Origin of the sequence: Acetobacterium sp., from assembly GCF_039830195.1 — a bacterium.
Taxonomy (GTDB): domain Bacteria; phylum Bacillota; class Clostridia; order Eubacteriales; family Eubacteriaceae; genus Acetobacterium.
The window spans coordinates 57,672-102,230 of record NZ_JBDODG010000039.1; the positions used below are offsets into that span (position 1 = coordinate 57,672).

The 44,559-nt window shown below is 43.9% G+C and carries 39 protein-coding genes and 3 pseudogenes (1 of these 42 cut by a window edge); 7 read left to right on the forward strand and 35 right to left on the reverse strand.

What is annotated here, in order from left to right:
- The 3 genes from ABGU93_RS12440 to ABGU93_RS12450 all read right to left on the reverse strand — a co-directional run.
- A protein-coding gene (locus tag ABGU93_RS12440; protein WP_347413768.1) for a radical SAM protein crosses the window boundary here: on the reverse strand, positions 1-1,525 show its beginning. Its footprint begins 2,078 nt before the window's first position; the window shows 1,525 of its 3,603 coding nt (coding positions 1-1,525); its start codon is at positions 1,523-1,525; its stop codon lies beyond the left edge, outside the window.
- Positions 1,526-1,713: 188 nt separating this feature from the next.
- The gene (locus tag ABGU93_RS12445) at positions 1,714-3,090 is read right to left on the reverse strand and encodes a sigma 54-interacting transcriptional regulator (protein WP_347413769.1); all 1,377 of its coding nucleotides are present in this window, start codon (positions 3,088-3,090) and stop codon (positions 1,714-1,716) included.
- Positions 3,091-3,318: 228 nt separating this feature from the next.
- On the reverse strand, positions 3,319-4,734 hold the full coding sequence (locus ABGU93_RS12450; protein ID WP_347413770.1) for a trimethylamine methyltransferase family protein: 1,416 nt from the start codon (positions 4,732-4,734) through the stop codon (positions 3,319-3,321).
- Positions 4,735-5,042: 308 nt separating this feature from the next.
- On the opposite strand from ABGU93_RS12450, the gene ABGU93_RS12455 reads away from it, so the two are divergent.
- The 4 genes from ABGU93_RS12455 (at position 5,043) to ABGU93_RS12470 (ending at position 9,911) form a co-directional block, all read left to right on the forward strand.
- Entirely contained in the window at positions 5,043-6,635 is a 1,593-nt protein-coding gene (locus ABGU93_RS12455) for a BCCT family transporter (protein ID WP_347413771.1), read from the forward strand.
- 216 nt (positions 6,636-6,851) lie between these two features.
- Positions 6,852-8,369 carry a BCCT family transporter gene (locus ABGU93_RS12460; protein WP_347413772.1) on the forward strand — a complete coding sequence of 506 codons (1,518 nt, stop codon included), beginning with the start codon at positions 6,852-6,854 and terminating at the stop codon, positions 8,367-8,369.
- A gap of 96 nt (positions 8,370-8,465) precedes the next feature.
- Entirely contained in the window at positions 8,466-9,095 is a 630-nt protein-coding gene (locus ABGU93_RS12465) for a cobalamin-dependent protein (RefSeq protein ID WP_347413773.1), read from the forward strand.
- Positions 9,096-9,104: 9 nt separating this feature from the next.
- The gene (locus tag ABGU93_RS12470; RefSeq protein WP_347413774.1) at positions 9,105-9,911 is read left to right on the forward strand and encodes a methyltetrahydrofolate cobalamin methyltransferase; all 807 of its coding nucleotides are present in this window, start codon (positions 9,105-9,107) and stop codon (positions 9,909-9,911) included.
- A gap of 229 nt (positions 9,912-10,140) precedes the next feature.
- On the opposite strand, the gene ABGU93_RS12475 is transcribed toward ABGU93_RS12470, so the two are convergent.
- The 6 genes from ABGU93_RS12475 to ABGU93_RS12500 all read right to left on the reverse strand — a co-directional run bounded on the left by ABGU93_RS12475 (position 10,141) and on the right by ABGU93_RS12500 (position 15,463).
- Positions 10,141-10,716, reverse strand: a complete 576-nt coding sequence (locus ABGU93_RS12475) for an N-acetyltransferase family protein (RefSeq protein ID WP_347413775.1) — start codon at positions 10,714-10,716, stop codon at positions 10,141-10,143.
- A gap of 121 nt (positions 10,717-10,837) precedes the next feature.
- Entirely contained in the window at positions 10,838-11,302 is a 465-nt protein-coding gene (locus ABGU93_RS12480; protein ID WP_347413776.1) for a VOC family protein, read from the reverse strand.
- Positions 11,303-11,389: 87 nt separating this feature from the next.
- Positions 11,390-12,202: an XdhC family protein gene (locus tag ABGU93_RS12485; protein WP_347413777.1), complete on the reverse strand. Its 813-nt coding sequence runs from the start codon at positions 12,200-12,202 to the stop codon at positions 11,390-11,392.
- A 70-nt stretch (positions 12,203-12,272) separates the two neighbouring features.
- Positions 12,273-13,019: a glycerophosphodiester phosphodiesterase family protein gene (locus ABGU93_RS12490; RefSeq protein WP_347413778.1), complete on the reverse strand. Its 747-nt coding sequence runs from the start codon at positions 13,017-13,019 to the stop codon at positions 12,273-12,275.
- Positions 13,020-13,324: 305 nt separating this feature from the next.
- A complete protein-coding gene (locus ABGU93_RS12495; RefSeq protein WP_347413779.1) occupies positions 13,325-14,134 on the reverse strand; it encodes a glycerophosphodiester phosphodiesterase family protein in 810 nt (269 codons plus the stop codon).
- 33 nt (positions 14,135-14,167) lie between these two features.
- A complete protein-coding gene (locus tag ABGU93_RS12500) occupies positions 14,168-15,463 on the reverse strand; it encodes an MFS transporter (protein WP_347413780.1) in 1,296 nt (431 codons plus the stop codon).
- A gap of 315 nt (positions 15,464-15,778) precedes the next feature.
- On the opposite strand from ABGU93_RS12500, the gene ABGU93_RS12505 reads away from it, so the two are divergent.
- Positions 15,779-16,372, forward strand: coding sequence for a TIGR00730 family Rossman fold protein (locus ABGU93_RS12505; protein ID WP_347413781.1), 594 nt, complete (start codon positions 15,779-15,781; stop codon positions 16,370-16,372).
- Positions 16,373-16,433: 61 nt separating this feature from the next.
- On the opposite strand, the gene ABGU93_RS12510 is transcribed toward ABGU93_RS12505, so the two are convergent.
- From ABGU93_RS12510 to ABGU93_RS12560, 11 genes and pseudogenes are all read right to left on the reverse strand, one after another.
- A complete protein-coding gene (locus tag ABGU93_RS12510; protein ID WP_347413782.1) occupies positions 16,434-17,036 on the reverse strand; it encodes a helix-turn-helix domain-containing protein in 603 nt (200 codons plus the stop codon).
- A gap of 92 nt (positions 17,037-17,128) precedes the next feature.
- Positions 17,129-18,340 (reverse strand): ATP-binding protein, encoded by a 1,212-nt coding sequence (locus tag ABGU93_RS12515; RefSeq protein ID WP_347413783.1) that lies wholly within the window; start codon positions 18,338-18,340, stop codon positions 17,129-17,131.
- 146 nt (positions 18,341-18,486) lie between these two features.
- Entirely contained in the window at positions 18,487-22,575 is a 4,089-nt protein-coding gene (locus ABGU93_RS12520) for a PEP/pyruvate-binding domain-containing protein (RefSeq protein ID WP_347413784.1), read from the reverse strand.
- 394 nt (positions 22,576-22,969) lie between these two features.
- Positions 22,970-23,686: pseudogene (locus ABGU93_RS12525) on the reverse strand (amino acid ABC transporter ATP-binding protein); the annotation flags it as partial.
- Complete coding sequence (locus ABGU93_RS12530) at positions 23,683-25,278, reverse strand: ABC transporter substrate-binding protein/permease (RefSeq protein WP_347413785.1); 1,596 nt, start codon at positions 25,276-25,278, stop codon at positions 23,683-23,685. The pseudogene ABGU93_RS12525 and the gene ABGU93_RS12530, both read right to left, overlap by 4 nt.
- On the reverse strand, positions 25,268-26,056 hold the full coding sequence (locus ABGU93_RS12535) for a transporter substrate-binding domain-containing protein (RefSeq protein WP_347413786.1): 789 nt from the start codon (positions 26,054-26,056) through the stop codon (positions 25,268-25,270). Before ABGU93_RS12535 ends, ABGU93_RS12530 begins: the two co-directional genes overlap by 11 nt.
- Before the next feature lie 128 nt (positions 26,057-26,184).
- On the reverse strand, positions 26,185-26,595 hold the full coding sequence (locus ABGU93_RS12540) for an ATP-binding protein (protein ID WP_347413787.1): 411 nt from the start codon (positions 26,593-26,595) through the stop codon (positions 26,185-26,187).
- Complete coding sequence (locus ABGU93_RS12545; RefSeq protein ID WP_347413788.1) at positions 26,592-26,765, reverse strand: hypothetical protein; 174 nt, start codon at positions 26,763-26,765, stop codon at positions 26,592-26,594. Before ABGU93_RS12545 ends, ABGU93_RS12540 begins: the two co-directional genes overlap by 4 nt.
- Entirely contained in the window at positions 26,765-27,316 is a 552-nt protein-coding gene (locus tag ABGU93_RS12550) for a GNAT family N-acetyltransferase (protein WP_347413789.1), read from the reverse strand. The genes ABGU93_RS12545 and ABGU93_RS12550 overlap by 1 nt, the downstream gene beginning before the upstream one ends.
- A gap of 4 nt (positions 27,317-27,320) precedes the next feature.
- On the reverse strand, positions 27,321-28,943 hold the full coding sequence (locus ABGU93_RS12555; RefSeq protein ID WP_347413790.1) for a SpoIIE family protein phosphatase: 1,623 nt from the start codon (positions 28,941-28,943) through the stop codon (positions 27,321-27,323).
- Between the two features lie 14 nt (positions 28,944-28,957).
- On the reverse strand, positions 28,958-30,685 hold the full coding sequence (locus ABGU93_RS12560; protein ID WP_347413791.1) for an MATE family efflux transporter: 1,728 nt from the start codon (positions 30,683-30,685) through the stop codon (positions 28,958-28,960).
- Between the two features lie 452 nt (positions 30,686-31,137).
- Here ABGU93_RS12560 and ABGU93_RS12565 point away from each other — a divergent pair, with 452 nt between their 5' ends.
- Together ABGU93_RS12565 and ABGU93_RS12570 are read left to right on the forward strand one after the other, a co-directional pair.
- Entirely contained in the window at positions 31,138-31,848 is a 711-nt protein-coding gene (locus tag ABGU93_RS12565; protein WP_347413792.1) for an MATE family efflux transporter, read from the forward strand.
- Between the two features lie 255 nt (positions 31,849-32,103).
- Positions 32,104-32,547: a hypothetical protein gene (locus tag ABGU93_RS12570; RefSeq protein ID WP_347413793.1), complete on the forward strand. Its 444-nt coding sequence runs from the start codon at positions 32,104-32,106 to the stop codon at positions 32,545-32,547.
- Positions 32,548-32,673: 126 nt separating this feature from the next.
- Here ABGU93_RS12570 and ABGU93_RS12575 read toward each other — a convergent pair whose 3' ends face one another.
- From ABGU93_RS12575 to ABGU93_RS12645, 15 genes and pseudogenes are all read right to left on the reverse strand, one after another.
- Entirely contained in the window at positions 32,674-33,177 is a 504-nt protein-coding gene (locus ABGU93_RS12575) for a GNAT family N-acetyltransferase (protein WP_347413794.1), read from the reverse strand.
- Positions 33,178-33,660: 483 nt separating this feature from the next.
- Positions 33,661-33,801, reverse strand: a pseudogene (locus ABGU93_RS12580) (LysR family transcriptional regulator); the annotation flags it as partial.
- Between the two features lie 69 nt (positions 33,802-33,870).
- Positions 33,871-35,196, reverse strand: coding sequence for an RNA-binding domain-containing protein (locus tag ABGU93_RS12585; RefSeq protein WP_347413795.1), 1,326 nt, complete (start codon positions 35,194-35,196; stop codon positions 33,871-33,873).
- 180 nt (positions 35,197-35,376) lie between these two features.
- Positions 35,377-35,538 (reverse strand): hypothetical protein, encoded by a 162-nt coding sequence (locus ABGU93_RS12590; protein WP_347413796.1) that lies wholly within the window; start codon positions 35,536-35,538, stop codon positions 35,377-35,379.
- A gap of 209 nt (positions 35,539-35,747) precedes the next feature.
- Positions 35,748-36,230, reverse strand: coding sequence for a flavodoxin (locus ABGU93_RS12595; protein WP_347413797.1), 483 nt, complete (start codon positions 36,228-36,230; stop codon positions 35,748-35,750).
- 116 nt (positions 36,231-36,346) lie between these two features.
- The gene (locus ABGU93_RS12600; protein WP_347413798.1) at positions 36,347-37,489 is read right to left on the reverse strand and encodes an aldo/keto reductase; all 1,143 of its coding nucleotides are present in this window, start codon (positions 37,487-37,489) and stop codon (positions 36,347-36,349) included.
- A 34-nt stretch (positions 37,490-37,523) separates the two neighbouring features.
- Positions 37,524-37,853 (reverse strand): annotated as a pseudogene (locus ABGU93_RS12605) (DapH/DapD/GlmU-related protein); the annotation flags it as partial.
- Between the two features lie 119 nt (positions 37,854-37,972).
- Entirely contained in the window at positions 37,973-39,124 is a 1,152-nt protein-coding gene (locus ABGU93_RS12610; RefSeq protein WP_347413799.1) for an aldo/keto reductase, read from the reverse strand.
- 195 nt (positions 39,125-39,319) lie between these two features.
- Positions 39,320-39,706 (reverse strand): MerR family transcriptional regulator, encoded by a 387-nt coding sequence (locus ABGU93_RS12615; protein ID WP_347413800.1) that lies wholly within the window; start codon positions 39,704-39,706, stop codon positions 39,320-39,322.
- Between the two features lie 256 nt (positions 39,707-39,962).
- Positions 39,963-40,304, reverse strand: a complete 342-nt coding sequence (locus ABGU93_RS12620) for a zinc ribbon domain-containing protein YjdM (protein ID WP_347413805.1) — start codon at positions 40,302-40,304, stop codon at positions 39,963-39,965.
- Between the two features lie 81 nt (positions 40,305-40,385).
- Positions 40,386-41,756 carry a diguanylate cyclase gene (locus ABGU93_RS12625; protein ID WP_347413801.1) on the reverse strand — a complete coding sequence of 457 codons (1,371 nt, stop codon included), beginning with the start codon at positions 41,754-41,756 and terminating at the stop codon, positions 40,386-40,388.
- Between the two features lie 238 nt (positions 41,757-41,994).
- Positions 41,995-42,645, reverse strand: a complete 651-nt coding sequence (locus tag ABGU93_RS12630; RefSeq protein WP_347413802.1) for a DUF3786 domain-containing protein — start codon at positions 42,643-42,645, stop codon at positions 41,995-41,997.
- Complete coding sequence (locus ABGU93_RS12635) at positions 42,638-43,180, reverse strand: DUF2284 domain-containing protein (protein ID WP_026393728.1); 543 nt, start codon at positions 43,178-43,180, stop codon at positions 42,638-42,640. Before ABGU93_RS12635 ends, ABGU93_RS12630 begins: the two co-directional genes overlap by 8 nt.
- 135 nt (positions 43,181-43,315) lie before the next feature.
- The gene (locus ABGU93_RS12640; RefSeq protein WP_347413803.1) at positions 43,316-43,753 is read right to left on the reverse strand and encodes a MarR family winged helix-turn-helix transcriptional regulator; all 438 of its coding nucleotides are present in this window, start codon (positions 43,751-43,753) and stop codon (positions 43,316-43,318) included.
- Positions 43,754-43,844: 91 nt separating this feature from the next.
- Entirely contained in the window at positions 43,845-44,366 is a 522-nt protein-coding gene (locus ABGU93_RS12645) for a hypothetical protein (protein WP_347413804.1), read from the reverse strand.
- Positions 44,367-44,559 lie beyond the last annotated feature (193 nt).

Consider the following 44,559-nt stretch of genomic DNA (forward strand, 5'->3'; position numbering starts at 1 on the left):
GGGCAATGCGCTGGGGATGCGTCTCAAAAACCGCTTCGCCTTGATAATCTTTGGTCAGTTTGTCGCCCCGGATCCGGGCCTTATACTGGGCATCAAAGTAAGGGTACCGGGAATAGGCCAGTCCCTGCCACATCCCGCTGAGCCCGTATTTTTCACTGAGGAGATAACTTTCCAGAATTACCGCATCGGGAATTTCACCATCACTGAGCATTTTTCGCATCAATTTGATATTCATTTCAAAAAACTCATTCCGGGCGGCGCAGATTTCTTCAATACTCAGGGTTGCGGTTTCAATCACCGGAAAATCACCCACTGATGTGAGCGCTTGTTCATCCTTCACAAAAATCCCGAAGGCTTCCGGATCTTTTGACATCGCGGTTTCCGGGAAAGGCATGTAGAAGGTGCTGACCACCTCCACCATACCCCGGCCGGCTTTAATCATTTCATTGACGGTATCAAAGGTAAAATCCAGGCTTTCCCGGGTTTCCAGCGCTCCGCCAATGATGATGTTACCGACCAGCTGGGGCAGTCCGGCGGCCTGACAGATGGCAATGACGTCAAAGAGCCCTTCCCGTTTAATCTTCTTGTTATAGATATCAATGATGTGCTGATTACAGCTTTCAATCCCAATCTGCATCCGAACCAGCCCGGCGTCCACCATCATTTTTACAATTTCCGGATATTTGATGACAATATTGACATGGGCATCGGCGAACCAGACAAAATCGTGTTCTTTCCGTAGCTCTTTGAGTTGTTCGCAAAAGGTTCGCACCCGTTCCTTATCCAGGGTGAAGGTATCATCGCCGAAAAAGATGTACTTCACATTGGGGTTTTGTTTTAACCGGCAGCGGATTTCTTTCATCACACTTTCGACACTGCGACGGCGGACATTCTTGCTGTTTCCCCCCTCATAACAAAAAGAGCAGTGAAAAGGACACCCTCGTCCTGACATCACTGCCATATGATTAATGCCCTGATGCTGGGCGGATTTAATTGTTCCGGTAATGATCGGCAGTTCGTCTAAATTCTCAATCGCCGGATAAATACCATTATCATAATAGCTGCCGTCATTCCGGAATGAACACAGTCCCGCTATTGTTTCCCATTTTTCTTTTTCTTCATTTTGGAGGGCGTGAATCGCTTCGTAGAGAGAATACTCCCCTTCGCCCCGCATCATTGCATCAGCCTGGCTGGCGCGCAGAAATTCTTCACCCAACCCCACGGTCTGGGGTCCGCCGACAAAAACGGTGGCACCGTAGCGCTTTTTTATTTCTCTGGCAAAACTCTCAACTGCTGACTGATTCTCATAATCACAATACAAACCCACCACGGTATTTTTATCCGAGCCGGTCGCTTCCAGAAATTCCAGCCCCCTTAACAGCTCGCCTGAAAAAACAGCCACATCAATCCCTTTGCTGGCCATCATTTCCGCCAGCGACATATGGCCAATCGGCTCAATTTGGGTGATTGAATGAGTCCGGGTGCCGCGATGAATAAGCATCAGTTTCAAGTTGATCGTTTTCACAATGTGCCTCCAAGTTCAATTTATATTAATTTTATCTGGATATTATCAACATTTTTTCGATTTTTTATTCACAGTGTATTCTATTTTTACGGTTCTGTCTATTGCTTTTTTGTTAAAATCACTGCTCTTTCTTTATACCATTTGAATGCGCTTTTATTCATTTATATTTGGATTTGCTCTCATGGACATCACATTTCATTAATATACTTATTGATTAAAAGATTGGCCGTGGATTGACTCAGTCCCATTTTTTTGGCAATGATCCGGCTGGATTTGTATTTCGCATAAAGTTTGATGACGGTGCGCTTTTTAAATTCTTCAACATTAAAACATTCCTCATCAAATTCTTCAATATCTTCTTCCTGATCCAGGTACTGCAGAAAAAGACTTTCATTAACAATGATCTTGTCCGACAATATGCACATCCGTTCAACCGCATTTTTTAACTGCCGCACATTTCCCGGCCAATCGTAACTGATAAAATAGGAAAGAATGGCTTTGCTGAATATTTTTTTGGTATTATAGCGTCGATTAAAATCATTTAAAAAATGGGTTACCAGCAGCAGGATATCATCTTTCCGCTGACGCAACGGTGGCAGGATAATCTTGGCCGTATTGAGCCGCCAGTACAGATCGCTGCGGAATTTCTTTTCTTTGATGGCCTGAATCAGTTTTTGATTGGTGGCGGCAATAATGCGGATGTTGACATGTTCCGGTTTGTTACTGCCCACCGGAATAAAGCGCTGGTTTTCCAGCACATCCAGAATTTTCACCTGCATTTTAGGCGATAAGTCGCCGATTTCATCGAGAAAAATGGTGCCGCCATCGGCATCTTTTAATAAACCGGTTTTGCCTTTGACATTGGCGCCGGTGAAGGCTCCAGGCATATAACCAAAAAGTTCGCTCTCAAATAAGCCATCGGGAATCGCGGCGCAATTAATGGCAATAAACGGTTTATGACTGCGGCGACTCTCATTATGAACGGTTTGGGCGATATAGCTTTTGCCGGTTCCGCTTTCCCCTAAAATCAGCAGATTACAATCGGATTTGGCAATTTTTTCCAGATCACTGAGACATTGCTTAAATAACTTACTCTTTCCGATAATTTGATCTGAAAACTCCAGATCGATGGTTTCAATCGGGTTACGGACGTCACGATAGCTTAAGTCGACTGACCGGATATTATCCAGTGAGGTTGAAACCATAAATTCAAACTCATTATTCTCATCGTAAACCGGGACATTGATACAGATAATAGTGCGATTGGTTTTGTAATAAATATTTTCTGTGACAATAGCCTGGTGGGAGACCTTGGTCAGATCAAAACTATAGGGATCCCAAAGCCCTGCTTTTATTTTTTTACTGTCTTTTTGAACAATGTCTTCCGGTTTGATACCATACAGCCGGGTAACCGCGGGATTGGCATAGACCACCTTGCCATCTTTGTCGAGGACATAGATTTCGGTAAATGAATTTTCCAGAATCTTTAACAGGGTTTCATGGGGGATTGACTTTAAGTAGTCATCGTACTCAGGGGTATTGACAGTTTTAGATAGATCGATCATATACTTCTCTTCTCTTTTTTTATATTTGTTAACGATATCATTCCCGGCCCAACAAAAGCATAAACTTAAAAAGATCTTTGATATTGTCGTGTCTCGATGCTGCTGTTGCCGCTCAAATGACTGATGGAGCCATTATAACATTTTTTTCAGTTTTTACAAATCGCACCGCTGGCAAAACAAAAAAATCCACAGGCAAAACCTGTGGATCAAAGGAGTTTGATAAAACCTTTATTTAAGTCTTAATTCTGGGGGCAACAGTTCTTCCATCATTTTTATTTGCGCCTTATCCAGTTCTAATGGAACATAGTCGGCAATTCTTTTTTTCCAGGCCTGGGTGGCTCGGTCCCGGATACTGATCGAATGCTCTTCTTTTTCCCAATTGGAATAGGCTTTACGGTTGGCAAATTCCGGGAAAATGAAATCATGTTTGTAGGTTTTTGTGGTTCTGGCAATATAATTGGCCGAATGTTCGATCTTTTCCATTTTATCCATACAGAGGTATTCGTCACTGAAATCAACGCTTCTTAAAAAGCGCCCGGACATTTTGTAGGTATCCTCATCGAGCATGAATTTTTCATAGCCCAGGGTATTAAAGGAATCCATGATGCCCGCCAGCATATAGGATACTTCCGGTTCACACATTAAGGCCGAGAGACCAACCATGGTTGATTCCCGTCCGGACTGATAGTCGTCATCCTTGGCATCGGAGAGACAGCCGTGGGATCGTTTGGGTAAGCCATAGAAATTGGCCAGCTCACTTTCAACAAACCATTCAACGCTGGTTTCGGCCCCACCACAGACGCAGAGACTGTAGCGCAGATCGGTTTGCAAAGCGCTGAACTGGTAAATCACGGGAGCTCCCGGATTAACCAACTGGGTGGCCACAATGCCGGCCAGCCGCTCGGTATTGTTCTGAATAATATTGCCCGCTAAAGCCGGCGGCCCGGTCAGTCCCGCCAGACCCACTCCGGCGATACAGCAAACTTGTCCATTTCTGGCATATTCAATCAGGGTTTCACACATATGCCGATCCCAGGCAAACGGCGGGGCGCTGGTAACCAGGGTTGACATCAGCACCTGGTCGTGAATATCATTAAATTCTTGGGCCAGTTTTATCGTGCGGCGACAAACTTCCGCGCTGCCGTTTAAGCCCGCCAAAGGTTTGTCGCTATACATCATCGGCGCCAGGGTCATAAAATCGGTCCGGTAGGGCACCGGCACATCATGGGGATAAAGTAGTTCACAATCAATGATATCAATCACATCACTGGTATGAAAGAGTTTTATGAAATTGACAAAGTCATCGGACGTTGCCGGACGGTGAATGCCTTCCTGCAGGACATTGATGGGACCCAGCGATGATTGTCCGACGGTTTTTTCCTGGACGGTACCAATCGGAATTTTTTTACCCCGGGAAACATGCATAAAATTACGGGGACAGGACGCCAACGCTTCATTGACCAGCTCTTCAGTGATATAGACGATCTCGCCGTCAACTTTTAAGCCTCTCGCTTTAAATAGCTCCAGTAATTCCGCTGAACAAAAACGAATCCCTTTGGTCTTTAATAGATGTAAGGATTTTTCGTGAATTAATTCAACTGACTCTTTTGTAACAAAGTTTCTCGTGTAGTGTTTCTTATACATAATATACCTCCTGAGTATTTCTAACCAGTATCCTACGCATAATTCGTGCCAACATGTCAGAATCCAATGTTTTTGGGATTTTTATGATAATCCATCCAATTCGGTACTTTTTTTTAATTGCGTAGTGAATGAAATTCGTTCGTCTGAGTGATTTTCACTCAGAAACTGCCGTGAATCATCGGATGTATATTCGTAAAAGCTCTTGTAACCGCCATTTCTCATTTTGGCATGTTTATTGCTTATTTAAAAGAGTCAAATAGCACTTTGAAAGGAGAAGATATATTAAATGCTAATATATCAAAGAAGAAATGAAAAAAGAAATGCAGAAGCCCGCTAAGGCTTCGATTTTTTCAACGGTTAATGGCTGGACTTTTTTTCCACCACTGATTTTCACCGTCGTTTTGAGCGCCGTGGTTATGACCAATCCCGAAGCCTTTGGAAAAATTTTACAAGCTGCCTTTGCCTTTACCACCGACAGTTTTGCCTGGATGTTCAGCTGGTATTTTATGGCCTTATCGGCAGTCGTTCTGTTTCTGGCCTTTGGTCCACTGGGGAAAAAACGGTTTGGCAATGAAAAACCGGAATACTCCACCGCTTCCTGGCTGGGGATGATGTTTACCGGAGCGGCCGGCCTGGGGGTTCTCACCTGGACCACCGTTGAATGGTTCTATTCCTATCAGACCCCGATGTGGGGTGTGGAAACTGCAACCCCGCAGGCTCTTGCCCAGGCGGCGATGCTGCCGTTGTTCCACTGGGGACCGGTTTTCTATATGGGCTATGCCCTGATTGCCGTGGTTTTTGCCTATCAGTTCTATTGTAAAAAGTCAGCGGATTCGCTGCCCAGTACTGCCTGTACCACACTGATTGGCAGCAAACGATCCAATGGTGGTTTCGGAAAATTAATTGACATCATTTTTGTAATTTCCATGCTATCTTCCGTTGTTACCTGTGTTGGCGTCAATATTCCGACGCTGGTGGCCATTATTGCCAATATGACCGGCAGTCAACCGCCCTTTATCATCTCCGTGGTATTAATCCTGTTATGGAGTTTAATCATGGCAGTGTTGCTCTTTGCCGGACTTAAAAAAGGTCTGGGCCTGCTCAGTAATATCCGGGTTTATATGGGCTTCGGGATTCTCGTTTTTGTTTTACTTTTTGGCCCGACATTCTTTATGCTCAATTCATTTACTGACGGACTGGGCATGGTAATGAATAATACCCTGCACCTGATCTCTAATACCGACCCTTATGCAAAATCCTTAGTACCGCAGGGCTGGACCGTTTTCTATTTTGCCTGGTATATAACCATGTCGATTCAAAATGGTGCTTTCTACGGACGAATTTCCCGGGGCCGAACCGTGCGCGAACTGATTTTCGGTTTGATCGGTTCAACCGTTATCGGTACCTATATGTTTTTCGCCGTGTTCCAGGGCTTTTCAATTCATACCTTCTTGAATGAGGGCTTGGATCTGGGTGCTGTTATGGCTACCGGTGGACAGGGTGCTGCCATTGCGGCGGTCTGGAAATTTTTACCCTTTGCCGTTGTAATGATGCCTGTTTTATTCATTTTCGCCAACATTTGTATGCAGACCTTATTAAATGCCAATGCTTACAGTATGGCCATGGCCACCACAAAAGTTTTAAAAGCCGGCCAGGAACCCCCGATCTGGATTCGTATTTTCTGGTCAATCTGTATTGGCGTGATCAGTATCGCCTTACTGATGATTGGTGGGATCCGGCCTTTCCAAACCATTACCGTTATTTGCGGCATCCCGGCACTTTTGATTATTGCGTTGATGACCTTGTCATTTTTAAAAGATATCCGCACCAATGGCTGGGTTAATGCGCCGGATAGCATTGACGAGGAAACCACCGCAGTAGATGAACCGCAAACAATTTAACAACGATCCCCATAATTAATCAAAATTTCGGCAAAGAGCCGGAGCGATAAAGACAATCTAGCGCTAGTTCATTGAACCGTTACCAGCTGATCTCAGTATAATTATCAACGGGAGCAAAAGGTGGGTATAAGAACTTACATCCATATGTTATACTGAAAAAATCGTTTAAAATGATAACGGTTAACATGTAAAAAATATCCTACTAGAAGGAAATGAATGAATATGAAATCATCTAAATCAAATACAAATTACAGTATGATTGTTACCGTGCTGGCCTTTGTATTCATTGTAATTGCCTATTTCTTTATCGCTCCGGATCAATCCAAGCTGGTGCTTGACGCGCTGAACAATTATATCCTGACTAATTTTGGCTTTGTCTATGTCTGGATTGTGCTAATCTCCTTATTTTTGTGTATCTACATTGGTGCCGGTCGATTTGGACCGATTCGCCTGGGCCAGGACGAAAAAGAATACAGTGAGTTTTCCTGGGCGGCAATGATGTTCTGCTCATCCATGGCCGCCGGTTTTATCTATTGGGGCAGTATTGAATGGGTCTTTCATTATATCAAGCCACCTTTTGGAATTAATCCATTGACTCCTGAAGCGGCCGAATATGCGGCCACCTTACCGATCTTTTATTGGGGCCTATCGGCCTGGGGTGTTTATCTGATTCCCGCCGTGGCGTTTGCTTTTCTTCGTTATAATTTAAAAAACGAACGCTTTGATGTCGCCATCGCCTGTAAACCCCTATTGGGAAAACATGCTGATGGAATCGGCGGAAAAATGATCAACATTCTTTTCCTGTTTGGCATTTTAGGTGGGATTGGCACCGCACTGGGGATTGGATCACCGCTGGTTTCAGCCAGCCTCAATCAACTTTTTGGCTGGGAAGATACCCCGATGTTGCGTTTTTCGGTCATTGTCGTGGTTACTGCTATTTTTACCGTATCCGCCTATAATGGCGTGAAAAAAGGGATTCGGATCTTAAGCAATCTCAATATTATCCTGATGTTGCTGATGATTATTTATGTATTCCTGGTTGGCAATAAGGCATTTATTGTCAATATGCAAACAACGTCGCTGGGGCTGCTGTTTGATAATTATTTTAAAATGAGCACCTATCTGGATCCCGTCAGCAACAGTGGCGATGCCCAATCCTGGCTGGTCTTTTATTGGGCCTGGTGGCTTTCCTATTCGATTTTCATGGGATTGTTCATTGCCAAAATTTCCCGGGGCCGGACCATCCGCCAGGTCATCTTCGGTGGTTTGTTTTATGGCTTTTTAGGATCATTTTCAATGTTTTCGGTGCTTGGCAATTACAGCCTGGATCTGCAATTACGCGGCCTCGTCGATATTGTCAAGGGTGTGACCGAAAATGGCGGACCGACAACAGTCGTTGATCTGTATGCCAAAATGCCGTTTGGCAGCGTCTTCGTGTTTGCGCTGTTGATTACATCACTTCTTTCCATGGCTACCAGTTTTGACTCTGCGGCGTACACCATGGCCATGGTTTCATCAAAACACGTTCCCTTAGATGGGCGTCCCAGCAAAAGACTGACCATTTTCTGGGCCGTAACACTGGCCGCAATACCGATGGTATTAATGATATTCAATGGCTCGTTAGTTCAGGTTCAGGCCCTTTCGGTGATCCTGGCATTACCGACCTGTCTGATCTACAGCATCATTGTCATCAGTTGTTTGAAAATGTTGTCAGAAGCAGCAATGAAAGAATAACGGGTTAACTTAACCGATCGTAAACGTAAGATAACTAAAAACATTTGCGTATTGTTACGCAACACAAAATATTAATAATAGAAGAGGTAAATAAATATGTTAGATTTAAAAGTATTAACGCAGGCATTGGGTGATTTGGAAGAAGAACTGGTACTGGAGATGTTAAAAGAATTTGCCACCACGAATCCCTCTAAAACAGAGGCTTTAGAAGCGGTTGCGGCCTGTCAGGGTGGTATGGCAATTGTCGGCGATCTTTTCGAGAGCGGCGATTATTTTGTTGGCGATCTGATTTTTGCCGGGGAACTGTTAACCGAAGCCATTGACGTTTTAAAGCCCGTTCTGGGCAGTGGCGCCACTGAAATCAAGGGCACCATTTTGCTGGGAACCGTCCATGGGGATTTACATGATATCGGCAAGAATATTTTTAAAAGCATGTCTGAAGCGGCCGGTTTTGAAGTCGTAGATATCGGCATTGACGTGGCGGTTGAGGAGTTTGTTGTCAAAGCAACCGAACTAAAACCCCAGGTTATCGGGATGAGTGGCGTCTTGACTCTGGCCATTGACTCCATGAAAGAAACGGTGGAAAGTTTAAAAGCAGCTGGAGTTGACGCAAAAATCATCATCGGCGGTAATCCAACCACCAAAGAGACCTGTGAATTTGTCGGTGCCGACGCTTTCACCACCAATGCGGCTGAAGGCGTGAAGATTTGCCAGGGTTGGGTATAGGAGGCTATCATGATTATTATTGGAGAAAAAATTAATGGTTCGATCCCTGCTGTCAAAGAAGCCATCGAAAAAAGAGATGCTGCTTTTATCGCTGACCGGGCTGTAAAGCAGACCGTTGCCGGCGCCCATTTCATTGATGTCTGTGCCAGCACCGCTCCGGAATTTGAAATTGAAACCCTGAAATGGCTGATGGACGTGGTACAGGATGCCACCGATACCCCACTTTGTATTGACAGTCCCAATCCGCGGGTCATTGAAGCCGTCTTCAAGTATGCCAATAAACCGGGAATGCTGAATTCGATATCCGAAGAAGGCGACAAATGCGAGATTTTATTACCACTGATGGAAGGTAATACCTGGGAAGTGGTCGGACTTACCTGCGATAACAATGGGATCCCTAATGATGTTGAAACCAAGGTTGCGATCACCCGAACCATGGTCGAAAAAGCTGCTCACTATGGGATCACCCCCGATCGTATTCATATCGACCCCTGTGTGATGGCCTTATCAACGGAAAACAATTCCCTGCTTAATTTCACTCAGGAAATCAGAGCGATCAAGGAAATGTATCCAACCATCCATGTAACCGGCGCGATCAGCAATATCTCCTTTGGCTTGCCAGTCCGGTCACTGCTGAATAAAACCGGTATGGCTTTTGCCATTCAGGCCGGCATGGATTCAGCGGTGCTGGATCCGCTGAACCGGGAAATGATGGGCACCATTTTTGCCACCTATGCCTTAATGGGGCAGGACCGGCACTGTCGAAAATACAGCAAGGCTTATCGAGCCGGACAAATCGGGCCCGCGGCAAAATAAGCATTACAACAACTTGTTTGAGGTTGTCAATAAACTGCCGTACCGACCAATTGTTAATCTGTTGTTCGCCGCGGAATCGGACAGGCGCTGCCGTGTCCGCTCCGATGCGTACAACATGATGTAACAATTGTCGGTACTGGGTTATCTTTTTTGACAGTCTGAAATCTCCGTACTCTCAACGTGCGGAGATTTTTCGTTTAACGCTGCGCCTTCAGCAGCTAATGAAAAGTTATAAATTTTCCAGCCGCGCGTCCCACCCGCGCACTTCGGTAATCGGCTTAAACGGTTCTGGATGCTGATCATGCTCAGCAATCATTTTTTCCATCCAGATCATGTCGTACCAGGTTTCAAATTTATAACCGCATTTTGAAAAATGGCCAATGGTCTGATAACCCAGGTATTCATGAAAACCGATACTCCCGGGATTGGGATAGGCAATGCAGGCGTAAAGATTACAGATATGCTGTTGCTTCAAGACTTCCTCCAGAGCCCGGTAGAGTTTTTTACCAACCCCGCTTTTGCGGCTGTCCTGTTTGACATAGATCGTGGTTTCGACAGCCCAGTCATAGGCGGCCCGGTTTTTAAATTCTGAAGCATAGGTATAGCCCAGGATTTCCGCTTCCTGTACGGCTACCAGATAAGGGTATTTCATCAATGTTTTTGTCATGCGGTCTCTGAATTCTGCATGGGTCGGCACCGTATATTCAAAGGTGATGGCGGTTTCTGTGACATAGGGGGCGTAAATAGCCAATAATTCTTCTGTGTCTGATTCTCGGGCGATCCGAATCGTTATGTCTGCTTGCATTTTATTTCCTTCTTTTCTTTAATTTCATCTTATTTTTGATTATATCATTTTTAAGACTAACGTAAAAGAACCCCTTCTTTTTTTGAAGGGATTCTTGCATTTAGATAAAATTCAGCTTTATTTACAGAAAACTCTTAACTGCTTCTACCGGAAACATGGTTCTCTCGGCGATTTCATCGATTGTCATGCCCTGGGAATGAAAGCGTTGGCAAACCACTGCCATACTTTCGCCCACTTCGATGATATGATAATCCGGATCATAAAAGCGAATGACCCGCTGACCCCATGGGTATTCTTTTACGCCGTGTAGGTATTCAATATCCGCAAAGGTTTTTAAATGCTCCACAAATTTATCCAGCTGCGCTTCTTCAAAATACATTTCCATATCGTTGCCCCGATAGACAATTGCCGTTTCTTCGGCATCGATGAATTTTGCCCAAAGAGCCTTATCCTGCAGCGAAAACCCCGCATCAAAGGTAATATTCTCACCAAAATCCATCACCACTTCCAAACCAAAAACATCGCAATAAAAAGCCCGGGACCGATTGATATCATCTACTACCAGCATGGCTGCCTCAAATTTCATATCTTTTTCCTCCTCGTTTTTGAATGATTATACCGCAGTAACCATGACACCTGTCTGTCATGTTTGAATCTTATGTTATTATCAATTCTATTTTCGGGTTGTCATTTTGACTTCCTTACGGGGTTTTCCGGTACCCCCATTTTTAATCATCAGTATTTCCGCCAGAATCGAAAATCCCACCTCTTCGGGCGACATGTCGCAGATATCCAGCCCAACCGGAGTGTGCACCTGCTCAAGAAGATTTTTGCTGATCCCTTCTTCTTCCAGCTGCCGGTACATTTCAACCGTTTTTTTGACACTGCCCAGCATCCCAATATAAGCAAACTCTTTCTGCAAGGCTCCCTTCAGTGCTGATTTATCCTGAGTATGGGTGGATGCACAACAGACGTAATAGGCTCCGTCGGGAATGTCACCTTCGAGAATACCACGCTCAAAAACATCACAGGGAATGAATTTTTCGGCCAGCTCAATCTGCTCCCTGATCAGCTCCGGTGCCCTGGTGTCCAGCAGAATGGTGTCAAAATTAAGTTGCTTTGCCAGGCGCAAAACTGCCGTGCCCACGTGTCCACCGTTGCAGATTACTAATTGTAACCGGGGAAAAACAACATCTACAAAAAGTGTCACCTTAAAACTACAGCCCAGACCGGCTATCTCATAAGTCGGAATATGTTCATATGCTTTTAAAAAGCTTTGCTTGTTTTTTATGGCATGTTTGGCTTCTTCCAGGGCTTCCCGTTCAAACTCGCCGCCGCCTATGGTACCATAAAAGGTGCCATCATCCAAAAGCAGCATCTTTTTCCCAACCTTGCACGGGGACGTTCCCGCTGTTGCAACAACCGTCAGCACTGCATAAGCCTGCCCGGCTTTTTTGGCCTTTAATTGTTCTTGTAAAAATTCCATCTTGTTCCTCCTTCAACCTGGAAAAAGGCCCAGCATATCGCCGTGATATACTATGACCTTTTACTAAAACTCATGGTTCAAAATATTCAAATATGATCGCATCAAATTTTTTCTTGCAATACTCAATATCATCGGTATCCTGGACCGTCCATCCGACCAGTCTTCCGGTCAGCAGATGGAACAGGCTGAGTCCCAGCTTACGTCGGGCATCACCATGATAGAATGCCATAAAATGAGGACGGCATATAAAATTGGTGGCAAATGAAATGATTAACAGCCATTGCCACAATTTAACATCCAACCCCTTGAGACTTTTGCGCCCGACTGAAAGCTGACCTCTGACCACATCGGGCCGGTTTTTGTAAAACCACCTGACAATTAACGGCTGAAAGGATTCCACGCAATACAACCCATCATAATGATCAAGATGCTCGGCCGTTTTTGAACACAGTTCGTTAAGATTTTTGGTATTTTTCAGTTCAACAATCAGGGGAACCTGACCATTTACCATGCTCAGCACATCTTCAAACAAAGGGATTTTTTCCCCGGTATTTTCCAGGTTATACGTCAGTAGCTCCTCATAGGTGCAGTCCGTGATTAATCTATCTGCCCCACACAAACGCGATAAATTATCATCGTGAAACACAATAATCCTGCCGTCGGCCGTGAGATTTAAATCCATTTCGATTCCATAGCCGGCATCCACCGCTTTTCTAAAAGCGGTCATCGAATTTTCCGGTATCGACTTATCCTTTTCGTGCAATCCCCGATGGGCATAGTAACTGGTCCAAAGTCGGTCATCGACCTCCTTTGGCATTCTACCCGGGAGCAGCAGCAAAATATAAATTATAAATATGGCTATTCCTGCCACGATATATAGTGTCATGTTCGCTCACCCTCTTCTGTTAATCTAAATCAAATCAGTTCCTTTCTCTTGAAATTTTAGTAGCCATTGCGAAAACGCTACGCTGCTTACCTGTTTCGCAATAACTTAACCGTTGCTTTTTTTATTAGCGTCTATTTTTGTCGTGTATTTCTTTATTTACCCCTTTATTTTCTCAATCAATCATTAAAACTAGATTAGTATTTAGACTATTTTCTGTTAAATCTTGTTTTAAGTAACTAAGGTCTGAAAAATTCAAAGATAATCACATCAAAAAAATTTATACACCCGACGATATCATCGGTATCCCTGACCGTCCAACCAACCAGTTTCCCTCCTAATTGCCGAAACAGCTGGAGACGGAGGCGATGATGGGCATCCTGGTGCTTATAGGCGATAAAATGCGGCCGGGAAATCACATTTGTCATAATCGAAGCAATCAAAACGCTTTGCCACCGGGGGGTACCCTCAAAACTTTGGTGTCCCGCTGAAAGCTGACCTCTTACTACCCCGGGTTTGTTTTTGTAAAACCAGCTGACAATCCCGGGATGGAAGGACTCGATGCAATAAGGTCCCCCATAATCAGCCAGCAGTTCGGCGGCTTTGACACAGAGTTGCGGCCAAGCTTTGGTGTTTTTCAGTTCGATAATCAGGGGAACCTGCCCATCCACAAGTTTCAGCACATCTGCTAATAAGGGAATGGTTTGTTCGGTGTTTTCCAGCCGAAAATCCGCAAGCTCTGCTGACAGACATTGGGTGATCAATTTATCCACCCCACAAACCCGAAGCAGACTGTCGTCGTGAAAAACCACCACTTTTCCATCGGCAGTAAGGTTTATATCCAGCTCGATGCCATATCCTTCTTCAGCAGCTTTTGCAAAGGCCGTCAGCGAATTTTCCGGAACAGTCTTGTCTTTTTGATGAAGGCCCCGATGGGCATAACTGGTTTCCCAAAGAGCCGGATCGGAATGGCCCGGCAATCGAGCTGGTGAAATGATAAAAAGATAAAGCAGCATTAATGCGATCAGTACCAGTATCAAATAAATCATTGTCGACCTTCCTGGCTAAGCCAATCGTTCTCATCAATCCGCCACATCAAAAACCTCCAGCTTGGACCGCGGGGCAATGGGCTTGGAATCACCATGTTGAACCATCATCATGGTCACAAAGGCCAACGCGACAAACAAGGCACCATAAGGCATCAGGGTATGATAGCCGAGATGCTCTAACAGCGCCCCGGAAATAATTGGTGTAATAACCTGAGCCGCCATCGATGCGGTGTAATAATAACCGGTGTAGCGGCCAACGTTGGCACCCTTGGACATTTCCAGCACCATCGGCAGGGAATTGACATTAATGGCCGCCCAGGCGATTCCGGCTAACGCAAAGGATATAAACAGCATCGGGTTAAACGTACTATAGAAAGCGGCGGTGGCAAACACCATTGCCAGCACTACCACACCCATCAGAATGATTTTTTTGCGTCCCACCTTGGAGGAAATAATCCCCACCGGAATAAAGGAAATAATAGCGGCAATACTGGCGACCATCAAAATGAGTGCCGATTGGGATTCCTTCATCCCCAGCGAAACCATGGCGTATTTTGAAAACGCCGAGGTGACGGCATTGTATCCCATAAACCATAAGGCTACCGATAAGAGAATAAAGATCAGACTCTTTCGATATTCTTTAGGCAACTTTTCGTGGGTCACCAGGGTCTCATCATGCTCAGCCTCTTCGACGTCAATACCAAAGGCGGCACTGTTATGACGCATTTTTATTACCGCATCCGGTTCGTTGACTGTCATTTTGAGAATAACGACACCCACCACCATCACTGCGGCCGTGCCAAGAAAAAGGGGCCAGTAGTTAATATTATCTTTATCCGGGGCCAGCAGCGCCACCATTCCCAAAACCATAATCCCACCAACTGCCCCCATCAGATTAATCACCGCATTCCCTTTGGAACGCAGCGGTTTAGGGGTAACATCCGGCATCAGGGCCACCGCCGGTGAGCGGTAAAAAGACATCGTTAGTAAGGCCAAAGCTAGGGCCACAATGAATAAAATCAGCTTATTGGCCATCACTGCATAAGGTATTAAAAGCATGGAAACTACCGCCATTGCGGTTCCGCCTAAAATATAGGGCATTCGTCGTCCTATTCTGGTGCTGGTATTGTCAGAAAGCATCCCAAACAAAGGCAACATAAATAAGGCCAGCACATTGTCAAAGGACATGATCACCCCAGCCATTGTGTCTCCAAATTCGAAGGCTTTCAACATAATCATTGGAATCACAAAATCGTACAGGCTCCAAAATGCACTAATGGTCATAAACCCCAGACCGACCAAAATAGTGAGGCGGTAATCCAATTTCATCAACACGCTCCTTTTCCTTCATGAAAAAAGTATAGCATCCAACAACGATTATATCAACGCTCTTCGTAAATCTTAACCAAATCTTCATAATTTGATCACCACGTTCCGGACTATGGTTGATCAGCCAGAAAATTCACATTTTCCGTTTCTGTCCTGCTTGGCAAACCTTAAGCAAAGCACTAATATCGCCGGCACTGCTTGTCAAATCGGTCGCTGCTTGATATAATAAAAAATCTTAATAGAACTTATGATTTTGGATGCGTCTCTGCTGATGCATCCATTAAATTTTTTATAAGATCCTGGGAGGAAGCAGCAATGAAAAGAATATGCGTATATTCCGGTTCAAATCTGGGTGTTCGTCCAGAATACAAAGAAATTACAAAAAAACTGGGTCTGGTCCTTGTCGAGAATAATATAGAATTGGTATATGGTGGATCAAAAACTGGTTTGATGGGTGAAATAGCCAACCATATGCTGGATAACAATGGCCGCGTCACCGGCGTTATGCCCGGTGGTCTCTTCCCCAAGGAAGTGATTAACGATCGCCTGACCCGATTTATTGAAGTAAAAAACATGCATGAGCGCAAACAGACCATGGCCGACTTATCCGACGGTTTTATTGCCATTCCCGGCGGTGTGGGGACCTTTGAAGAATTGTTTGAAACCCTCAGCTGGGCGCAGCTCGGCATCCACAAGAAACCGATTGGGGTTCTCAATATTTCCAACTTTTTTGATTCCTTCATGGCGATGATGCAAAACATTGTCAACGAAGGTTTTATGAACCCGTCCAATACCAAACTGGTGCTGCTCTCATCGGATCCCGGGGACCTGGTCAATCAGATGATCCACTATACTCCGCCGGTTTTAGGGAATAAATGGCAGCAGCTGGATGTTGCGGCCGTTAAGTAAAGTATTAAGTCAAGATATAAAAACCAGGCAAAAAAAATCTGACATTTCTGTCAGATTTTTTTTATAATACCCAAAGACCATCACTGCTGCAATAATAGTACAGCTTACTGCCAAACTTTTTGCCCAGCTTGCCGCCGCTCATTTTAGGCAGCCGCACTGCTGCGGTTTGCTCGGGATATAACCGGACAAACAAAGATCGATCCGTTGATACGTAGGCCACAAAGGCAATAAAATGGGTTTTGCTCATTTCATGATCAAAGGTAATATAATATTCGCCATCGTCATCAGCTATTACCGCGCTGTGTTTTTCATCGGCCGGTTTGGCCACCAGTGGAGCCAGTTTGCGTCCACAACAGGAAAGCTCCGCATCCCCAGTCGTACTGATCACATTTCCGCAGTTTGGACAAACATAAAATTTTATTCGTTTCAAATTTCCAGTTTCCATATCATTCAGTTCCAAATCTCCTAAAAGTATTTTTTCAATATTTACCTCAAATAGTTCCGATAGCTCCCCCAGCAGGGATACATCCGGACAACCCAGGCCACGTTCCCATTTGGAGATGGTTTTATCACTGATGCGCATCCGATCGGCAACCTGTTTTTGAGTCAATTCTTTTTCTTTTCGCAACGCCTTCAGTAGTTTGCCTACCTTCGTGCAATCCATAATCTTACCTCCATATGAACTATAATAATGGATCGATGGAACTTATTCAATCAACGCTCCGTAGAGTTTGTGCAGATTCTTCCGTTCTTGTTCTAATCTTCATACTCCCCCGACAAAAAATCCACAATATTCACATGTTTAATCCCATTTCGGCTTCGATCAAAGGCATCCATAGTCAGCACATATTTGGGAAAATTATCGGTAATCGATTCTAGTGGAGAGAACTCTCTTTCAATGGTGGTTTCTTCTGCAAGAATATAGGAAACTTGGTAATATTCACGTTGATTGCCTTTTATTGCAATGAAGTCGACCTCTCTGGTCGATACTTTTCCAATTCTTACCTCATAGCCTCTTCGTAATAGTTCCAAATAAACGATGTTTTCCAGAATCTGCTGAATATCCCGTTCGTTGTTGCCATAAACCACTTCTCTGAATCCGTGGTCAGTGAGATAAATTTTTTCCTGAAATTTCAGAATTTGTTTACCAACAATATCTTCTCTTACAACCAAATGAGCAAAACATGCGGCTTCGCAATAATTAATGTAATTATAGATGGTTTCCTGCGAAATACTTCGTTTTTCATTCTTTAGAAATTTGATCACAGCTGATGATGAGAATGGATTTCCGATATTAGCCATCAAAAACAGCAGAATCCACTGAAGTAAGTCGATGTTTCTGACATTATTTCTGCCCACGATATCTTTTAGCACAACCGAATCATATATATCTGATAGATACTTTTTCTGTGAACTTTCATCAATGTCGGATTCATAAATAAAAGGCATCCCGCCCATTCGTAGATAGGTTTGAAAAACCTTCTGTATATCGACATCCAACCCTTTATCCCTTTTGATTTCGCAAACTTCCGCAAACGAAAAAGGATAAATGCTAAATTCCACGTATCGGCCTCCCAGGTGGGTCGCCAATTCTCCCGAGAGCAATTTTGCATTTGATCCGGTTATATAGATATCAATGTCAAAATCGACCAAAAAAGCATTAACAGCTCTCTCCCATCCATTAATCTCCTGAATTTCATCAAGAAACAGGTAGTTCTTTTTCGTTTGATTGATGCGCACTTTCACATAATCGTAAAGCAGTTCAACCTGATTTTTCAACAACCATTCCCCAGACTCCAGATTAATCGCAATAATCTGATTGCTTTCAATACCTAAATCCATCAATTCAGTTTTAATCTGATCCAGCATTACGGATTTTCCGCATCTTCTGATTCCGGTTAATACCTTTATAAGGTTCTGATTAAAAAAAGGTCTGATTTTCTGTAAATATGTTTCTCTCTTTATCATCTGTTACCACCACCTGTCTTTTTATCTTGATTATATCCTCTCACCAGTCGGTTTTCAATGATAGTTTTCGATATAACGAAAACTATCATAATAAATCGCGCTCATTTTCGTTATACCGTAATCTATTCTTAAACTAACTCCCATCCCTAGATCTCACCAATCTCATAATTCCCCTTGTAAACATTCCCCAACCCGCCGTCGATGGAGATGGGATCGCCAGATTTAAAGCGATGCCCATTGATGGTACATTCTTTGGTTGCATCATTCACTACCAGACCCTTACATTTAACAATACAGACCTTACCGACGCTGGCGGCTGCCACTGCGGCATGGGAGGTGACCCCGCCCTTGGCTGTAATCAGCCCATCACAGACAAAAATCAAGGGAATATCATCCGGTACCGTATCCGGCCGGACCAGAATAATTTTGGCCTCGGGACAGTTTCGTTTTAAACCCTCCATATCCGCCATATCAAAGGCCAGCAGTCCTGACAGCACCGCGCTGCTCATGCCGATGCCGTGACCGACCAGTTCCATTTCGTGGGGTGCTGGCAGAAAGCTGGAAAAGGAGGTCTGTTTTTTCAGGTTCTGATTCCGGGTCTGGAGAATATACAAATCTTCCGGATTATCAGATTCAAAGGTAAATTCTATTTCCTGGTGGACAAAGCCATATTCTTCAATCAGCCGTCCGGCATAATGGATCAGGGCCTGGTAGATCTTAGGAAATCCCGACTCCAGCGACAAACTGCTGTCCCGATAATCCCGTTTCCTTTGCAACTCGCTGATGGGCAGGGTATTGACCAGTCCGGAAACCACATCTTCGCCCTGACTGCAGAGGGCAAAATCACCATAGAGATTAATCCCGGCACAGCCGTTAAAGGGGCTGCTGGTAAAAATAACCCCGGTGCCGGAACGGCTCGAACGATTCCCCAGCACCATTTTCTGGACCACCACGGCGGTGCCCCAGTCCTCGGCAATCTGCAGATGATCGCGATAGTAAACCGCACTTTCGGAGAACCAGGAGTCCAAAACCGAGCGAATGGCCTGCTTCAGTTGTTGGAAGGGATCCATTTCGATTTCGATGCCGTAGTCATTTAAGACCATTTTGTAGCTGCAGGCGATGGTCTTCATCTGATCGGGGCTAAAGTTAATTTTCAGGTCCACATCCCATTGTTGTTTATATTCCAGCATCACCCGGTCAAAAACATCCCGGTCAATGCCAAAAGCCATCCCCCAACTCTGCAGAAAGCGCCGGTAACAATCCCAGGCGGTCCAACCGTAACCCTCCCGTTTACTGTAAGCTTCGGCGATTTCGTCATTCATCCCGACGTTTAAAAATGTTTTCATCGCGCCAGGCAGTGAAATCGATGAGCCTGAGCGGATCGAGAAAAATAGCGGATTGTCTGCTTTTCCGTAATACTGACCGGTAATTGCTTCAATGAATGCAATATGTTTTTCAATCAGCAGATCCATGTCCCGCATCATATCCGGGTGGCCTTCGATGGTTTCCTTATGTCTGAACACTTCGGTGGTAATCACAAATCCTGGTGGTACATGAAATCCGTAGCTGATCAGTTTCTTCAGAAAGTAAGCCTTAGCCCCCAGAAAAACCGGGTTATCAATTGCTGCGGTGCTTTCGGTCAGCAGGCTGAAGGTAATATCCGGGTCATAGGTCATCATGCTTTCAATAAAGCTGCTGGAATAATTTTTCATCATGCTGCGCAGTCCGCTGATGGTATCGGTGATAAAGTTATCCAGATCCTGAACCAGAAAGGCCGTGGACAGATTATCCCGCAGGAATTTCTCAGATTCGATATGATAGAATTTACGACTGTCCCCGGCCATTTCGACCTGCTTTGCAGCGAGCACCTGGGGAATGATAACCCGCATCGGGACCTCGAAAAGATCAAAAAAGTATTCGCTGATAATCTGTTTGATATCGTTGGCCATAAACTGAAAAATATTAATGTACTGGTGAATCGAAAAGCTGGGCGAGGCCAGCCCAAATTTAAGCATATCCAGATGGGAGTTCAGCCCCTGATTATAAATGCCATCCAACTCCAGTCCATCTTTAAACAGCAGCAGGATATGATAAATCTGCCTGAATGTTTTGGCGGTAATATACTCCGCATTAAAGGGCTGGGTGACCTGAGTCATCAGCTTGGCCACGGTCCGTTCCAACCGGTACATCAGACCCAGGGCATCAAACTTGGGCTCCACATATTCGCCGTACATGGAGGGAATATCTGCCGCAATGTGCCGCTTGTAATAAATGTTTTCGGAGGCTTCACTGGGTTGAGGATCCAGAATAATGGCTTTGAGATGGTTCATGTGCTGATAAATCTGGCGAATCGCCGCTTCCTTATCATCATTTTTCAGACTTCGTTTCAGTTCGCTCAAATCCCCGGTCAGGTTGGGGCTGTAACCTCTGAGCATGGCCAGGACATCGTCAAATTCAAAGGAGTACTTTTCCAATAGCAGAAAATAAGCCCTGAAAATATAAATGATCCGTTTGATATCCAGCGTCTGATCTGGCCCAAAACTGTGCAACACCTCCCGGATCACATCAAGATCCAGACGGAGCAGCCCGACAGGAGACGTTTGTAATGCTTCACAAAGTCGGATCATCGTTTCGTGGGGCCGGGTAAACCATTTGCTGTCCTGATCGAGACCTTCATAGATTTCTTGAGGAATCATCTCTTTCAGCGGTTCCTTGTTGCCATCATACCAGTAGGTGATGATTTTTCGGGCCAGCTCGATATGGGTGTTGTTGCTTTCGATATGAATCTGTTTGCGCATGAAATGGATCAGCCGGTCCTTGCGACGGGAGGCCTCATCAATGGCGGTTGTCACATCCCGAAGCTCACCCTCGGCCCCGATTTCCCGAAAATACACCGGAAATATTCGCGCCAGCTGTTTAATTTCCCGGTAAACCGGCGTGATCTCACCGTTAAGCAGTTTGGTGATATCCCGCTGAAAGAGATCAGTGTCGGAAATAAAGATTCCGCCCAGCTTGAGGTTGACAATCAGAGCGGCTAACAGTTCGCGCATGGCGCGGGGATTTTCTTCAATTAGTTCCAGCCACACCCGGATATTTTTGACATGATTGGAATCGATCAGAATCTGCCAGTCGACATTGAGACTCAATTTCCCCGGGTAGTTGAAGCCCAGATTGATCAACGCTTTGGTGAAATAGTCAATATTGGCGGCATCTCCGGTGGCAATGATTTCTTTGCCGAGGGTGAGTATGCAATCTAGCACGGTGCCCCCATGCTCCACATTAAGTTCCTGAAACTCGGCCATAATGGTGTTGAGAAATTCCGTGATATCCTGGGAATCCAGTTCATCAAAGATATTGCGCAGATTCCGGTTGATATCGTAGATCAGATGGTCGTTGAGGGTTGCCATTCCGGGCAAATGCAACAGATAATACAAATAGTAGATGGTTTCCAGATGGGTGGGGAATTTTTCTGAGAAGCTGCGAAAATAATTGGCGATATCATTGAAAAAAGGTTGTTGCTGAAGCTCAGCCCAATCGGTGGCCTGCTGACGCTGAGCTCTGAGATCCTCAAAATAGGCATGGCCGATGTCCTGGATGTCTTCAGTTTTCATATGGGGAAAAAGTTTTTTTCGGGAATCAAACCATGCATCAGCCTGGGAGGTCTGCTCCCAGTAATCAATGCACTGATCCAGTAGGTCTGCGGTGATCACTTCCAGAGTTTTGGTAAATTCGGGGTCCGCCGCCACCTTATTTAAATAAATTTTAAAAACACCGGAGTTTTTGACATAAAGAAGTTCGTGCTCCGCCATGTCCTCTTTGAGAACATCGATGCACAAAAAAATAATTGCTTTGGGAAAATCGTCAAGACTGGCCAGGCGATCCATAAAGCGGATCAATACCTGGCTAAGCAGTGCCCGCTGGTTGTCTTTCAATTTGGAACGCAGCACTGACCGGATCATCTCTACCAGAACGGTGAAGGCCTTTTCGGACTCTGCCAGATCTTGGTACAGCCAGATATCGCCCAGACAAATAGTCTGCAGCGACTCAATGACATAGCGATTGTTGCGATACTTATGATTGAGTTCAATTAAAAACTCCTGGGTACGTTTATGGATTCCCCAATACTCTTTTGATAATTCGCCGAACCATTGTTGGATCTCCGGGATTTCGGTATTGGTTTCCCGGGTCTGATTAAGATTGGCCTCTAAAGCCTTGGAAGAAAACACGTTAGCCATTTTATTATCCCCCTGTTTTCAATCGATTTAGTTAAATGATTATTTTCACGGTATTTCGGCCTGCTTCATGGGTAACGGTAACCGATTTAGCATAAGTATGGATAATCGCCAGCGATAATTCATTTTCCGCGGCTTTTTCCAGTTCATAGACTTCGCCGTCAAAGTCGGCCTGGATGGTGACCTCGCCGCTTAAGTCCGAATATTCCACCACAAGTGCGACGTTGGCCTTGGGAAAAGCCCGGAGCAGGATCGCGAGGACCAGTTCCTCGCAAACCAGTTGGACATTCATAATCTGGCGATCGGTGAACATCTGCTTTTTGAGGAAGGTTTCGATTCTGGCATTGAGTTCATAAAGGTCAAAGCCACTGCCCGCCGCTGTATATTCAAAGGATGAAATTTTTCGGATGAACGCGCGGGTTTTGGCCTTCTGGGGATGGTCAAAAATCTCTGCCGGCGATCCGTCTTCGTAAATGCCCTTTTCATCCATATAAAACACCCGGCTGGAGACGTCCCGGGCAAATTTCATCTCATGGGTCACAATCATCATTGTCATCCCACTTGACGCCAGCTTGCGGATAACTCCCAGCACCTCACTGACCATGGTGGGATCCAGAGCCGAGGTGGGTTCGTCAAACAAGACAATCTCCGGTTTCATTGCCAGGGTTCGGGCGATTGCCGCCCGCTGTTTCTGGCCGCCGGATAATTCATCGGGAAAGGCCAGGGCTTTTGACCGGAGCCCAACCATTTCCAGATAGGCCAGCCCTTCATCATAGGCCTGTTGCCGGGGCACCTTCAATAAGTTCACGGGTCCCAACATCAGGTTTTCTATGATCATCAGATGGGAAAAGAGGTTGAAAGACTGAAACACCATCCCCATTTTCTGACGCAGACCGGAGACATTGGCATTTTTAGCCAGAATATTCTGGCCATCAATGATGATCTCGCCATTGGTGGGGGTTTCCAGCAAATTGATGCAGCGCAGAAAGGTTGACTTCCCACAGCCTGATGGCCCGATGATTGAAATCACTTCGCCTTCTTTTATCTCGGTGCTGATATTTTCCAGCACCTGTAACGTGCCGAAACTTTTGGATAAACCATTGATCGTGATCATTTTACCACCTCCGTTACACTCGCTTCAGGATCAACAATCCCTTTGATCACCCGTTTTCGGCGTTTAGGATCGACCTGAACTTCAATTTTCCCCAGCACGATTATAAACAGGTAGGTGATCACAAAGTAGATAAACGCGGTCACAAACAGCGGGAAAAAGGCATCAAAGGTCCGGCTTCGGATAATATCCGTCATCTTGGTCAAATCCTGAATGGCAATATAGCCCACCACCGAGGTCATCTTGACCATGCTGATAAATTCGCCCTTAAAAATCGGCAGAATGTGACGCAGGGCCTGGGGCAAGGTGACCTTGAAAAAGCTGGACACCCTGGTAAATCCCAGCGCATAGGCTGCCTCCAGCTGTCCCTTGTCGGTGGCATCAATGGCGGTTCGGAAGATCTCCGCCGCATAGGCGGCAAAGTTAATCGAAAAACCCACCACGGCAATGAGGATCGGATCAATATCCACTGACGCAAACAAAATATAATAGAGGATCATCAGGGTTAACACAATCGGTACCCCCTGAATCAGCCGGATATAAACAATCGCCAGCCCGGACACGATCTTTAAGCGGGACTTGCGCATCGCACAGATTAGGGCGCCCAGCAAGCTACCAAAGAACAGCGACAGCATTGAAATGACAATGGTTGTCCAAAGCCCTTCTAACACCAGCTTGTAGCGGTCTTCAACAATAAAGGTTTTGTTAAAGCTGTCCTGCAACGAGGCAAAAAAACTACCCGTACCTGTCTGGCTTTGATTGGTCGCAACCGTGCCCGCAACATTCTCGATACTTCCGGAATACATGCTTTTTCGCACCAGGACACTGTTATGCAGCACCACGTAGGCATCACTGTAGAGCACTTCCTGACCCCGTTCATCGGTTTTGAAGAAGTCAGAAATGATGATATCGCCTTTGCCGCTTTGGAGGGCCGGGATCATCGCCGCATAATCCATGGTGATGATTTCATAATCGAAATTGGCGTAATTGGCGAAGCGCTTGATAAACTCAATATCATAGCCGGTAAGCTCGCCATTTTCGTAATAATTCATCGGTTCCGTCATACCATTGGTAATGATTGTCAACTTCTTGTCCGGGTTCTGGGGCTTGGAAATATCCGGCATCACCCCACCAATATTATCAATCCAGCGGGTCACCATTTCGTCGGCGGTGCCATCCTGATGAATCTGTTTGATAAAGGCATTGACCTGGTCATTAAGGGCCGTATTATTCAATCCCACCACGGTAGCAATTTCAATATTACCAAGTTCCTCGGGCAGCTTAACCAGATCGGGATTACTGAGCAGAATCCGGTCAACCCCGGAGCTGTCATAAATAACCGCCGTAGCCTTGCCACTTTTGAGGGCGGCCACGCCATCAATAAACTGGGTGAAATACGAGATTTCGGCATCGGGCATGTACTCTTTAGCGACTTCTTCCGGGGGTGTTCCTTCCGGAACACCGATAATATAGCCGGCCTGGTTCAAGTCACTGGTGCTGCTGATTTTCGCTTCATCTTGGGCTGCACAACCACCGCTCAGCAACATCACCAACAGACCTATCAGCAAGGCGAAAATCCGACTTTTACTGAGCATTGTCCACTTCCTCAATTCTGTCCTTCCTTACGACGAATACCTGTGGGTTTGGAAAATAACCCGCTGTAAAAGCAACCTTTTCTGACCGCTCCGGGGTTTCATACATCGCTGCGATCACATCGCTTTTCCCGGATTGCAAACTGTCGATCATGGCCGAAAAATCCATATCCTGATATTCGGTCTGCATGCCCAATTCAGCCGCAATTCGATCCATCAGCTCCACGTTCATTCCGGTCAGCTCGCCGTCTTTAACAAAGCAGCGGGGTTCAGTCAGCGATGTAACTGCTACCTTCAGTACCGGGCCGCTGGTATTTTTAGGAACAGCCGCAATTTCATAGTCCGCTCCGGTTTCCGGAAACCAGTGAGCGATGATTTCATCCATGGTGCCGTCACTTAGAAAGCGGTTTAGAATCACATTGATTTTCTGATTCAACTCAGTATTTGTTTTGTTCAGAGCCATAGCCGTTACCTCATCCGTTAAGGGATCCGGTAAAATAACAACCTCGTCATTATTCTTGGTATAATTTTTGGCTGATGCATAATCCATGATGGCATAGTCGATTTTTCCGGACATCAGTGCTGCCGACTCGTCCACATAATTATTAAAACGACTGATTTTCGCATCGGGATACTGGTCAGGAGCAATGATCTCACTGACTGTACCGATCATGGTTCCTATTTTGGCAGTTTCAACTGGGGGAAGGGTGGCAGCCGTCTGGTTACACCCGGATAGAAATAGGGTAATAAGTATGCCTATGCTTATAAAAACTCTTTTCATTAGTATCCTCCATTTTGTTTACTGGTTAAATCGATATATAAAAAAGCTAATCGTATTCCACGTTCATCCTAATAAAAATCCAGCACCCAGCTTTTGTTTGCAGCAATTTTAAAAAATTCTTATCTTAGCTAGGACACCAGTTTTTTAATTGTCAATATGTTCACGTTCTCTTCAAAACGATAGTCAACCTCATCCATACTCTTTTTTACCATCAATACACCCAATCCGCCGATTTGACGCTCTTCAGCCGTCAAGGTGATGTCCGGATCCGGGTTATCCAGAGGATTAAATGGATTCCCCCGGTCAATAAACTGAATTTCCACCAGCGGAGGTTCCCCATAGGAATCAAATTGAATGATCACGTTGCCGTCATCCGGGGCATAGGCATAGTGGGCGATGTTTACATAAATCTCCTCTACAGCAAGATCAATTTGAAATATCATTTTCATACTGGCCCCCGCTGTCTCCAATTCGGTATCGATAAATTCGAGTACCTTAGGCAGGTTATCTGTTGATGCATTAACAGTCAATCTCTTCATATTATCTGATCTCCTTTACTGTTTGTTAACAAATCCACTGAGATGCCCATCACATCAATCTTTTTGATCGCATGAAAGCCAAACTTCTCATCAAAAATCTTATCGCCCTGAGCATTACTGTTCTCCAGATATATGGAGCAGTCGCTGAAATTTTTGCTATCGTATTCCATCAGCGCGCCATAAATATTTCTTTTCCCAGTTCAAAAAGGGTAATACCATCTTTTGACCAGATCGCTCTGGCACCCAGAAATAACATGCTTTGGTGTCCTTCAGCTGTAATTGCAAAACAGAATATTCGCTCAATCAGATAGCCCTGATTATGTTTTTGCCGGAGATAATCCCAGAGCGTCTCGTGTAACTGCTTTGAGATGCCATGATGCCGGAAGGATTCATCAACTGCCAAATCTAATATCAAAATATCGTTTGTTTTTCCTTTTTCCAGTGGTAAAACGTCACTGACATCAAGATTATCGTCAATGTACGCCTGTTCAAATACGGCCCGCTGATAAACTGAAGCAGCGACCCCAAAAAAACTGATAAAGCCCATCAGCGTATTCCCGGTATAAGCCGCAATAAGTCCTTCTTTAAACTTTAAAAACCGTTTTACCGCCATCCCCTGGTTGGTCACAATCTCATCTCCAAAAATCTTACGGTCAAGGTCCAGCGTTGACTCAAAATCTTCTACCGACAATTCCTGACCAGTTCTGATAATTATATCCATCTTGCTACGCCTCAAACTTAAATCCGAGCATCGTGATATCATCAAACTGCGGTTCCGTATCTGCAAACTCATCGACATCTGCTAAGATGTCAGCACACAATGATTTAATATCGTGTTCTTCTTTTGAAGCAACCAAAGTTTTCAAACGCTCCAGTCCGTAAAACTCATTTTGGGTATTATTAGCTTCGGGAATCCCATCGGTATAAAGATAGATAATGTCCCCTTTTTCAATTTGCGATTCATTCATCTTGTACTTGGCGGTTTCCATGCCGGCGCAGACAAAGCCTTTTTTACCGGTCAGCATCTCAACCGTGCCATCTTTTTTCCAGATAATCGCCGGGTCATGTCCGGCATCACACCACTGAAATACCCCTGTTTTAACATTAATTATGGCAATCAGTAAGGTAACGAACATACCCTGTTCGTTGTTGTTACATAGGTTTATGTTTGCTTCGGTCATAACCTCATCGACGGGTAAACGCCTGAGCACCAGATCTTTAACCGTCGCTTTGGTCATCGCCATAAACAGCGCAGCCGGAACTCCTTTTCCGGACACATCGCCAATGGTGATACAGAAGTGATCATCATCCACAAAAAAGAAATCGTAGAAATCGCCGCCCACATCTTTGGCCGCCCGCATCGATGCATAAAGCGTAAATTCATGTCTGTCGGGATATTCAAAGTTCCGGGGCAGCATGCCTTCCTGAATCAGGGTGGCAATCCGTAGCTCGGTTTCAATCCGCTCCCGCTCGGAGGTAACGCTGGTCAGCTCTTTAATATAGCGGATAATGTCACTGGTCATCTTGTTAAAAGCTTCAGCCAGTATTTCGATTTCATCACCCGTTTTTACATCAATATTTAAAGCCACAATCTCACTGAGATTATCATCAATATTGGTATTAACAAAATCTGTCGCGTTATCCACAATCACCTGCAAGGGATCAATGATAGACTTGTTGAGAAACAACAGGTAAATTGTAATAAAAAGGATTAAAATCAGTGCCGCTATTGAGGACACCAGAATAATATAATTAAAAAGGGTCGAGTTGATATCCTTCATCGACATATCAGCTCCTACCACCAGAACCGGATTCCCTTCACTGTCTTTTAACACATTAAACGCCGAAATCAGATAACCAAACTCACTTTCATTGGTAATCACTACTTTAGGAGCGTCTGGATCGGTAAATAATTTGTTGGCTGCATCAATATCTTCCTGCGGATAATAGTCTGTTCCCAGAAAATCACCAAGCTCAAAATGACCTGCCATCCCGGGTTTGGTTCCCTGACCAAACACCTTAAATCCTTCTGCGGTTGGTTCATAGGCATAAAGATATTCCAGCTGATTCTGTTCCTGAATAATCTGAAACTCTTTGATGAGCAGTTCATAATCTGCATCGGTCTGACCCGTTTCATAATATTGATTGATTTTTTCCACCGGAACAAAGACTGAAGCGGTTTTCACCAATGACGCAATATTTTCTTCGTATCGTTTAAACATCGAGTCCCGATAACTGAAATAAGAAATCAGAACAATTACCAGACTCAAGACCAGTGCCAAAATCATACTGGCTGTTGCAAACTTGGTTTTTAAACTGATTCGACGTATACTTTTTTGTTCTTTCATACTTGCCACCTTTTTCACAGAATTATAAGCAGATTATTAAATACCAGCGTTCGATTATATGCAAAGGATTTTGCTTTCTTCCGAACAATCGCTACACCCAGATAATCGAGGGCTTCATCGGGTTTTTCTGATTCTTCAAAGGGATTGTAGCTGGTGCTGTCATCCCGGAGCCGAATGTAGATATCCTCTTCAAATAGCGCAATTTTTATATGAATATAATGGGGTTTCCCATCATTGAAGCCGAAATTAATAATATTGGCCGCCAATTCTTCAATGGTCAGATTAATGAAATACGCATTCTTGCTGTCAATATCCAGCCTTTCACAAAAAGCTTCGATCTCCTCGACACATTTTTCCAGCTCTTTAATATCCGAAGAAAGGGTCGTTTCATATATTTTATCCTTCGCGATGATGGGTTCTCTAAACAATAAAATATTTCGGTACCCGCCCTGTTGCTTAATAACCAGCGCTGCCAGGAGCAGGATTGCCATGGTTGCCGTTTCCGCTGCCACAATCGCTAACGCCGTACCCAGAACACCAAAAACCGGAATGAACCAGGCCGAAAAAGCAACGGGCAGTAAAAATCCCCGCATAAAGTAGATAATCCCCGCCAGGGTTGGCCGCTTAATGGTCTGATAAAAATGAGCCACGACACAGTTAAAGCAGGTTTGGACTACCCCGAAAGCAAAGATCCGGATGGTCTGGGCCACCAGGGTTAGATTGTCGGCTACCCCAAACATCGACGCAATCGGTTCGGCGAAGATAAGTAAAATCAGGACACATAAGACACTAAGAAAAACCGCTGTCTTTAATGACAGGCCCATGGTTTTATAAACCCCTTCGGTATCCTTTTCCCCGGCAAAAGTTGCCACCAGGGGCGCCAGCGCTAATGAAATGCCATCAAATATAGCATAGGCAAACAGGGAAACATTAAAAAGAATATTATAAACCGCCAGTCCCCCGACCCCCACTGTCACACTCAACAGATTATTGATGACAACAAGGGTGATCCCCTGATAAATAAAGGCCGAGGCGATCCCGAAGCCGCCTTGAAAAAGCTGATAGCCAGCTTTCGGGCTAAGGGAAGTCTGACATAATTTAAGGTGATTATGCTTTTTAAAAAAGTGAATTGAGTAAACGACTATCGCACCCAACTGTCCAATAACCATGGCCAGTGCCCCACCGAACACCCCCATGTTCAAACCGAAGATGAAGACGAGATCCAGCACCAGATTTACTACCACCGATACGCTGATACCCAGGGTAGACAGAAACGGATCGGCGTCACTGCGAATCAACAGGGACATCACCGGCGCCAGAATGAATATCGGGGCGGTGATGATGATCGGCCACATATAATCTCCGGCGGCGGCAATTCCGGCCCCCCCGGTAAGCCCAATAATCGTCGGCAGAAAGAACATTCCCAAAACCGCAATAACCAGACCTGTTGCCGCAGCAAAAAACATCGCCTGAGTAAAATAGGTTTTAACCCCGTCCTTATCCTCAGCACCAATCGACTCCGATACTTTCAGGGATCCACCGACCCCAAAAGCATAGCCGAGCAGGTTGTAAACCGTATATACCGGCATTGAAACTGCCAGTATCGACAGTCCAACCGCGCCAAAGGCATTTCCCAGAATGATGGCATCTACAAAGGTTCCCAAAACCACTCCTGCCGAGGAAAGGATACTGTTAATGACAAATACACGAAAAGCCTTATTAACAAAATGTTGATTATTCATTAAGCACTCTCTCACTGGCCTATTTTTCTGCCATAATAAACTGATTCCAATGGCACAGTTAAACGATCTATTTTTAATTTTTTGGTTATTAAACAAATTGTGCCGCCAATCATTGTAAAATGATTAGTCGCAAACAAAATTGCTCGATCAGAATAAAGTTATACGAGGCCATTATAGCATATAAATGGCTTTGATTGTCGAACATTTCTTTAATATGTTGCCCGTATTTTGTAAAAATAATCCTTCATGATAAAAAAACAAATCAACTACCTTTCTGTTTTTCCATAACTGATCATCAACATCTATATTAGCATTTCTTAATGAATTCTTAATCAAGAATCATTTCAAGATACTCTTAAGTATTTCATTGTATATTATCAATAAGCAAAGCATCATCAAACACTTAAACTATTCTAACCTTTCATGAAAGCAACGGTCTCGTCGGAGCACCGTTGTTTTTATTTTTTGGATATTTCCCCTTCCTGAGCTTTAATTCTGGCCATTTTCCTGAGATCGATCTTTTCATCTCCGCTTATCCAGTGGCCAATCAGTTCATTATGGTTTTTCAAATCTGTTGCATGGGGATTGGCATGGGTGCTTCGGTCCTCACTTCCCGTTTCTGGGGGATGAAAAACCAGGAAGCTTTGAGAAAATCCATCACCATCATGCTTCGAATTTGCCTTGGTTTTGCGCTGCTCTTTTCGCTGGTGACCTTTTTTGCCCCGGAAGCGATCATGCGTATTTATACAACTGATCCCGAAATTATCCGGGAAGGCGCGCGCTATTTTAAATGGGCCGTTCCCTGTTATCTGCTTTTAGGACTTTCGCTGACATCCACCATTGTGCTACGAAGCGTCGGGCAGGTCCGACTCCCCTTAATTTCGTCGATTTTTGCATTTATTATCAATATTTTCTTTAACTATTTGTTCATATTCGGGAATTTCGGAGCCCCCCGGATGGGCATTGAGGGCTCTGCTCTATCCACTCTTATTGCTCGGATTGTCGAGTTTTCGGTTATTTGCGTTTACTTATTTTTTGTTGATACAAAGATCCGCTATCGGCTCCATCATTTCTTTATGCGCTGCCGCGATTCCGCTTGGCGCATTGGCTGGTTTGGTCTGGCATTTACCCGCATTTTGGATCTATGCGCTACTGAAAATTGATCAGATTATCAAAGCGGTCTGGTGTATTTATCGATTGAAGAGTCGAAAATGGATAAAAAGAATTGCTGCTGATCCTATAAATTAAAATCAGTAACCAGCTTTTCCTTTGCTTTTTGCCATAGACAAGGTCTCGCTGAATTTAGCAATAGTCATTTTGGATAAAAAGTGATAGAATATAAGAATTATCAATTCGAATTTTAAACATCAATTTTTATTGGATAAACCTATTCCTAAACAATATTGGAGGTAACAATCTTGCGAATCACAAGAGACGAATATCATGGCCGTACAAAAATAACAAAAAAAGAGAAAAAAGAACCCCATAAAGAGGCAGCCGCTGAATCTCCAGCGCCGTTAGAAGCCCCAACATCTGCAGAAGCGCCTTTAAGCACCTCAACAAATCTTCCCCAAAAAAATAACAACAAGGTCGATTTATCAGTGAAGTTATCAGATGCTGAAATAAAAAAACAACTATCAATTTTAGCTGAAGAAACAATCAATCAATTATCGGATCCCAATAAAATGCTGCGCGACGTGGAAGATATCTATCTCATTTTTACCGGGCAGATGATGGTAATTAACAAATGCCGCTTGCTTTCTGTCAGCGAACAGCAGGAGCAGAACGCCCAGGTTTATGCTTGTTACTATAAAAAGAAATTTGAGTTGAAAAAACTGGAAATGAAAAAAAATTTGGGCTGAGTTTTCAGTTTTGCTGACCAATATTATCAAAAACCCGTGTCTAAAAAGAAGCAAAAACCATGGAGCCAAAGAGGCTTCATGGTTTTTGCTGACTGTGGATCTGAAAGCGTCAGATGGTAGTGCTAACTATTTAACTGCGTTACTTGCCATTTCTAATAACGTCTCCCCGGTGATCCGGTAGACCGTCCACTCATCCATTGCTTTTGCCCCAAGCGACAGGTAAAAATCAATACTTGGTTGATTCCAGTCAAGACACCACCACTCCAGACGACCACAGCCTCGTTCAACGGCGATTTTGGCGAGCTGTTTTAGAATTGCTTTTCCATAACCATTGCCTCGGTACGCTGGCAGAACATATAAATCTTCCAGATAAAGCCCGGCTTGTCCCAAAAATGTTGAAAAATTATGGAAGTATAATGCAAAACCGATTTCCTTTCCTTCAAGCTCTGCGAAAATGACCTCCGCTGTTTTCTTTTCAAACAGCCATTCTGTCAGTAATGCCTCAGTAGCAACGACCTGGTCGAGCATTTTTTCATAGTTGGCCAGTTCTTTTATAAAATAAAGAATGAGGCGGACATCCTTTTCTTCCGCCATTCTGAAGGTTAACCCCTGTTTTAATTCAACACTCATATCTTTGCTCCTCTTTCAAAATCAAACTCATAAAAAAACTCCAAACCTTAATCATCAATGCTTCTGGAATACTGTTTATTTTTCGAACCGTGATTAGCTGTTTCGGACACACCGATTTCTTGATGGTATTATACTATAATTAAGTTTTCAGAAACAGCGATTTTTGCAATGGCTTGATTTTTAAAATCGGATCGGCCCCGACGAAGCCGCATATATTGCCGCAAACGAACAAGCCGCCCCAATTAAACCAATTCTCTTTCGATTCAAACCATTCCTCCTTAAACAAATAAAAAAAAGTGTAATCCGAAACTTATCCCGCTCCCAAATACACTTTCATTTTAATGATTATTCAGTTATATGTCTAATACTTATACTTTATATGTTTATATGCACTGATTGGATAGTTTTGAAGTATTCCAGGAACTTCCCAGCCGCACTGAACACAGGATTGTACTTTTTCCAGGCTAGCACAGAGGTCATGCTTAATTGGGTTCCCAACTCTTCTTCCAGCTGAGCCATCTGCCGACTCAGTGTAGGCTGCATGATATGCAAAATTTCTGCAGCTCTCGAGATGTTTTCTTCTCTGACCACCGTCAGATAATAACTCAGGACACGAAGTTCCATTATTTCTTAAGCTCCTTTTATAAATAATGATGGCATCATCATATCAAATGTATCACTGTCATTTAAGGTTTATGATGATCTGAGTTTATAGGCGGTTGACCGGCCACTTCCCACTTGAATCAGCAGATGGTACCCCTTTAATTGATTCAGAATTTCATTTGTCTGAGATTTTTGTAAATTCAGCGCCTGTTCAATTTCACGCCGCGTCATTACCTCATTCTTTTCAAGTAATTGAACAATCTTCTGTTCATTGAACGTTAATTGATCCATGTATTTAATTTTAAGCAAATCGCCCTGATTTTTTTGATCAACGTTGGGAAGCATCACCGAAATAGAATTTTCATAAATGTGTAATCCGGGTTCGACAGGATAATTCTGATAGTACTCCTTGATCCGTCGGATTCCCGTTGCCAATTTTTCGATAATATGCAATCTTAAAAAGATGTCGGCAATAATTCGGTTTCTCGGAACTGAAATCCTCCCAGAAATATATTCTTCCTCGTTAATGCCAATGGGCAATCCTCCCGGGGATATAATTTCGATGCGATCTGCAAATATTTCAACCCTCAATTCAGCATTTTTTGAATAATCCCGGTGTACAATCAGATTTGCCAGCGCTTCACGATAAGCAACAAGTGGAACCCCGGCCCGTGTTTCCCGATAAGCACCTTTAATAAATTCAGCCTGATTGATGTGTTTGTGGTAAAAGTCAATACCCCGATCAAAATGTTGCAGAATGGATTGATTGGCAAGCGTTTGCCGATCCTTTATTTCTGTGACCCCTGTTCCGTTATATGCAATCAGCTGGAGTGTTGAATATTTAATCGGATTATTATCAGATAAAAGCGCTGCTGCGTTATTATACTGATCTTTTACCTTCAGTTCCAGCGTAATTAAAAGATCTTCTGTAATATTACTTAGATTTAATCGATTTTTCAGTTGTCTGTTTAAAACCGAAAAAGAAAGCTCCTGATCTTCAGACTTCATCATTTCGAAAGTTAAATTTTTGCCATACAGAATCAACTCTTCGAAAGCACTCCGATCAACCGGGACACTGGCTGTATCAAGTCTTTTATAAGCTCTTTTATCATAAAGATAGGGTGTGTTTTCGCCTTTATAAACACGAATTAAGATTACTTCTTTGCCTTCATGTGTTTCGACTGCTATTTCATAATAAGGCCTCGGTTCAATGGCATCATTGATTGTGTTTTCCAAATTGAGGCGCATCTGATTGGCATTTTTGACTCCGACAAGTTGCCGGTTATCATCTATCCCGATCAGGATAATACCGTCATGATAATTTACAAACGCACTGACTGTTTTTAACAGCGTTTTTGTATAGTCTGATTTGAATTCGACATATTTGTTTTCACCAGGGAAGATCAGCGCTTTCATTTTTTCTCCTTTCGACCGATTTTAGCGGTCGATTTCTTTTCTTCCGGCAAGCTCTTACTTTTAAAAAATCAATCTCGACTTCCTGGCTTAGTCTGCAAGCCTTTCAAGCTGATACGAACGGGTTCCCAATCCAATCTGTTCTGCACTTTCCAGGACATGAAGTCCATTCCGATCTTCAATTCAATTCACCAACGACTCCCGGCCTTCGGCACTATAGATAAGATCAATACATGCCTGATCAAGGGCTACTGGATCAGGCATGTATTGATTATACTCAAACCAGAAGTTTGTCTGACCGGCTTCACTGTTGACCCCATAGACCATGTCATGCGCTTTCATCATTTCCGATTTGATTAATTTATATCGGTCTACCCGTGTCGAAATTATTCATATACAGCCATTTCAAATTCTGATCATATCTGATAATTGTGAGAAAACTGTGCTCATTTATTTAATAATCACAGTTTTCCAAATTTTTTCTTATATATCCGGCTTTTTTAACCGCTATTTTTTAATTGCGCCAGTCCGGATCGTCTAAAAGTTCACAACTATTAAAGACTCGCCACCCAGGCAGTCAGTTCATCTTTGGAAGCGTTGCTATTGAGAATCTTTCCTTCAATCATCTTTGTTGTTTCAGAACAGCTGCCGTTGAGGTTGGCGACGGTCTTTCCAAAGCGACTGCCACCTGATGTGGCGAACAGAACAATGGTCTTTCCGGCCAAATCATATTGCTCCAGAAACGTATTGATTATCGTTGGCGCAACATACCACCAGATTGGGAAGCCTAAAAATACCACATCAAAGTCATCCATATTCGAAAGCTTCTCGGCAATTGCTGGTCTGGAGTTTTTATCCTTCATTTCGATGGTACTGCGGGCTTTTTTATCCATCCAGTTTAGGTCTGCCTGTGTATAAGGTACCTGGGGTTTGATTTCGAACATATCGGCATTGGCCGACTGGGCGAGTGTCTTAGCGACTTTAGCAGTCGCCCCACTTGCTGAAAAATATGCTACTAAAATTTTCTTATCGTTCATGTTTTTTCTCCTCGAATAATATGTTAACACCAATAACTATGGTTCTAAACATTTTATTTTTTATTCTGCTGATCCATCAACTTCATCAGCTGCGCTTTTGTCAATCTGAAAATGCATCAACCCCAGGCCGAACCTTCATCCAGCATCTTCTGGAAATCTTTCAAAGCTGTGGGGATATCAATATTCTGGGGGCAGACCTGTTTGCACTGACCGCATTCAATACAGGCACCCGGGCGCTTTTCTTCATCCATTCCGGCAATCGCCATCGGGGCGATGAAGCCCGGCTGGAATTTGTGGTCATTATAATGATGTAGCAGGGTCGGTATATCCAATTCTTGGGGACACTCGGAACAGCAATATTTACAAGCCGTACAGGGCAGCATCGCCAGCATACTATCTCTGATTTCCGCAACTACTGATTGTTCCTCCGCAGTCAGCGGTTTAAACATTTCATAGGTTTTGATGTTTTCCTCTACCTGTTCCAGCGTTGACATCCCTGACAAGGTCACTACCACACCGGGTAATCCCTGCAGAAAGCGGAAGGCCCAGGCGGCCGAGCTCTCATCTGGTCGCAATTCACGGAGCTTGGCCGTTTTTTCATCGTCAAAATTGGCCAGGGCCCCACCCCGAACCGGTTCCATCACCCAAATGGGAATCTTCTTTTCGACCAACATCTCATAGATTTCATTGGTTTTCTGTAATTTCCAATCCAGATAGTTCAACTGAATCTGACAAAATTCCATGTGCTCGCCATAGCGTTCAATAAAACGCTCAATGGTTGGCTTCAGTCCATGGGTTGAAAAACCCAGATGCTTGATCCGGCCGTTTTTCTTCTGCTCAATCAGGTACTCCACAATTCCCCAACGCTCGTCAAAATAGACCTCAATGTTTCTCTCATAGACGTTATGGATCAGATAAAAGTCAAAATAATCGACGCCGCATTTTTCCAGCTGTTCCTCAAACTGGGCTTTGGGATCCCAGCTTTCTCTGACTTCATAGCCGGGAAATTTGCTGGCCAGATAATAGCTGTCCCGGGGATAGTTGCTAAGAATCTGTCCCAATACCCGCTCGGATGCTCCGGCGTGATAGCCATAGGCTGTATCAAAATAATTGATGCCATTCTTGATGGCAACCTCCACCATCTTTGCCGCTTCTTGCTCATTTACCGGGGCGCTAAAGCCTTCTCCAATAGTGGGGAGGCGCATCCCCCCAAAACCCAATGCCGATATTTTTTTGTCTTGAAAATCCAGATAAATCATTTTTCCCTCCAATATTTTTTTGCTAATACGCAATTTATTCCTGATTAACTTCAATTTTTTTGATGATCTTGGCCGGGACTCCACCGACAATCACATTAGCCGGTACCTCTCTGGTAACCACCGCTCCGGCCGCAACAATGGCCCCATCACCAATGGTAACCCCAGGAAGCACCGTGGCCTGGGCACCAATCCAGACATTATTCCCAATTCGGATTGGTGCCGGAAACATGTCGCTGCGTTTTTGCGGATTGATATCATGGTTGAGGGTGGCCAACACCACATTGTGACCGATCAGAACCCCATCCCCAATAAAGATGCCGCCCTGATCCTGAAAACGGCAACCTGAATTAATAAACACATTTTCATTTAATCAGCGATATTAATAACTGTACCATCTGGAGTTCGCTCCAAGTCAATCCCCTTAATTCATTTCTTAAAAAAATCTCCGCACCTTTAAGGTACGGAGATTTTTTAGCATCAACTTTATTCTAAGGCAGCTCTGACATTTTTCAATTCCTCAATAATGGCAATGTTCTGCGGACAATGTTCTTCGCATTTTCCACATTCAACGCAATTGGAGGCTTTGGCATCCTGCAGAAACATCGTTTCGTATAGACCTTTGGCTCTTGGTAGTGCATCAAATAGATAGGCGTTATTATAAAGAGCAAAATGTCCTGGAATATCGACCCCGGATGGACAGGGCATACAATACCGGCAATTTGTACAGTTGACCTTCATCTTTTCTGTTATTGTTTTCTTGGCAAAATCCACTAACGCCAGTTCTTCGTTGGTTAAGGAATTGGCCGCACCTTCATTGGCGGTATTGATATTATCGACCACCTGCTCCATCGTCGTCATACCACTGAGCACCACAGAAACCTCAGGATGATTCATAACCCACCGCAGTGCCCATTGAGCCGGTGTTCTTTTAATTGGGGCCTGGTTCCAGGCCTCTAAAATCTCTGTGGGTAATTTATCGACCAGAGACCCGCCTCTGATTGGTTCCATAATGGTGATTCCCATTCCTTTGCCGGCCGCATATTCCAGGCCTTTTTTACCGGCCTGATAGTTTTCGTCCAGATAATTGTATTGGATTTGGCAAAAAGACCAATCATAGGCATCGACAATTTCGACAAATAAATCAAAATCATCATGAAACGAAAAACCAGCATGTTTGATTTTACCGTCTTTGATGGCCTGATTCAGAAATTCAAGCGCTCCCAGGTTTTTCAGGTTTTGCCAGAAGCCTCGATTGAGTCCATGCAACAGGTAAAAATCAATCGTCTCGGTTTCCAGCCGTTTCAACTGTTCATCCAATAATCGCTCCATATCCGCCCGGGACTGGATCAGCCATGACGGCAGCTTGGTCGCGATTTTAACCCGTTCGCGATAGCCATCTTTTAAAGCCCGGGCCACAAAAAGTTCGCTCGCGCCACCTTTATCAAAACCGGTGCCATGATAAGGATAGGCGGTATCGATATAGTTCACGCCATGATCAATGGCATATCTTAACATCTCAATGGCTTTTTCATCATCGATATTGTTTTGAACCCCATCGATAACCGGCAAACGCATGCAACCAAACCCCAGAACCGAAACCTCTTCATTTGTTTTTCCGAATTTTCGATACAACATCTTTAGTCTCCCTAATTTTAGATTTAAACAATCGGTGACCGACTATTTAGTCAAATTAATTTATAATGGATTATTTATCTACTCTTACTATACTAACATCTGGACTTGACTCCAAGTCAATACTTTTATTTATTTTTTCAAAAAAAATCTCCGCCCATTTAAGGTACAGAGATTTTAAACTGCTCATTTATTTAGTCAAGCATTCGGTTTTTCCCAGGATAAAACCCCGGACACTTCAGCTTTTTCGTAGATGTCAATTTTGTAATTAAGTTTGTCGAGGGTCTTTTTCATGTCTTCCATTTTTTCCAGCAGTTTTGTCCGTTCCTCAACGAGCAGCTCTTTTCTGGCGGTGATGGTCGCATCCCCCTGCTGGGTCAGCGCGCAGTATTCAATCAGGGCTTCAATGGGAATCCCAGCCGAACGCATGCATTTAGCCAGCTCAATCCAGCCGCAGGATTCTTCGCTATAGTCGCGCATCCCGCCCTTGGTTCGATTGACGGCCGGGATTAGTCCGATCCGCTCATAATAACGCAGGGTATCCTGAGAGATATTATATTTTTTACTTACTTCGGTAATGGTCATGGAAATCCACCTCGGTTAACTTAATATTTTCTTTCGCTATGATTTTCTTCATCATTTACTGGTTCTATCCACTTTAACATATGGAGTGCACTCCAAGTCAAGACTTTTTGAGTTTTCTTTATGACCATTGCTTTCAAAAAAACAGCCCCCTGATTTTCTGCTTGTGAAAATCAGAGGGCTGTTTTTTTATTTTTAATTGAATTTTCTATGTTTTCAGCGAATCCGTCAATATTCTGCCACTATTAATTGCAGGCCTCTACGCCTTTTTTACAAACTCCGATTTTAAAGACATCGCGCCAAAACCGTCAATCTTACAATCGATGTTATGATCGCCATCAACCAGACGGATGTTTTTGACCTTGGTTCCCTTTTTCAAATCCTGGGAACTGCCTTTAACTTTCAGGTCTTTAATCAAGATGACCGTATCACCACTAGCTAAGACATTTCCATTTGAATCTTTGACGATCTTTTCATCGCTGCCGTTTTCGTTTGTTGCGTCGACGGTCCACTCATGGGCGCATTCTGGACAGATCAGCAGTTCTCCGTCTTCATAGGTATATTCTGAATTGCATTTAGGGCAATTAGGCAATTGTTCCATTTTATTATTCTCCATTCATAATTGGTTTTTACAGGGTACGAGTTATTCATATTATCATAATATAACCCGATTGACAAGTTGTCACGATAGCTGATCTGATTGATTTTCTGTTTGCTTCATTTTCTGTTTCCTTTTATCGGCATACATTTCTTCATCAGCAATCTGAAGCAAGGCATCAATGTTGTCACCATCTTCCGGAAATAATGCCGTACCGATACTCACCGCAATTTTAGCGGGATAATCGACCAGATGAAATTCAGTCTTAAAGCTGTTTGCAAGTCTTTCCCGGGCCTGTTGCAATGCGGTCCGGTCTTTGATATCCGGCATGATTATCAGAAATTCATCGCCGCCCAGTCGAAAAGCTGCCTCGTTTGTCCGGGTGCTCTGTTTTAAAACCCGGGCCGTTTCCGTAAGCACCAAGTCCCCTACGTTGTGCCCGTAGGTGTCATTGATATTCTTGAAATGATTCAAGTCCATACTCATAAACCCGACCTGCCGATTATTTCTTTTGGCTGAGGCCAGAACCATGTTCTGGTATTCATTTAAATAATGGCGGTTAAAAAGGCCCGTTAGGGAATCGTGACTGGACATAATCCGTAATTGATAATTTGTTTTCAGGGCTCTGAATGTTAACAGACCCGCTCCGGCGGCAATTAAAACGGCTAAAATAGTGGCACCCCAAAAAATAAACTGATTATTTTCGCACCCTTCTTTGGGAGATACTGCCACCTTCCAGTCAATAAAGTCCGGATCGACATCAAAAGTTAATGGTGATTCGCCAACTACACTCATGGAACCAAAAAAAGGAACCGTTTTGTTCTGATCATTGAAGATGGCGACATTTAATCCGGCGGCTTCAGCATAGGCATTAATCTCTTCAATAATATTATCCCCTTTAAGAACAATGCTGATCTGTCCCCAATAGCCGGTGTCCTTTCTGACGATGGGAAGACGGATAATAAAACCGGTCCCGCCCTGAACCAGCTCTACCGGCCCCTGGAAGATTGGCACTTGTTCATTCTTAACCTTAAGCACCAGCTCTTTCTGACTGTCAACCTTCGCCAGGTCAACTCCGATTGCCGCGGTATTTCCTTCTTTGGGATAATTCCAGATGATGGTTGTATCCTGACAGACGCCAATGTTCCTGATTTGATTTTCATTTTTAGATAAGAGATTATTTAGATAAGAGTAGGCTTCTGATTCATCCAGCGCGGGATTCAGCAGGACATAAGCCTCAAATCCCTGAACTAGGGTTTTGTTTGTGAAAACCAAATGTTCTACCTGACTTTTAAAATTTATAAATTTATCGGTTGTTTTTAACATCTCCTGCTGTTTCATGTTATTCATAAACATACCAATGATCAGCAAAAAAACCGTCAGGAGAAAAAGGGATACCACTATTGAAATGAAGATTGCAAGTTTCTTTTTAAAAAGACTTTTATTCTGATCCATCCTTTTTCTCCTGTAAATCTTTCGATATTTTAACCACTTCAGTTTATCATCAAAATTGAATAAACACCATTATTTTAATATCATCTGCTGCTATAAATATCGGCAATCTTTACAAAAGCGTTAGGGCTCCCTGATCATCAAATCATTCCCGTGATTAGTGTGATGGTATTTAATGAACATTTGCCGCCATCACGCGATTAATCATCCCCATTGCCAAACCCGAAGGGACGGCGAGTTCTTATTCCCATCCGTCCACAGTTCCATATTCAGCCGTTTTAATCAATGCTCTGACAAGACAGCCACATAAAAAAGCCAGACATTCAAACTCCAGAAATTTCGGAGCGCTTTCATCAAATTGAGTTTGAATCTCAACCGGGAAATCCTCATCAGCTTCCCGATAGATAATCTTAACCGGTATTTTGGGTAACACTTCCAATAACCAGCATTGGCTATTCGGTTCTTTGGAAAGCTCTGATTTTCCGCCTAATTTTATGATGGCTTCGTCCAATTCATTGACATTATTTCCAAATATTTTAATCAAAGGTGCATCCATCATGCTGACTTTTCCGGTGTCGCCACTTGAAAAAATTGTCGTCATCCGAAAAAGGGGTTTGAACGAATAAACCGGATCGCCGGTGCCCTGGGACAACACATAATGGATCAGAATAGACCGGTTATTGATATTGACCGGTTTCCCATCAACCGGTGTCACCCCGGTATTGGTAATGCAATAATTACGTTTTAAAAAATTGATAATTATCTGTCCCTTGACATCAATGTTTAAACCAAAACGGGCTGCACTTTCCGCCAGGTTACATTCAGCCAGTTTAGGCAACAGCGCTTCGTAAATAACATCATAAGAGCTTGTCATTGAGTATTGCTTATTCATTAAACAGTACCATGCTGAAATAGGTAACCGTATTGGCTCCATTATTGTAGCTGATATTTAAAGCCGGTGCCATCTGCATCACCATAATCCCATACCCTTCGGTGGCCGGATACATCCGATCGGGGAACCGGCAGGGCGCATCGGGGTAGGTGCACTTTTTGCAAACTGTACATCCTTCAGTGGATAGAATTAAGGCATTCTCGTCAAAGCGCCGGAAAACATCGGCGACCTGATCGGTTAATGCCTCGTGCTCAACCCGGGCGCGCATCCATCCTTTCATATCAAAGCTGCTGGCTACCTCAGTGGCGGTGGTAAAAAGCATCGCTTTATCATAGGCCTGACATTTTTCTATACAGCTCTCGACACTACCCACTGCCGGGGGACAGGCCCAGGTGGTATTATACATGCCGCAGCTATTGCCTTGACAGAGATCCCGAACTTCTTTGGAAAAAATAATCTCCTCAGGTTTAAAAAATACATATTCCAGAATCGGCAGTTGAGCCAACTCCTTTTCGATTTCCGTTTGTTTATTCATCGCTGTTCACCTTTTGACTGCAATTGCCACACGAATTTTCTCCGACATATCAAACCTCTTGTTCTAATCATCTCTTTCATATTATGCTTTTTCTCTCTTTCTTTTAGTGTAGCTACACGATAACGCTAAAAAAAATTAAGGCGCTAAGACCTCAATTTTTAATAACAGGGCTTGGAGAGTTTTCGTATCTTCCAGACCCAACTGCGCTTCAATCCGCTTCTGGGCCAGTTCCCAGTAAGCATTGGCTTGTTCGATTCTTTCTCGGCCCGCTGCCGTTAAACAAAGCTGCCGGTTTCGCGTTCCCGACTGGGCAATATCATGGATCAATCCCTGCTGTTCAAGGGGCTTTAAATTACGAACCAAGGTGGTCCGATCCAGCCGGATTTCAGCGGCCAACTCACTGACACTCGCTGGTTCCATAGCAATAATGTGCTTTAAAATTGAAAATTGACTGACACTGAGCTGGCTGGGCGCCAGGTAATGGTCGTAGATTTCGGTTATCACCAGGGAGGCCCGCCGTAAATTGAGACAATTGCAGACTGACGATTTTCTATTTTGTTCTTCTATTTTCATGTGATCACCTTTTTCAGTGTATATACACGATTATTATACCCAACGTCTGGACTTTTGTAAAGTTGATTGCAGAATTTTATATTAATAGTCCTTATGCCAGTAACTGACTGGCTTTTTCGCAGGCTTCATAAATCATATCGTAATTACTTTCAATCAGCGGGTTCACACGGTCTGCACTTTTCTTGACATTTTTTTTATAAAGAAAATAAGGCAAGCCCCAGCCGATAAATCCCGGGATGGCCAGGACAACACACAGTGGAATCATGGCGGCCAGATAAGCAAAGGTTGCTCCGGCCATAAAAACTGTCCCGGCAATCCCCGCCCCCAAGGCTAACGCCATTGCATTGGTATTTTTGGATCGTTCCAGCTTTTCAATGTTGATAAAGGCGTCTTCACACTTTCGTTGGAGATCGCAAAGTGCCACCCGATTTTTGATTTTCCGATCCCGCTGCAATTTCAATTTGACCGCATCAAGCCCGGAACTGGAATTGATGATTGTCCACCCCAGTGCATGGTAGCAGTCGCTACAAAGCTGTACCAGATCTGATTTGACACTGACTTCCAAATACTCGTTCATCACCAGTTTGTTTTCATTTGTTCTCATTTCGCTCATTACGTTTCTCCTTAATCGATCGCTTTTCGTTCTGTTGATATCACCATATTACGCTGCAAATATTCCCCAAAGTTAATGTTCGGTTAAACTTTTGTTAAACACATTTTTAATGAGCCTCTAAACTTTAATTCATTATCTTTAAATCGGGTAGGAGGCTGACCATTAATTGATCAGCCGACCTCCCACACCACCG

Coding starts and splice junctions, on each gene's coding strand:
- ABGU93_RS12445 (WP_347413769.1), bottom strand. CDS start 3,090: ATGATCGATCTATCTAAAACTGTCAATACCCCTGAGTACGATGACTAC.
- ABGU93_RS12450 (WP_347413770.1), bottom strand. CDS start 4,734: ATGTATAAGAAACACTACACGAGAAACTTTGTTACAAAAGAGTCAGTT.
- ABGU93_RS12455 (WP_347413771.1), top strand. CDS start 5,043: ATGAAAAAAGAAATGCAGAAGCCCGCTAAGGCTTCGATTTTTTCAACG.
- ABGU93_RS12460 (WP_347413772.1), top strand. CDS start 6,852: ATGAATATGAAATCATCTAAATCAAATACAAATTACAGTATGATTGTT.
- ABGU93_RS12465 (WP_347413773.1), top strand. CDS start 8,466: ATGTTAGATTTAAAAGTATTAACGCAGGCATTGGGTGATTTGGAAGAA.
- ABGU93_RS12470 (WP_347413774.1), top strand. CDS start 9,105: ATGATTATTATTGGAGAAAAAATTAATGGTTCGATCCCTGCTGTCAAA.
- ABGU93_RS12475 (WP_347413775.1), bottom strand. CDS start 10,716: ATGCAAGCAGACATAACGATTCGGATCGCCCGAGAATCAGACACAGAA.
- ABGU93_RS12480 (WP_347413776.1), bottom strand. CDS start 11,302: ATGAAATTTGAGGCAGCCATGCTGGTAGTAGATGATATCAATCGGTCC.
- ABGU93_RS12485 (WP_347413777.1), bottom strand. CDS start 12,202: ATGGAATTTTTACAAGAACAATTAAAGGCCAAAAAAGCCGGGCAGGCT.
- ABGU93_RS12490 (WP_347413778.1), bottom strand. CDS start 13,019: ATGCCAAAGGAGGTCGATGACCGACTTTGGACCAGTTACTATGCCCAT.
- ABGU93_RS12495 (WP_347413779.1), bottom strand. CDS start 14,134: ATGATTTATTTGATACTGGTACTGATCGCATTAATGCTGCTTTATCTT.
- ABGU93_RS12500 (WP_347413780.1), bottom strand. CDS start 15,463: ATGAAATTGGATTACCGCCTCACTATTTTGGTCGGTCTGGGGTTTATG.
- ABGU93_RS12505 (WP_347413781.1), top strand. CDS start 15,779: ATGAAAAGAATATGCGTATATTCCGGTTCAAATCTGGGTGTTCGTCCA.
- ABGU93_RS12510 (WP_347413782.1), bottom strand. CDS start 17,036: ATGGATTGCACGAAGGTAGGCAAACTACTGAAGGCGTTGCGAAAAGAA.
- ABGU93_RS12515 (WP_347413783.1), bottom strand. CDS start 18,340: ATGATAAAGAGAGAAACATATTTACAGAAAATCAGACCTTTTTTTAAT.
- ABGU93_RS12520 (WP_347413784.1), bottom strand. CDS start 22,575: ATGGCTAACGTGTTTTCTTCCAAGGCTTTAGAGGCCAATCTTAATCAG.
- ABGU93_RS12530 (WP_347413785.1), bottom strand. CDS start 25,278: ATGCTCAGTAAAAGTCGGATTTTCGCCTTGCTGATAGGTCTGTTGGTG.
- ABGU93_RS12535 (WP_347413786.1), bottom strand. CDS start 26,056: ATGAAAAGAGTTTTTATAAGCATAGGCATACTTATTACCCTATTTCTA.
- ABGU93_RS12540 (WP_347413787.1), bottom strand. CDS start 26,595: ATGAAGAGATTGACTGTTAATGCATCAACAGATAACCTGCCTAAGGTA.
- ABGU93_RS12545 (WP_347413788.1), bottom strand. CDS start 26,765: ATGGAATACGATAGCAAAAATTTCAGCGACTGCTCCATATATCTGGAG.
- ABGU93_RS12550 (WP_347413789.1), bottom strand. CDS start 27,316: ATGGATATAATTATCAGAACTGGTCAGGAATTGTCGGTAGAAGATTTT.
- ABGU93_RS12555 (WP_347413790.1), bottom strand. CDS start 28,943: ATGAAAGAACAAAAAAGTATACGTCGAATCAGTTTAAAAACCAAGTTT.
- ABGU93_RS12560 (WP_347413791.1), bottom strand. CDS start 30,685: ATGAATAATCAACATTTTGTTAATAAGGCTTTTCGTGTATTTGTCATT.
- ABGU93_RS12575 (WP_347413794.1), bottom strand. CDS start 33,177: ATGAGTGTTGAATTAAAACAGGGGTTAACCTTCAGAATGGCGGAAGAA.
- ABGU93_RS12585 (WP_347413795.1), bottom strand. CDS start 35,196: ATGAAAGCGCTGATCTTCCCTGGTGAAAACAAATATGTCGAATTCAAA.
- ABGU93_RS12590 (WP_347413796.1), bottom strand. CDS start 35,538: ATGATGAAAGCGCATGACATGGTCTATGGGGTCAACAGTGAAGCCGGT.
- ABGU93_RS12595 (WP_347413797.1), bottom strand. CDS start 36,230: ATGAACGATAAGAAAATTTTAGTAGCATATTTTTCAGCAAGTGGGGCG.
- ABGU93_RS12600 (WP_347413798.1), bottom strand. CDS start 37,489: ATGATTTATCTGGATTTTCAAGACAAAAAAATATCGGCATTGGGTTTT.
- ABGU93_RS12610 (WP_347413799.1), bottom strand. CDS start 39,124: ATGTTGTATCGAAAATTCGGAAAAACAAATGAAGAGGTTTCGGTTCTG.
- ABGU93_RS12615 (WP_347413800.1), bottom strand. CDS start 39,706: ATGACCATTACCGAAGTAAGTAAAAAATATAATATCTCTCAGGATACC.
- ABGU93_RS12620 (WP_347413805.1), bottom strand. CDS start 40,304: ATGGAACAATTGCCTAATTGCCCTAAATGCAATTCAGAATATACCTAT.
- ABGU93_RS12625 (WP_347413801.1), bottom strand. CDS start 41,756: ATGGATCAGAATAAAAGTCTTTTTAAAAAGAAACTTGCAATCTTCATT.
- ABGU93_RS12630 (WP_347413802.1), bottom strand. CDS start 42,645: ATGAATAAGCAATACTCAATGACAAGCTCTTATGATGTTATTTACGAA.
- ABGU93_RS12635 (WP_026393728.1), bottom strand. CDS start 43,180: ATGAATAAACAAACGGAAATCGAAAAGGAGTTGGCTCAACTGCCGATT.
- ABGU93_RS12640 (WP_347413803.1), bottom strand. CDS start 43,753: ATGAAAATAGAAGAACAAAATAGAAAATCGTCAGTCTGCAATTGTCTC.
- ABGU93_RS12645 (WP_347413804.1), bottom strand. CDS start 44,366: ATGAGCGAAATGAGAACAAATGAAAACAAACTGGTGATGAACGAGTAT.